This window comes from Paenibacillus sp. HW567, from assembly GCF_000374185.1.
In the GTDB taxonomy this organism is placed as follows: domain Bacteria; phylum Bacillota; class Bacilli; order Paenibacillales; family Paenibacillaceae; genus Paenibacillus_AQ.
This window is the reverse complement of sequence record NZ_KB910518.1, coordinates 3064931-3122601: the sequence shown is the minus strand read 5'-3', so window position 1 is coordinate 3122601 and position 57671 is coordinate 3064931. Positions and strand designations below refer to the sequence as shown.

The window sequence follows — 57671 nt, the reverse complement described above, 5'->3', positions numbered from 1 at the left end:
AAAGTAAAACCGTTTGGCCGCAAATCCAGTCAGTACATATAGAAGCTCGAAAAAAGAGCAGAGAGGGGGCAAAAACGAAGCATGGAGAATCTTTGGGAAGGCGAACGGGTGCAGACTGCGGATGAAGAAGAACAGACGTTTATCGCGCTTGTATCGCAGCAGAAAAAAGTGCTCTACGGGATAGCATACAGCTACCTGCGAAGGGAAGCGGATGCGCTCGAAGTGCTGCAGGAAGCTACATACCGGGCCTGGGTTAAACGTAAAAGCCTGAAGGACCCGGAGCGGTTCGCACCTTGGCTGACGCGTATTCTGATCAATTGCTGCAAGGATGAACTGGGACGCAGAAAAAGAATCGTTGCAGCAGAAGCCGGCGGTGCAGGCAGCGGAATTGTGGAGATGACAAGCGACCGCAAGCTGGATATGGAGCAGGCGCTGGATGGGGTGAAGCTGAAATACCGCCAGGTGCTTGTGCTGAAGTATTACCGGGATATGACGGTGGCCGAAATCGCCGAAGTGCTGGGCCGGCCGGAAGGGACGATCAAAACCTGGCTGAATAAAGGGCTGAAGCAGCTAAGGGACAACATGAAATTGAAGGGAGAACTGCAGGATGGACCAAGGTGAAGAAAGGCTGTTGAAGGATTATTTTCATGAACTGTCTCTGGAGGCGGATGAGGTGTCGGAGGTGAAGCTGAATGCGGCCATCCGCGGTGGTGTGTTCAATTTAAGGCACGTCAGGATGCCGGCAGGCAGACGATACTCATTGGGTGTACTGGCTTTGCTGGCTATCGTGCTGCTGTTTGCGTTCCCCTGGATCGGTGAGCGGGCTAAACAGCAAAACGCGCAGAATCCGCTTGCCATAAGCCGTAATTGGGGTGAATTTGAGGTGTTCCGCACTACTGTGGGCAGCAATCTTACGGTATCCTCGGCGCTTGATGCGGGTCTGGTGCAGCGGATTAACGGCACTTCGGCAGAGAAAAACGGATATACATTGACTGTAGACGGCATTGCTGCTGATCAGAAGGGGATTATTGTATTATATTCATTGCAGAACAACAATCGGCAAGCGCAATCGTATGGAGTAGCACTAACTGACAAAAATACTGTATACCCGGCAATGAGAAATAATTATTCGAATGAGCAGAAGGCCAAGCCCGGAGTCACACGCGGTTATGTGATTTGGACATGGGATAGGAACTATATGGAGCTTCCTAAGGAGTTGTCTGTGAAAGCCGCAATTGAAGATACGGTATGGCAGGAAAGCTCTTCACTCCAGAGAGTAAGCTATACAGCAGAAATATCGGTACCGTTAACCCTGGATACGCAAGCTTTGGCCAATACTGGGGAAACCGTTCACATTGATAAAACCTTATCCATAGCAGACCAGAGCGTAGAAATTAAGAGTGCGTACATTTCAACGACAGGCATTTATCTGGACACTAACTATAGCCCGGGCAATTCGAAGATGATCTTTGGGCTGGTTTCGCCCCATATTTTACTTGGCAGCGGCAATGATCTGTCGGGTTTATATTCTAAACAGACCTTGACTCTTGACGGTAGAGAAACCTTGGTGTTTCCTAACGACAATACTTCAAAGGCTCCGTTGAAGCTCCAGATTGACGGGATTATTGCAATTGATAAAAGTGCACAGGAGCTAATTGTTGACACTGACAAAAAGCAAATCATTAAGGGGCCGGATGATCGGCTGAGGATTTCCGTTGATACAACAGTTCACAGAATGGTTCTGGAATATTACCAGCCTATTGAAAAGAGAAGCGGACAATCGCTGACTGTAGGGTTAGACCAAACGGTCAAGGATGGAACGGGCAAGACTCATACACTGATTATGCTGGGCGCATTACAAGTATCTTATCGGGATTCTGCGAACCAGAAAAATCAGCCAAACAAGTATTACTATAATTTGGGCACAGAAAATTTGCCGCAGCCCCTAACCTTCAAAATAATCAGCTACCCCAATCCGATCAAAGAAAAGGCCTCTCTCACTATCCGGGAATAGCCGCATGAATTCAATCAAAAGCCCTGCCCTTCAGCATAGCTGAAGGAGCAGGGCTTCATAACGCTGCGGCCGTTTATTCGCCTGCGAGCGCATCGCAGAATGCCTTACCGTAAGGCGGCAGGTCCGGCGGGCGGCGGGCGGAGATAATGTGGCCGTCCGTTACGACGGCTTCATCCTTCCAGATGGCTCCCGCATTTTCCATGTCATCACGGATACCCGGAGTGGACGTTACCGTCACACCATTCAAAATTTTCGCCGAAATGAGCACCCAGCCGGCATGGCAGATTTGCCCGATCGGCTTCTTGGCTGCATTGAAATCCTGTATCAGCTTAAGTACAGTGCCGTAGCGGCGGATTTTGTCGGGAGCCCAGCCTCCGGGAACAAGGATGCCGTCATAATCGGCGGCGCTTAGCTCGTCCCAGGAATATTCGGCTTTGGCGGGTACGCCGTATTTGCCGACATAGGTTTTGTTTTTTTCCAATCCGGCCAAATGGACTTCGGCCCCTTCCTCTCTTACACGGTACACAGGGTACCAGAGCTCCAAATCTTCAAATTCGTCGTCTACAAGTGCTATGACCTTCTTACCGGATAATCTCATCATTTAGCAGCTCCTTCTTGAATCATCGGTTCCGTCCATTCTATCAAATTTGAAATATGAAGTCATCTTGCATGGATGCAAACCTTAGATGAATTGCCAAATAAATCATTATATGCAAATCGGCAGGGATTTAGAGGGGGCAGGTCGAATATAGCAATTGAAGCGGCGGGTTCTGGTGCTTTTTAAATATGAAGCCTGAGGTGTGGAAGATGTATAAGAATAATTTAATGAAGAAGGCATGCGGCTGCGGCGGCATCATGACCATACATATGCATACGCTGATCTACAGCGCCAAGATCAAAATCACCCATGTTCCTGTCTACACCTGCGGGCAATGCGCCCGTTATGAACCGCTGCCTTTCATCAAACGCGATCTGGGCAGTCTGCTCAGTGAGCTCGGGGAAATCCCGCCGAAGCAGCATCTTTCCTTTGCGGAGAGAAATGAGTGGGCGAGTGTGCTCAAGGATATTTTTGCCTCCGGTTTTTTTGCCGGAAGTTTGTCTGAAATGGAGGAGGCTATCCGTAGTGCGGTACAGGCGCGGATTGATTTATTGCTGGATGTTTATCGTTTTTCGGCGGACCTTGCCGACCGTAGCTGGATGGAGGAAACGGGTCTCAGGCTTGCCCAATTGACGGTTCAATCCTCCGAATGTGCCAAATAATCCGAAAATGAAAGTTTTTTCTGCAAAAACAATGAAAATCTTTCAAGAATGTTGGATTTTTCACGCGCTTTTTGATACGATAGAGACAAAGATAGCTTTCTCTTCCTTTGAAAGAAATTTTGAAAGGAAAATGAAGCGTTATCATTGCACAATTGTACAAAGTGTCGTATCATAATTTTAATTAGTCGAACGATAAAATTTATCGCAATGGAGAGAGTAATTTGACGGTAACCATTTACGATGTAGCTCGAGAAGCAGGCGTATCTATGGCTACGGTATCACGGGTTGTGAATAATAACCCAAACGTGAAACCGCAGACCCGGAAGAAGGTTTTTGAAGCGATTGAGCGTTTGGGCTATCGTCCAAATGCCGTGGCGAGAGGTCTCGCCAGCAAGAAGACGACAACCGTCGGGGTTGTCATTCCTGATATTTCGAACTCGATTTTTGCAGAAATTGCGCGCGGGATCGAAGATATCGCTAATATGTATCATTACAACATTATTTTGTGTAATGCGGATAAGCGCAAAGAGAAGGAAATTCGTGTAATTAACACACTGCTCGAGAAACAAGTGGACGGGCTGCTCTTCATGGGCGGAACGGTAACGGATGAGCATATCCAGGCCTTCCAGACGTCTGCGGTTCCAATTGTGCTGTGCGCCACACGTGACGAGAACGGCACCTACCCGTCGGTTGATATCGACCATGAGACGGCTGCCTTTGATGCAGTGAATACACTGATCCGTCACGGACACCGCGAGATTGCAATGATCAGCGGTACGCTGCAGGACCCGGCCAACGGCTATGCCCGTTTCCAAGGCTACAAGAAAGCGCTGGAAGCGGCCGGCATCGAGTATCAGGAGGATCTGGTACGCATCGGGAACTATCGTTACGAATCCGGTGTCGAAGCTATGAAATACTTCCTGGGCCTCAAGAAGAAACCAACGGCTGTATTTGCCGCAACGGATGAAATGGCGATTGGCGCCATTCACAGCATTCAGGATGAAGGTCTTAAGGTCCCGGATGACTTCTCGATTATCAGTGTCGATAACATCCGCATGGCTTCCATGGTCCGTCCTACACTGACAACCGTAGCGCAGCCAATGTATGACCTCGGTGCGGTAGCGATGAGACTTTTGACTAAGCTCATGAAGAAGGAAACAGTTGAGAATCCGCGTGTTATTTTGCCGCATGAGACAATTCTGCGTCTGTCCGTAAACCATGTGAACAAGTAAGCTTCGGCGTCAGCATTGAACATAAGTTACGTAGAAAGCTCCTGCTAGGAGCTTTTTATGTTTTATACAGTCTATATTTTGCGGGAGGGTACATATGAGTGAAGTGATTGGATTGATTGGAGCGATGGATGAGGAGATCAAGCTGCTGCTGGAGAGTATGGAAGATAAAGTGACCACGGTCAAGGCGGGTATTCATTACTATTCGGGAGCTATATTCGGCAAAAAGGCTGTGCTCTGCAAATCAGGGGTTGGCAAAGTCAATGCGGCGGTGACGACACAAATTCTGGTCGATGCCTTCGGGGTGTCGCGTGTATTGTTCACGGGTGTTGCCGGAGCGGTCCATCCTGATCTTGGCATAGGAGATATTGTAGTCTCATCGAAGTGTATTCAGCATGATATGGATGCTACAGCTCTTGGCTATCCGCGGGGAGTCATTCCATATCAGGAAACTTCCGCATTTCTGGCAGATCCGGCATTGGTGGTGCTTGCGGAGCAGGCCTGCCATGAGCTGAAGCAGAAGGCGGTAACCGGGGTTGTACTGTCCGGAGACCAGTTCATTGCCAGCGCGTCGTTTGTGGCGGGGCTGCGGGAACAACTGGACGGAGCATGTGCTGAAATGGAAGGGGCTGCTGTCGCCCAGGTGTGTTTCATGAATGCTGTGCCTTTTGTAATTATCCGCTCGATGTCAGATAAGGCTGACGGGTCTGCGCATGTGAATTACCGTGATTTCACAGTAGCGGCTTCCGAACGTTCTCATGCCATACTTGAATATATGTTAAAGGCAATGTAATCCTCTAATACATAAAACGCTGTCTGAAACGCACACGGTCAAAGGTTTCCTGCGAGGACATCGGCACTTCGCGGCCGATACGGACCATAAGGCAGTTGGCAGGGTGGGAGCAAATTTCCGGATCATCTGTGGCATACCACACCATGTTTACGGTTTGCATCAGCTTCTCCATCATCTGGCGGTACGCCCACACATCAAGCCCGCTGCCCTTCAGGTCCCAATGCCAATAATATTCGGTTGTGAACACAATGCAATTCTCCAATTGTTCCTCTTCAAAAGCGCTGCCAACCAGCAGCTTCGCAAGTCCGCTCCCCCTGTAATTATCCGCTACTTCTATCGCACCCAGCTCCACTAGATCGGCCATCCCGCCTTGCGACCAAAGCTCCAGCTCATCGGGATAATGAAAGGTAACATAGCCTATAATGATGTTTCCAGCAACAGCGGCAATAACACGTCCCTCAGGCAGCCCAGCGATCTCTATGAGCGCTTCCAGTTGCTCGCGGGGCTTACGGAACGCATCCAGTCCGGAATGCATTGCCAGCCCTTCCAGTGTCTCTGGGAGCATGGGACCGGCAACGGTTATGTCTTCGCCATTGTGAATTAGGGTATGAGAGACGGGGATTTTGCGGTGCTCCATGATTGGGCTCCTTCCGGTTCACTATAATATGGATTGTAACCGCTTCCTATGATATACTGATTCCGACATAAAATATTCACATTTAATCCATTGACAGAATTGCTTAAGAGAAGAATCTCGCCCTTAAAGCTTAAATCAAACAAGTGAGGGAGGCAAGGGTAATGGGGCAAGTCCACAGCGAAATTTTGCCGGGCCGCGTAAAGCACGCGAACATGGCGGATTATTCCCGGGCAGTCAGCGAATTCCGGTGGGAGGATATTGAGAGAGACTTCTCCTGGCACGAGAGCGGTAAAGTGAATATGGCCCATGAAGCCATAGACCGGCATGTGCTGGAAGGCCGTGGATCAGCCACAGCCTTAATCTACAGTGATTCCTTGCGGGAAGAGAGGTACACATTCTCCGAGCTGCGGGAGCAGTCGAACCGGTTCGGTAACGTGCTCCGCGGATATGGGATCGGCAAAGGAGATCGTGTGTTTATCTTTATGCCGCGGAGGCCGGAGCTGTACTTTAGTCTGCTGGGCATTCTCAAGGTGGGGGCGGTGGCAGGACCGTTGTTTGAGGCTTTTATGGAAACGGCGGTGAAGGACCGGCTGGAGGACAGCGGGGCGGTGGCTCTGATCACTACACCGGAGCTGCTGCCCCGGGTGAACCGGGCTGAATTGCCCGCACTGCGGCATGTTTTTGTCATTGGCGGGAGCACGGACGGAGAGCAGAGAGTCGTGAGCTATGAAGAGGAGACCGCGGCGGCATCGGCAGAGCTGGAGCCGGAGTGGCTGAGTCTGGAGGATGGGCTGATCATGCATTACACCTCAGGCTCAACGGGCAAGCCCAAAGGCGTCTACCATGTGCAGAGAGCGATGATCCAGCATTATTATACAGGCAGAGTTGTGCTTGATTTGCGTCCTGACGATGTCTATTGGTGTACGGCAGACCCGGGCTGGGTAACGGGAACCTCCTATGGGATTTTTGCGCCTTGGCTGAATGGAGTAACCAATGTGGTGCGCGGCGGCCGCTTCAGTCCGCAGGACTGGTATAAGACCATTGAGCGGTTCGCGGTTACGGTGTGGTACAGTGCGCCTACTGCATTTCGCATGCTTATGGGAGCCGGGGAGGCGAGTCTGCAGGGAATCCATCTTAGCAGCCTGCGCCATGTATTGTCTGTTGGCGAGCCGCTGAATCCCGAGGTTGTGCGCTGGGGCGATAAAATATATCAGCAGCGTATTCACGACACCTGGTGGATGACGGAGACCGGTGCGCAGCTAATCTGCAATTATCCGGGAATGGACATTAAGCCCGGCTCTATGGGGCGTCCGCTTCCGGGCATCGAAGCCGCGATACTGGATGACCGGGGCAATCTGCTGCCGCCCTATTCGATGGGCAATCTGGCTATACGGACACCCTGGCCCTCCATGATGGGCAAGATCTGGAACAATCCGGCGAAGTTTGAAGAGTATTTCCGTATTCCCGGCTGGTACATTTCCGGAGATTCTGCATATATGGACGAGGACGGATATTTCTGGTTCCAGGGCCGTATTGATGATGTGATCAATTCCTCCGGTGAGCGGATCGGTCCGTTCGAGGTGGAAAGCAAGCTGGTTGAGCATCCGGCAGTAGCTGAGGCGGGGGTCATTGGTAAACCGGATGTGCTGCGTGGCGAGATCATCAAGGCATTTATCTCGTTGCGCGAGGGCTATCTTCCGACAGCACAGTTGAAGGAAGAGATTGCCGCATTTGTCAAAGCCGGATTATCCGCCCATGCCGCGCCACGGGAAATCGAATTCAAGGATAAACTGCCCAAGACCCGCTCGGGAAAAATCATGCGCCGCGTGCTGAAGGCATGGGAGCTGCATCTTCCTGCTGGTGATCTGTCTACCATTGAGGAGTAGTTCAGTTTAGGAGTTCATATCAAAAACACCGTTCTCTAAAATCAGGGAACGGTGTTTTTGTATGAAGACATCTGCCTTACTGAGTGTTTCCTGCGGTATTTCCAGCCTTGGCTCCTCCGGCGGCGTTTCCGTTAGCGGCATTCACGCCAGCGGCGTTGCCCGCAGCAGGGTTGTTGCTGCCGGCACCAGTGTTACCGCTACCCGTTGGCACTTCAGTTTCTGATGGAGGCTGAACTATAATCGCTCCGGGATCTTCTGTGCTTCCAGGCTGCACTCCCGGGTCCGGCGTAGCTTCGGCGCCAGGCGATGCTTCCGGCAGTGCCGTTGGCTCCGGTGTTGGCGTTGCTCCGCTTGTTACGCTGCTTGAGGCTGACTCATGTCCGGCAACATCCACAGCAGCCACATAGAAGGTGGCATTTGCACCGGCTGGAGTGCCCGGGCTGAAAGTAGTACCCTCACCGGCAGAGAGGACAGCCAGCTTCTGGAACGAGCCTCCGTTCAGCGAACGGTATAGACGGTAACCGACAACGTCGGACGAGCCGCTAGGAGTAAAGGTAATAACCGCTTTTCCCGTGCTGTAAGACACGTTCACGCTGCCTGGCGGTGTTGGAGCCGTACCATCATCCACCCTTGGATCAATCTCGGTAGGGAAATCGGACTTGGCATCCTCAGGCATGTAATATTCCAGAGACTCATGCTGTTTCATCCTTGGAAAGGCAGCGAGTAATTCCTTGACCAGATCCTGTATCGGCTTCTCGCGCTTAACAACAATTTTCTCCTTCAGGAAATCGTCCGGTGTGCCTTCAAGCGGCAGATAATTCACACCATTGTACGTAATATATTTGGCTTTGGAAATCCCGTCATCGCTTGTAGTTGGAACAAATTTGACGTTGAACAGATCTGTGGTAAATCTGTCGGTCAAGCTGGTTGGCAGCTTGCCGCTGTAAGCTGAAACGGTCTTTTTGACAATGCCGTCAGGCTTGGCAAATTCCTTCGTCACGAACAGCTCAGGCCGCTTTTCAATAACGGTATTCATGACCTTGGTCCATAGTGTCTGGGCCTGCCGCTTCTGGGTATCGCCCTGAAGCGTATTGATCTGTTCCTTATAACCGACCCACATGCCCAGTGTCACATCCGGGGTGTAGCCCATAAACCACACATCTCCGTAGTTTTGCGTAGAACCGGTTTTGCCGACAATCGGCACGTCCTTGAAGTGTTTATAATTCTTCTTGACCGTGCTTGCCGTTCCTTCGGTAATAACCGTTCGCAGCATATCTGTCATGAGATAGGCAGTCTGCTTAGAGAAAACCTGCTCGGGATTAACTTTATGCTGATAGATGATTTTACCCTGTGAATCGACGATCTTCTCAATCATGTAAGCATCCGTAAAAGCCCCATGATTGCCGATTGCAGAATAGGCATTGGTCAAATCCTCAACGGTTACTCCATAGCGCAACCCCCCGATTACGCCGGTCTGCGCACCATAATCATTATCTTGAATCGTGGTAATGCCCAGCTTCTTGGCGAAAGCCCAGGCCTTGTCGATGCCAACCGAATAATTAAACAGCTTAAGGGCAGGCAGATTCAAAGACTTGTTAAGCGCATAGCGGGCAGTTACCAGCCCCTGATAGCGGTTATTGGCATTCTTGGGAATGTGAAATCCCTTGCCTCCGTCCTTCAGAATGATTGGCGCATCGTCGAGGATGCCAGCAGGCTGAATGAGTCCGGCATCCAGAGCAGGCAGATACGCGGCTATCGGCTTCATGGTCGAACCAGGCTGACGGACCATTTGGGTAGCGTAGTTCATCTGCTCAATATTGAAGTCGCGCCCTTCGATCATCCCAAGGATGGCTCCGGTTTTGTTGTCGATCATCATTCCTGCGGTTTGTTCCTTGCCTTTTGTCTTACTGTCCTTCGTAAAATTGCTGCTGTCCTCCGAGATGCTGTGCATCGCACTGTACACCTTTTTGTCGATTGTGGTGTATACCCGGTAGCCGCCGGTCATAAGCTGCTGGCGGGCTTCCTCAAGGAGTACGGTGTTATCACTGCCTGCGGGGGCAGTAGGATCAACAGCACCATGGTTGCCTTCATTAATCGACAGCAGAATCTCGGCTGCCTTGCGTTCGGTCTCAAGCATGAGATACGGGTATGTGGCGTAAGCCTTTTTCGTATGCGGGGCGAGAGAGCCTTTAATATCGAAGCGGAGTGCTTCATCATACTGGGAGGAAGTGATTTTGTTCTCCTCCAGCATCCGGCGCAGTACCAGCCGCTGGCGCTCCAGGGCTCTGTTAAAAGCCTTTTCATTAAATTCGCCAACTCCGTTGAACGCGGAATACTTGGATGGAAGCTGAGGTAATCCAGCCAGATAGGCAGCTTGGGCTACGTTCAGTTTATCCAGATTGTCCAGTCCAAAGATGCCTTTGGCGGCGGCTTTGATCCCGAACAGATTATAACCGTTCGACCCGTTGCCGAACGGAACCTTGTTCAGGTAGGCTGTTAAAATTTCCTGCTTGGATAAAAAGCGCTCCAGCCGCAGCGACAGCAGAATTTCCTTGATTTTGCGGTCTTCTGTACGGTCCAGATTAAGGAACACGCGTCTTGCGAGCTGCTGGGTCAGCGTGCTGCCGCCGGTCTGAACAGATTCGTTCAGCAGCTTCTGCTTAACGGCGCGGAGGGTGCCGCTGTAATCCACTCCGTGATGATTGTAGAAATTATTGTCCTCTATAGAGAGGACGGCATCAATCACAAGCTGGGGGATATCGTTAAATTGAATAAGTCTGCGGTCCTCTTCGGTCCGAAGCTGGCCGATCGGCTGACCGTCGCGGAAATAGGCAAAGCCGGTGACGGCGTTCTGGCTGACTTGCTGTTGAATCATTTCCTCGGAGCGGACAGGGTCGTCTTTCACTATGGAAGTCACGTAGCCTGCCACAGCACCACCGGCAAACAGAATGCCCATGATGCCGAGTATAAACATCCACTTTACAACGGAACCGAACCTGCGGAGCCAGGATCTACGGGGTGGACGCTGTTTTACGGCTTTCTTTTTGTTCTCCTCAACCATCAACGTTAATCCTCCTTTTAACGGAACTATTATAGCACAATTTGGCGATTTTGAATGCGCTTCTGCTGAACGGCTTTTCGTATCCCGGGTTGACTTTTGAAAAGCGGTCATGTTATAAATACATGAATTGGATATTGGAAAAAGCTTGGAAAGACATCAGTAGAAGGCAAGCCATGTGTTTCAGAGAGCCGGTGGGTGGTGCGAACCGGCAGCGGGCCCCTTTGAATTACAGTCTGGAGCTGTCCGGAGGAACGGCAAGCTGAGTTAAGGCTTGTTCAGTAGTCCGGGACCGGGTGCAATCCCGTTATGGCAATGAAGTGGAAGATTCATCCGGTGATCCGTCACGGATAATCTTTAATTAGGGTGGTACCGCGAGTCTCTTGCTCGTCCCTTTGGGAGGAGAGAAGAGGCTTTTTTGCGTTTATAATTTAAGGGGGGAACAACAATGAAATGGGAAGAACTCACAATTGCCCAGCAGGAGGCAGAGCGGCAGCTCGAAATCATCCGGCGCGGAGCAGCAGAAATTGTGCCGGAAGAGGAGCTGAAGCGGAAGGTCATGGCTTCTGTAGTTACCGGTGTTCCGCTGAACGTTAAGCTGGGCCTTGATCCGTCTGCACCGGATATCCATATCGGTCATACCGTAGTCATTCATAAGCTGCGGCAGTTCCAGGAGCTTGGGCATCAGGTGCAGATCATTATCGGAGATTTCACGGGACGCATCGGTGATCCTACAGGCAAATCCGAGACACGCAAGCAGCTTAGCGAGGAGGATGTGCAGCGTAATGCCGAGACTTACAAGAAGCAGATCTTTAAAATTCTTGACCCTGAGAAAACAAAGATATTTTACAATTCGGAATGGCTCAGCCCGATGTCCTTTGCAGACGTCGTGAATCTTGCAGCCAAGGTAACCGTAGCGCGGATGATGGAGCGTGATGATTTCACGAATCGTTTCCAGAACGGACAGCCGATCAGCGTTCATGAATTTTTCTATCCTTTGATGCAGGGAATGGATTCGGTTGCACTCAAAAGCGATGTGGAGCTTGGCGGTACGGATCAGAAGTTCAATGTGCTGATGGGCCGCGCGCTCCAGAAGGAATACGGCGGAGATACGCAGGCTGTTCTATTAATGCCGTTGCTCGAAGGACTGGACGGTGTTATGAAAATGAGTAAAAGTCTGGGGAATTACATCGGCATTGATGAAGAACCGAATGAAATCTACGGCAAAGCGATGTCGATACCGGACGGGAAGATGCTGAAATATTACGAAATGGCTACAGATGTCAGCAATGAAGAACTTGCGCTGCTAAAGGAAAAGCTTGAAGAGGGTACGATTCACCCGAGAGATGTCAAAATGGGGCTGGCTCACACCTTCGTGAGAATGTACCATGGCCCCGGAGCAGCGGACGCTGCGCAGCAGCATTTCATCACTGTCTTCCAGAAGCGGGCTTTGCCGAATGACATAGCAACGTTTGCCATACCGGAGGCTGAACTGGAGAATGGCGCGATCAAGCTGGTCAGGCTGCTGACGCTGCTTGGCTTTGCAGACTCGAACAGTGAAGCAAGACGCAGTATAGTGCAAGGCTCCGTGAAGCTGAATGAAGTGAAGCAGGAGGACCCGAACGGGAAATACATCCCCCAGGAGGGAGACATCATCCAGATGGGCAAACGCAAATTCGCCAAGCTGTCTGTGTCCTGACCGAAGAAGCAGGTAAACAATCATGTGCACAAAAAAAGCCTCCGGATTGCTCCGGAGGCTTTGATCGCTTTCGCTGTAAGCGAAAATCTTAACGGTTGTAGAACTCGACGATTTGCTTCTCGTCGATATCTTGGGACAGCTCGGCGCGTTCTGGCAAACGGATGTATTTGCCTTCGAAAGAGCCATCAGCATATTCCAGATAAGCTGGAAGGTGGCTGCGGTTTTCAAGAGCTTCTTTGATAGAAGTCATAGCGCGGCTTCTTTCACGAAGTCCGATCACGTCGCCTACGCTTACGCGGTAAGAAGCGATGTCGACTTTTTTACCGTTAACAGTAACATGTCCGTGGGATACCAACTGACGCGCACCAGCGCGGGAATTAGCGAAGCCAAGACGGTAAACCAGGTTGTCCAGACGGCTCTCAAGCAAGAACATGAAGTTTTCGCCCGCGATACCTTGGAGCTTTTGCGCTTTAGTGAAAAGAGTTTTGAACTGTTTTTCACCCAAGCCGTACATGTGACGCAGTTTTTGTTTTTCCAAAAGCTGCATTCCGTAGTTACTTACTTTTCTGCGTTGGTTAGCGCCATGCTGTCCCGGAGGGAAAGGGCGTTTCAGGTCTTTGCCTGTACCGCTAAGGGAAATGCCCAGACGGCGGCTGAGTTTGAATTTAGGTCCGGTGTAACGTGCCATGTTATAGTAGACTCCTTTATAATTGAAATTTCATGGTAGGGCCTATTTGCGCCGCAAAACGTATCCGTGAAAGCGTTAAATGGTTTCACACTGCCGGGGAAGTTCAGCCGCTGCCCTGGCAGTAACGAGTTGCGTGAGGGTGACACAACGTTACGCCCAATTAAGACTTGTTACAGTCTTGTTCAACAATAGATTCTATATGAATGTAGGGGATAAAGTCAAGGGCATCTTTAAAGAGATTTTGTCTATCTTTGTCGTTAGTTCTTTGGTCCTAAAAAAAATCCCGGTTTTGAGGAAAATATAATGCAATACACAAAGAAAGGGAGTAAAATATAACTAATAAGATGCTGTCCGATAAATATTTAATTTGAGATGCAAAGGGGTTCCTCTCTATGTCTGATCAGGAAGCATACGGACGCAAGGACAGCCGTGTGCTGTTGCAGGATACCATACAATCAAGCGGAGATGGTCTTGATCCCGCCGCATGGCTTAAGGAAACGGATATTGTCTCCTATGATTTTCCCTATGCTGCCCATTTGATAGCAGATAGCTTTAGGGAATGGCGTGCTCTGAGTGCTCCTGCCTTTGCGGAATCCTGGGACTGGTGTGTGCTTAATTACGAAGGTAAATGGATTGACACCATAGATGATAATGAAGAAAGCCGGGAACGCTGGAAAAGCCATTGGGAACTGGCTGCGGCCTGCAGCCTGCAAACAAGGGAGCTATATGCAGCTTTCGAGCTGAATAACGGACAAGCAATGTCCATTATTACTATACCGGTATTTACGCGCGGGCATGGGGAGATTTTTACCGTGCTTGGCTGTGCTATGACGCAAGATCAGTATGAGCAGGGAGGCAGGCATACGGCGGAAGCTATGGTCATGCATTTCCAGACCTGCTTTTACCGCAGATTCGAGCATGTGTTTGTGTCTGACTTGGCGGGAGTGCATTTGCATGCAGAACGTGAGAGCAGCCGCCGTTCACTGCTCTTCCAGATTGTGCAGCGGATGCACGACAATATAGATGTGGATGCCGTCTTAACCGAGGTCATCGACAGCATCTCCGCCATGTATCCGGGGGCGAGGCTGGAGCTGTTTATGTCGCAGGATCACCGCAGCACCCACCCGCAGGTTAAGGCGCTGCCGCTGCACTGGGGTAACGATGATGTTTGCGCCAAGGCTTTTAAGGATGGACAGGTTGCACTCCATGCCGGGCGCGAGGACTTCCCCTTTGTTGAAGTTGGGCTTCCGCTTGGCGGCAAGCAGGGTGTATATGGTGTGTTTCATATGATCCTCGACAAGCCTTCCTTCCATGAGGTCGATTTGCGTTTTCTCTCTATGGTGGCCGACACTGCCGGAACGGCTTTTGAGAATGCGAAGCTCTATGACCGGTCCAATCAACTGATCCGTGAGCTGAGGATGAGCAATGAGCTTACACAGCGGCTGAATCAAAGCTTGCGCCTTGGCGATATTTTTAAATTTGCCTTTGAAGAGCTGCTGGAGATGTTCGATGCCGATTATTGCTGTATCCTGCATTTGAATGAAGAAAAAGGCGGGCTTGAGACAATTGCCTGCAACCATACTCCGCTTGTGGGTGAACTTGTGGATGCCGGACAAGGGATTGGCGGGAAGATCTATAGCTCGGGTGAGCCGATTATTCTATCAGATTACCGAAATGCAGCCGGGGAGAAATCGAGGCTGATGGATGCTACACAGTCGCTCTCGCTGATCGCTACTCCGCTTAGTGTGGGCGGCGAGGTCCGCGGGGCAATTATGCTCGCCCACCGCATCCCCCATTTCTTCTCCTATGACAGCTACAGGCTGCTGCAGGCGATGGCCGGACATATCGGACTGGCTGTGGGCAATGCCAGGCTGCATGCGGAAGTGCGGCGGCTGGCGAACCGGGACAGTCTCACAGGACTCTATGCACGCCACTATTTGGATGAAGAGATTAAAGAGAGGCAGTCCACCGATTTCTGTGGTTCGCTAATTGTTGTGGATATTGATCAGTTCAAAATGGTCAATGATACATACGGCCATCAGCAAGGCGATGCAATTCTGAAGCAGGTGAGCGAGATTGTGAAGGCGTCTATCCGGCAGGGCGACATTGCAGCCAGATGGGGCGGCGAGGAGCTGGCGGTATACTTGCCGCAGCTTGGAGTGCAGCAGGCTATTTGTGTAGCTGAACGCATCCGCAAGCGGGTAATGGGGGAGACAGACCCCTGTGTCACCGTCTCCTGCGGCATCGCGGAGTGGAGCTGGACGGATGAGCGGGTGAGCGTAGAATCGCTGTTCTACCGGGCGGACATGGCTCTCTATGAAGCGAAGAACAACGGCCGCAACCAGGTCGTGATTGATCATAAAAAAGACGAAGCCAGTGCAAAGAATCCTTGGGCCTAAGCCGTGAGGGTTCTTTTTGCTTACAGATATGCGTATAAGCCCGGGCCGATGGGTTACCCTAAAATAAATATTTAATCTATCGACCGGGAAGGATATGAAGGCTATGAGGATAGTTACACTGCGTGAAATGATGATAACAGCGGCTCTGCTGCTATATTCTGTGTTTGGCAGCGGATGTGCTGCTATCACTGACAGACCGGCTGCCAAAGACCTGAATCTGGCCCTGGCCGGAATGGACGGAAGCGATACGGTATCCTTTGAAGGGGCCTCGTCCCTGCAGCTTGGAGGAAAGCCGGCTAAGGAATCTGCGCTTTACTTCGGCGGGAATGTGGCAGACCATAACAAGGTGCGCCTCTATACCCTTTTGCCGGATGGAAGCCAGCCAAAAGCGGCGGCGAAGTCCGCAGCGGAACGAACAGCCGCTCCGGCGTACCATGCAAGCCTTGAGAAAAAAGACGGTGAATGGACGCTGCTGCCTCAGTCAGTGCCCACCCGTGAGAATAACCCGCTGCCCGCCTTAAACCCCATTCGCCAACTGGAAGAGCTGGAGCGCCTGGAGAAAAAGGTGACTGAGGAAGCAGGGGCTGCGAAGGGCACCAGGGTACTGCGTATTGAGCTTACAAACGATGAGGCCCGCAGCCAACTGTCCAAAGAGCTTGCACAGGAGATGCAGGCGATTCGTCCTGCCGCGTCCAGTTCAGCCGGGAAGACTGCTGGCAGGACGGGTAAGATCTCGGCAGCCCTGCTGTCATTGTGGGAGCAGAAGGACCGTGAGCTGCAGCAGAAGCTGAAACAGGTGTCCGTCAAGGCGGTATATCATTTGAAGGTGGATACGAAAAGCAATTTGCCGAAACAATTAACCTGGGCCCGGACGATCAGCTATCCCGCAACAAAGGGAACACTCCGTACACCTGCGGATGAAACTTATCTAACACAGGTCAATTTTTATGGATACCACTGACTTTTAGTATGCCGAATGCCTTGCGCTCTATAGCGGGCGTGCTACAATAGAACGGTATGTTCATTTTCTGTATGAGGAAGGAAGAGAGAGAAATGAAGGACCCAAGGATTCAAAAGCTTGCGGAAAACCTTGTCGGCTATTCCGTAAATGTGCAGCCTGGCGAGAACGTGCTTGTTGAGATGATCGGCAGCGAAAGAGATTTGATCAAAGCTGTGGTGGAGGAAGTGGGCAAAGCCGGAGGCCGTGCATTTGTGCAGCTTACTGACCGGACCGTTCTGCGCAGCATGCTTAAATATGCAACACGCGAGGGTCTTGAAGCCTGGGCGGAGATTGATTTGAACCGGATGAAGCAAATGGATTGCTACATTGGCATCCGCGCCGGAGAGAATGTCAACGATCTGGCTGATGTTCCCGAAGAGAACATGAAGCTGTACAATTCCCTGTATTCCCACCCGGTACATAGTGAACAGCGCGTCAAGCACACCAAATGGGTTGTGCTGCGTTATCCGAATAATAGCATGGCCCAGCTTGCCAACACGACAACAGAAGCGTTTGAGGATTTTTACTTCGAGGTATGTAATCTGGATTATGCCAAAATGGATAGAGCCCAGGATGCGCTGGCTGATCTGATGCGGAGAACGGATAAGGTGCGCATCGCAGGACCGGGAACGGAACTGACCTTCTCGATCAAGGGAATTGGTGCAGAGAAATGCTCCGGACAAAAAAATATACCGGACGGCGAGGTCTACAGCGCCCCTGTCCGCGACTCCGTAAACGGAACGATCAGCTACAATGCGGCAACGCTTTATAATGGTGTGACTTTTGAAAATGTGAAGTTCAAATTCGAGAATGGCAAAATTGTTGAAGCTACCAGCAATGATACGGTGCGTCTGAACGAAATTCTAGATTCCGATGACGGCGCGCGTCATATTGGCGAATTCGCCATCGGCTTCAACCCTTACATTCTGCATCCGATGAAGGACATTCTGTTCGATGAGAAAATCGCCGGCAGCCTGCACTTTACGCCGGGTCAAGCGTATGATGTGACCGACAACGGCAACCGTTCGTCGATTCACTGGGATCTTGTGCTGATTCAGCGTCCTGAATACGGCGGCGGGGAAATCTATTTTGACGATGTGCTGATCCGGAGGGATGGAATATTTGTTCTTCCAGAGCTGCAAGGTCTGAACCCCGAAAACCTGAAATAAAATGTAAAGACAAGAAAACACCTTGTCGAGTAAGCGGATTCAATGTATCATGGAATTGATTACAAAAGACTTAAGTTTCATAATCAAGTTGCGGAGGGATTCCTATGTCCAGTAACAATGCGGCAATTGTGGATATTGCCCAAACGGCAAGCCGGTTCAACTCATCTATTGTTCTGCAAGCAGAGAACAAGTACATTGATGTTAAGAGTATTCTGGGACTGTTCACAACTCTTGTATCTAGCCAAAGCTACGAGCTTCATGTTCATGGTGCTGACGCTGAAGAAGCCAAGAAGGCAATGAGCGAGGTTTTTGCCAAGCATGGTCTGAAATTTACGGTAGTAGCAGAGTAATCCTATTATTCTCAAAAACGTCCTGCCCTATGCGGCGGGGCGTTTTTTCTGTAAAATGAACTGAATTCTTGTATTGGGTTCCGATTTCGTCTAATATTAAACTAAATAGCAATAGCAGCTTTAACTTTTGGACATGGGGGGGATAATGCATGACTTCATCGGATTTGCAGGAACAGCTTAATCTTAAAGCGATCACTCTTCTCCAAGAAGATGCCAATAAAATTCAGAAGCTCATCGAAGTGCAGATGGAGAATCTGGCGACCCGTTACTGCCCTCTCTATGAGGAAGTGCTGGATACCCAGATGTACGGTTTCTCCAGAGAGGTCGATTTTGCGGTCAGAGCGGGACTGGTGCCTGAGGTTACAGGCAAGCTGGTACTGAGTGAGCTGGAGCGCAACCTGGCTGTGTTGTACGAAGCGCTGAACAAAAAGGCCGAAGAGCGTGAGCTGTAAATTTTAACTTTCCTGCAAGTAAAGAATGGTACAGATCCAGAGACAACTTATTCATTCTTTACTTATAAAAAAGCACATGAGGACTGGAGGTCCGCTCATGTGCTTTTTTTGCGTTAGTAAGGTTATCAGACTGAGCTTACACCAGATAGAAGGAGACGCCAAGGATCATATACACTGCCAGCAGCAGCAGCCCCTCATACCAGTTGGTAGCACCATCCTGAATAATCGACTTTGCGATGAACACAGAAACGGCTATCGCAACGATCTCTATCGTTGTGAACACAATGTCCATAGTATTGCCCATAAAATAGCTGGCAAATATGAGCACAGGGGCTACGAACAGCGCGATCTGCAGACTGCTGCCGACGGCAATCTCCACCGCCGCGCCGATTTTGTTCTTCATAGCGAGCATGATTGCCGCACTATGCTCGGCTGCGTTACCGATAATGGCGACAAGGAATGCGCCGACAAAAAGCTCGCTGAAGCCGAAGCGCTCTGTCAGGGTCTCCAGGGTGCCGACCAGCCATTCGCTGACGAAAGCGACCATAACCGTTGCAAGCACCAGGTAAATCACCGATTTGCTCATGGACCAGGCAGGCTTGTGCTCGTTCGGGAGCTCTTCTTCGCTGTCCACCGTGACGTCCGCCAAATATTTTTTGTGCGTAATCATGGAGAAGACGAGCCAGGCCATATAGGCGGCGATCAGCAGGCCCGCAACAACTAGGCTGAGCACATCTGTATCTTTCGCCGTGATGGAATGCGTGTTGAAGAACATGGCAGGAACAAAGAGGGCGATTACGGCTACGATCATCAGGGAGCCGTTCAGCCCGGCCAGCGTAACATTGAAATTCTGAACCTTGAATTTCATGCCGCCGGTGAAGATGCTGAGTCCGAGCACCAGGAGCAGGTTGCCGATAATTGAGCCGGTGAGGCTCGCCTTCACCATGTCGAACAAGCCCTCCTTGACCAGAAAGAAGGCTATAATCAGCTCGGCCGCGTTGCCGAAGGTGGCATTAAGAAAGCCCCCCAGCCGCTGTCCGGCATAGTGGGCTACGCTCTCTGTGGCCCGGCCGAGAAAACCGGCTACGAACACGACCGCAATGGCGGATAAGACGAATTGCAGCGTGTGGTCCCAGTCCGCATAATGTCCGATGGCACTGAGGATGAAGGTGATTACCAGCAGCGCCGGAGAGATCCATTTTTTCAATGTAAGGTACACCCCAGTCTCTATATGTAGGTTGAATTCATACTCAATATACCCAAATTGCTCCAGTCTGTAAACGGTCATGCGAGAAAGTCATTTGCTTTTTAGCCTGTTTTCGAATTACAATAATTGATAATGAGTGTAGGGGGGATATGGCATGGCGGAACAACTTCAACTTGAAATGGGAAATATACGGATATCAAATGACGTCGTCTCGAAGATTGCCGGGTTGGCTGCCTTGGAGACTCCTGGAATCGCGGCCATGTCTGGCGGCTTGTCCGAAGGCTGGGCCAAGCGCCTGAGCGGCAAGAATGTGCAAAAGGGCGTAACTGTTGAAGTAGGACAACTTGAAGCTGCCGTGGATTTGCGTATTATCGTTCTCTATGAAACACCGATTCACGAGGTGTGCCGGATGCTTCAGCAGAACGTGCGTGAGGCTGTGGAGAGCATGACAGGACTTCATATTGTTGAAGTTAATGTCAAGGTAGAAGGCGTGGCGTTCAAGAACGACGAAATTTCGTAAGCGTTGTATGGCTGCGCATGCGGTATGAGCACCGTTTTACGAGATTAGGGTTAAGTAAAAGGCAGTCCGGGTGGTAATCTCCGGACTGCCTTTTTGCTTTTCTTGTGAGCAGAATTCTTGTATGTAGCCTTAGCGGGCACGAACCTGTCTGACGGTGGTAACAGACTTGGTGACCTCTTCCTTGGCCGGCCGGTTGGTTTCCCGAGAAATGCTGAGCATAATGCCCATAGACAGCATCGTTACTAGGAGTGACGAACCGCCATAGCTAATGAAAGGCAACGTTACCCCTGTCAGGGGGATTGTCTTGGTGACACCGCCGATGTTGACAAAGGCCTGGATGGAGATCATGCCCATGACACCGATGCCGACGAGGGTGCCGAAGGGATCGGTGCACCTGAGCGCAATCAGTATGCCCCTCCAGATAAAATACAGATACACCAGCAGGAACAGTAAGGCTCCCACAAATCCCAATTCTTCTCCGATGACTGAAAAGATGAAGTCGGTGTAAGGGTAGGGCAGGTAGTGCAGCTTCTGTATGCTTTGTCCGAAGCCGGAGCCATTTGTCCCGCCTTCACCAATGGCAATCAGAGATTGAATGATATTAAAGCCGGTGTCCTTCGGGTCCGCATAGGGATTGATAAAAGCGGTGATCCGGTCTTTCTGGTAGTCCTTGTTGACGGCGGCTGTCTCTGAAGGCGGAGACAAGGATTCAATGGCTGTCTTGGCTCCCATAACAAGGCCCACTCCCAGCACCAAGAGTGCAATGGAGGCCATAATATGCTTCATGCTGGCTCCGCCGGCGTAGATGACAAGCCCGCTGGTTGCTACAAGAATGAGGCATGAGCCTAAATCCGGCTGCAGCATAATGAGTCCGGCAACAATTCCGACAATAACCATAACCGGAATGTAGCCTGTGCGCAGATCCCTCAGCCGCTCCCCTTTCTTGGAAATAAGGGCGGCGAGATAGAGAATAATGGAGATCTTGGCCAGCTCTGTCGGCTGGATACCGAGTTTTCCGATGCTGAACCAGCTTCTGGCGCCGTTAATTCTCTCTGCGAACACCACGAACAACAGCAGAACCAGTGTGACCATGAAGATCGGGGCATACCACTTTTTGAATTTGCTGTAGTGGATATTCATGGTCACAAACATGACGATGCTTCCCAGCACAACCCAGATAATCTGGCGTTTGACAAAATATAAGGGATCATTTCGGAATTTCTCACTGGCCAGAGTCAGGCTGGAGCTGGAGCTGAAGACCATTACCAGTCCAAAACCGACAAGCAGGAGAGTCAGAATAAGCAACTGAAAATCGGGCGTTCCTCTTTTGGGCAGGCTGACATTTTTTTTCGTCGTTCCCTTTACAGTACTCAAGCCTCCAGCAGCACTTTCAGTTCATGAATATGCCTTGAGGCAGCATCCAGAACAGGCTTGGTGACCAGATAGAGAAGGTCGCTCTTCAATCCTGCGAGGCCCGAGTTCTCAAATATCATAGCGCACATATCCCCCTTATGAAGTATAATGATAAATTCATGCTCAAACCTATGGATCTTCCTCCTCATGATAGTATGTTTCCCCAGGTTGCGCAAGGGATGGGCGGGCCTATTGGTACCCTCTTTTTTGCGTTTCTGCTACAATAATAGAAATATAGCCCTTGGGGCTGAGAGGAAGAAGCACGAAGCGCCTGCACGCCTTATAAAAGCGGGATCTCGGAGAAGGGAATGGAATATATGGAGAGGTTAACGGTTGAAAAACTGCTGCCGGATATGGTGGAATGGCGCCGTCATTTGCACCGTCATCCAGAGCTGTCTTATCAGGAGAAGGAGACGTCGGCATTTGTCGCGGCAAAGCTGGCCGAGTTTGGAATTGAAGTTGTAAAAAGTAAGGCCGGTTATGGACTGACCGGGATTCTCAAAGGCAAAGTGCCAGGGAAGACGGCAGTTCTGCGCGCAGACATGGATGCTCTTGCGATCACAGAAGAGAATGGGCATGAATATGCCTCCAGGAATAACGGCGTTATGCATGCCTGCGGCCATGACGGGCATACGGCAATGCTGCTCGCGGCGGCGGCCTACTATAGCAGCCGGCGGGATACGCTGCAGGGCGAGTTGCGTTTCCTGTTCCAGCCGGCGGAGGAGATTTGCCCGGGCGGAGCGCTCGGCATGATTGCCGAAGGCGTACTGGAGGGAGCGGATGCGGTATACGGACTGCATCTGTGGACGCCGTTTCCATTCGGGACGGTAGCGAGCGCGCCTGGACCGCTGATGGCTTCAGCCGATGAATTTTTTATTGATATCATCGGCAAAGGCGGACATGCCGGCACACCTCACCGCACGGTAGACAGTATTGTGGCGGCGGCTGCGCTTGTGACCGGGCTGCAGAGCATTGTCAGCCGGTCTGTGGACCCGCTTCAGCCTGCAGTGATAAGCGTTGGGACGATACAGGGCGGGTCTGCACAGAATATTGTGGCCGAGCGCTGCCGGATTACCGGGACTGTGCGGGCGTTCGACGAGGACACCCGTTACCTTCTCCGGCGGAGAATTGAAGAGATGACTGCAAGTATAGCCGCTGCTCACGGAGCAGAGGCGAATGTAGACTATCTGATGGGTTATCCGCCGCTTGTAAATGATGAAGCTGAATTCAAGCGTTTCGTCCGTGTAGCGCCGGAAGTGCTTGGGGATTCTGTGACACTCGTGCAGATGGAGAAGATTATGCCGGCGGAGGATTTTGCTTATTATGTCAAGGAGATTCCCGGCTGCTTCATGTTTGTTGGTGCGGGCAATCCGGATAAGGATGCGGTATACCCGCATCATCACAGTAAATTTGATTTCGACGAGGATGCGATGCTGTACGGGGCAAAGCTTCTGGTAGCGATGGCGGATTCCTGCTTAAATGAATAATTAATGGATTTCGTATAATTTTGACGGCTCGGGGGAACCTACTTCTGGATAACATGGAAGCATGACAGGAGGGTTCATTCTTGAAAACAGTCAAAGAAGTAATGACGACACAGCCCGTGTGTGTCACCTTGAAGGATAATCTCTATGAGGTTGCCGTGAAAATGAGAGATGCCGATACCGGATTTATTCCCGTGATTGATTCTGCGGAGGGTGAAACCTTGATTGGAGTCATTACAGACCGCGATTTGGTGATCCGGGGCTATGCAGACAAGCATTCCGGCTCCACTTCGGTGGAGACAGTGATGAGCAGGGATATTACTGCAATTTCGGAATCATCCTCCGTGGACGAAGCAGCCGAGCTTATGTCCTCCAAGCAGATCCGCCGTTTGCCTGTAACAAGAGGCAAGAAGCTGATTGGCATTGTGTCGCTTGGCGATATGGCAGTAACGAACATTTTTGCGGATGAAGCAGGGGATGCGCTGACCGGGATTTCGCAGCAGCATCTGCATTAAATAGACATACAGGGGAAGCTCATGTCCGTTAACGCGGAGGTGGGCTTCTTCCTGCTATCCCGCCTTATTGCGGAATACATAGCTGCGGGCCAGTTATATCAGTTGAACTAAAGAAAACATAAAAAGGGCAGAAGTGACGAGGGGAAGTTTGGATACTTACGGAGCGATAGCGTCCGCCTGAGAGCTTTCCGTAGGAATGCTGGCCGTATGATTAGGCTATGGTTGGATTTCTACCGCGAACAGCGGTTAAATTCAGGAAATGCAAAAGCGGCCAGAAGTCCAAACATTCCCCGCAGTTACGACCAGGCCCCAACTATAAGGAACTAGAGGAGAGCGCATGTACGATAACGGAAATGGGGCATGCATCGTCCGCAAAGACAAGACTGTGCTGCTCGAATGCGGTCATCCCGGATTTGAGGCGGCAAGAGCGGCTCTGGCGGATTTTGCGGAACTCGTAAAAAGCCCCCCGGCTTACCACACCTACCGGATCACTCCTCTGTCGCTCTGGAATGCCGCCGCAGCGGGCAGCACTGCTGCTGGGGTCATAGACAGTCTGAAGCAGCTCTCACGGGTAGGGATTACTGCCGGACTGGAAGAAGAGATCAAGCTGCTGGTCTCCCGTTATGGGAGATTGCAGTTGCATGCACATGCAGCGGACAGCCTGCTGATTGCTTTGCGGGCCGACGGGCCTGAGCTGCTGGAGACATTGGCAGGGGAAGCGTCCTTGAAGGCGCTGGGTCTGCGGAGAGCTGCTCCCCTGGAGAGCCATTGCCCGGCGGCGAATCGCGGACTGCTGAAGCAGGAGCTTATGCGATTAGGTTATCCTGTTCTTGATTATGCGGGCTACCGTGACGGGCAGGGGCTGAGTCTGGCCTGGAGAGAGGGTGACGGGAGCAGTACGGAATCTATAGCGGATTCTTTCGGTCTCAGAAGCTATCAGCAAGAGGCTGTCCGCATGTTCCAAGGCATCGGAGGCAGCGGCGGAAGCGGCGTTGTTGTCCTGCCTTGCGGGGCCGGTAAAACGCTGGTGGGCCTCGCTGTGCTGGAAAGCCTGCAATGTGAAACGCTAATCCTGACCTCAAGCACTACATCCGTTGAACAATGGCGCGAGGAATTGCTGCGGCGGACCAATCTGGACCGGGAGTCAGTCGGGGAGTACAGCGGGGAGAAAAGAGAGGTTCGGCCAGTAACCGTGGCCACTTATCAGATTCTAACGCACCGCCGCTCCAAGGGCGGACCGTTTGTTCATATGAATCTGTTCAATGAGCGGAATTGGGGGCTGATCATCTATGACGAAGTGCATCTGCTTCCCGCTCCTGTATTTCGGGCAACGGCAGATATACAAGCGACAAGGCGCTTGGGACTTACCGCTACACTGGTAAGGGAGGATGGGCAGGAAGGGGATGTATTCTCCTTAATTGGACCTAAATGCTACGACCTGCCCTGGAAGGTGCTGGAGAAGCAGGGCTGGATCGCCGCCGTGGAGTGCGTTGAGGTAGTGGTGCCGATGACACCGGAGGTCAGACACCAGTACATTTATTCCGGGGCAAAAGAACAGTTTCGGCTCGCCGCCGGCAATCCGGTCAAGGCTGCTGTTGCGGCAAGGATTGCCGGCGCCCATCCCGGGGCAGCGGTTCTGGTCATCGGGCAGTATCTGGATCAGCTTGAACAACTGGCGGCCAGCCTGAAGGCGCCGCTTATTACAGGCAGCACGGCCCAGCGGGAGCGCAGCGAGCTGTATGCCGCTTTTAATGAAGGTAAGCTGCGGCTGCTGGTCGTATCCAAGGTAGCGAATTTTGCGGTGAATCTCCCGGATGCGGCGGTAGCGATAGAGGTGTCGGGTGCTTACGGCTCACGGCAGGAGGAGGCTCAGCGGCTGGGCCGGATTCTGCGGCCGAAGCAGGGCGGGAACAAGGCGTATTTCTATACGCTGGTGTCGGGCGACAGCCGGGAGCAGGAGTTTGCCCAGCGCCGCAGGCTGTTTTTGACAGAACAGGGCTACGAATACGAGGTGAGAATGGCGGAACTGCAAGGGGAGGTTATTCTGTGAACAGAGTATCGCCGGAAGCCCGCCAAGTGCTGAAGCGGATATTCGAAGCCTATGCCGCTAGGCCTGTGCCAGAGGAGCAGACAGAACGGCTCTGTCCGGCGGCGCTCTGCCGGGCGGAGCAGCAATTGGCGCTGAGGGAGCTGCGCGAGGCGGGAATAGTAACGCTGCGCCGGAAAATCTGGGGAGAGCAGTTATATCAGATTGTTGAGCAGAACCTGCCTATGATCCGGCGTGCTTTATACCCCGGGATTCCAGTTAAAGCGGCAGTGGGAACAGCTAGCATTGAGCTGGAAGCCGGACCGGGACTGCCGGGTGAACTGTTTCGGGCACTCGTATTCATTGCCCGCGAAGGACTGCCCCTTACTGCCAAAGGAGCTGTTCACAAAAAAAATATCAGCCGCCTGGCCGCTCAGCTATCGGTGCAAGAGGAACAGATTCGCGTTTTGCTGCCGCGTTCAGACTCAGCGGAGCTGCCGCTTCCGGTCATGCTGATGCTGGACCTGCTGCTCTGTCTGGGGCTTATCAACCGCGGGGCTTCCGCTTATACTGTGGACGCGGAAATGCTGGCAGGCTGGCTGCGGCTCCCTGAGCAGGAAATGTCCAATATTCTGTATGGTGTGGTGCTGAGCCGGTATGGCAACCCTGAGCCTACAGAGCAGCACTTCCGGTATCTAATTTCCGCGCCTGAATTTACTCCGGGCGTATGGTTTGCTCTACCCGAAATTCTGGACTGGATGTTAGAGATGGGATTGACTGCGGAGACAACCGGCAGCCGCCTGGCCATTGCTGCACGGGTATGGATTGGTTGTCTGTCGGGATTAGGCTGGTGTGAGCTGGGGAATACAGAGGAAGGCGTGCTGATCTTCCGCTGGACAGATGGCAAGCCGCAGCTTGCTGAAGCTACGTCTGCAGAAGATGACCCTCGGTGCCTGATTGTCTCCGCCGAACCGCCTGAAGGCACCGCCCCGGAAGAGGACGATGCATCTACTCCAAGCTCGCTGTTTATTGTACAGCCGGATTATGAGGTGCTGGTTCCCCCTGAATGCTCCTATGAGGTCCGGTGGGTTCTGGCGGGCTGTGCGGAGCTGCTGTATAGCGAAGACCTGTGGAGCTTCCGGCTGACCCGGGAGAGGTTTCAGTCTGCTGCGGAACAGGGATTGTCTCCCGATTGGGTGATTGCCTGGCTAGGCAGTCATGCACTGGGCGGGCTTCCGTCTGAGCTGTCAATGTCGCTGGCGGAGTGGAGCAAAGGAATCGGCCGGACGGGATTGTCCCGGGTTATCCTGCTGGATTGCCGCTCTGAGGCCGATGCCGATGACATTGCTGCCCATCCCCGGCTGGCTCACTGCCTTACCCGGATCGGGCCGGCGCATTTTATTGTGCAGCCGGAGAGCATTGAACCGGTCCGGAAGGAGCTGGGGACGGCCCGAATGGCTCCGCCCCGGCTGATTGCCGGGTTGGACGAGAAGACTCCGCAGCCATGGCCGCTTGTCCCTGGCGATTCTATGCAAGCTTTCGCGGCGTATGCTCTACCCGGGCCCGTGAAGGAGTACGGGCTGCCCGCCGGCGGAACTTCTCCCGAACTGCTGCCGCTGATTCCGCTCCAAGCCGAAGAGGGTCTGCTGTCCGGCCTAGAATCCGTACCGCAGATGTGGATCAAGGAGTGGCGGCAATATCACGGATCTACCGCGCAGAAGGTGATGGAGCAGGCCATGGCCTGGGGCATCAAGGTACGGCTGTCCTTGGAGAGACAAATCGTTGATTTCATCCCTGTACGGATCAGCCGGTCGCCATGGGAGGTGCAGGGCTGTCTGCTTCATCACGGTTCGGAGGCTGCCGAGGAGGTCAAGCTGCGCGCCGGAGATTGGCAGGAAATGCAGCTCTTGCTTCCAATATTGCGGAGAAATTCCTCTTCTGCTTAGGCAACATGGTATGTTATGATAAGGTAGTCTACGGTATGTGGTAGAACAATAACCCAGAAACGAGTTGAAGTTCATGAGCGTAGCGGAGTTGAATACGGTCGATATGGCCGAAGTGCTGACATACGCCTATGAATTAGGCGATATGATTAATCAATCCGTCGAGGTGTCGGATTACTTATACTGGAAAGGCCGGGTTGATGCCAATCCGGAAATCCAGGCCATCGTCAAACGGCTGCAGAGCAAAAAAGAGCTGTTTGAGGAGACACACCGGTTCGGACATTTTCACCCTAACTATCATTCGGCTAAGGATGAGGTTACGGCGGTAGAGCAAGAGCTTGAGCGTTTTGAAGAGGTTGTCCGCTTCAAGCTGGCGGAGACCACACTGGATGATATGCTGCACTCCATGTCGGAAGCGATTGCTTTTTCGGTATCGGACAGCATCAAGGTTCCAAGCAATGATCCGAACCCCAAAGGCGGATGCGGCAGCGGCGGCAAATGCTCATGCGGATAAGCTGCCGATAACGGCCAAAGAAAGAGAGGCGAATGAGCTGATGTTTGCGGAACGAACAGGATATATTGTCTGGGTTAGCGACGTTAAAGCGGCACGCAATCTGGAGAAATACGGGACGCTGCATTATGTTTCCCGAAAAATGCATTACGCTGTAATGTATGTGAATGCGGATCGTGCCGAGGAAGTCATGAAGAATGTCCGCAGATTGTCCTATGTGCGCAAGATCGAAAGATCCTACCGTAATGAGCTGAAGACGGAATACACCAGCAACGGACCGGACAAGACCCGTTACTACGGTTTGTAGTTTTTCGATATTTAATGATGAAGCAGGCGCCTTTGGCGCTTGTTTTTTTTGTTGTGTACACTTTTAAATTCAAGTTTATATTCAGTTTAAAAAGCTGGTTCATAGTGAAGGTAATACTTAGAAGGTGGCTGAATCCTTTGCAATTGTTTGAATTTATTTTATTGCTGCTGACCGCTGTCTCCCTGTCCAATCTGGTGCACCGGTTCATTCCCTCCGTCTCCATTCCGATCATTCAAATTGTGCTGGGAATGGCCATTACATTGTTGCCCCTGCATTATGAGCTAACCCTGGACCCGGAATTGTTTGTAGTGTTATTCATCGCTCCCTTGTTATTTAATGACGGGAAGCTCGCCAATAAAGAAGCGCTGTGGGAACTCCGGAAGCCTATTTTATGGCTGGCCTTGGGCCTGGTATTTATGACGGTTGCAGCTTTAGGTTATTTCCTGAATTGGTTGCTGCCCGTTATTCCATTAGCGGCGTCTTTTGCGTTGGCTGCTGCGCTGGCGCCTACGGATGCTATAGCTGTCGGCGCGCTGGAAGAAAAAATCAAAATTCCCCATCAAACGATGAAAATGCTGGAAGGGGAGTCCCTGATCAATGACGCTTCAGGACTGGTCTCCTTTCAATTTGCTGTAGCCGCTATGGTAACAGGGGTTTTCTCGTTCAAGCATGCCGGTCTTAGCTTTATTGGCATATCGCTCGGCGGGATCGTTCTGGGGCTGCTGCTGACCTTCGTCAAATATTTGCTTGTGAGATGGCTGCGGAGCCTGGGAATGGAAAATGTCACGCTGCATATGCTGATTGAAATCATAACGCCATTTGCTATTTTTATTGCGGCAGAGAAGGTGGGGGTCAACGGAATTCTTGCGGTAGTCAGTGCCGGAATCGCCCATTCCTTCGGATTCAAGAAATTGCATCCCGAGCTGGCCATGCTTAGAGTTGTATCCAAAAGCACCTGGTCCGTCATCATCTTTATCTTGAACGGAGCGGTGTTTCTGCTGTTGGGCACACAACTGCCGGACATTATTCAGACGATATGGGACAGCTCGGAAATCGGGAATTTACAAGTTATATTCTACTCCTTAGTGATCACCGTGTTTGTGCTCGGGTTGCGGCTGCTCTGGGTGCTTGGGATGGATATTCGCCGCGGCGGGGCAACTGGTGAGCCTTGGCGCGTCAGAATGCAGCATGCCCTCATTGTCACCTTGTCCGGTGTACGCGGAACAATAACACTGGTAAGTGCGTTGTCGCTGCCGCTTTTTTTAGATAACGGGCTGCCGTTTCCGGCAAGAGATCTGATCATTTTTCTGGCAGCCGGTGTCATCATCTGGACGCTGCTTGGAGCGAACTACCTCCTGCCTCTGCTGGTGGGGACAGAAACTGCTGAGGAGCAAGGTGAGGATGAGGCTCAGGCCAAAATTGATATTCTGCGCAATGTCGTTGCCGGGTTAAATGAGCAAATTACCGACAAGAACAAGCTGGCCGTGGGGCTGATTATGGATACGTATAAGTCCAGAATTCAAAAGCTGCAGAACAACACACAAACGCAATCAAAGGAGCGGGCCCTTGGCATTGTTATGCTGAAGTGGGAAAAAAAACGGACGCTGATTGCCATCAGCACGAAAGAAATCAACGCATATACAGCGCACCGTTATTTGAAAAAAGTAAATAGATTGCTGTTAATGTACACCCGTGAAGCTGAATATAAAAAGGAACTGAGCTCTTTAAGGAACTGGCCGCGATCTATGGAGCTGCTGCAGCAGGCCGCGATGAGTTTTTCTGAGAAACGGGCAGAATTGAAGGCTTTGCGGATTCTTGTTTGTACGTATGTGCTCAAGCAGTTGAATGAGCTGCTGGCTGGAGACGAATGGGATATTGAGATTGTCAGCTCGATGGCTATACATTATGAAAAAGAACTGGCCGTACTATACGAAGCAGGGGCGAAGTTCTCCAAGAAGCAGGAGATCGACTCGGCGCTCTATGAGCTGTCCAGAATTGGGATTCAATTGGAACGCGATCAGATTCAGAATATGTTCGAGACCGGGCGGATTCGAAGAGCCGTTATGAAGGAATTGAAGAACAATATATCCATCATGGAGCATGATCTGAGGGAAGACGCGCTGTAATTGTGCGAGACAGCTCAGACTGTCGAGTCTTGTGGCCATGAAGGAAGAAATTTGACGAATAGCAGGAGATTGCCTCATACTTTATCGCTGGTTAATACTTCCGTTATATGCTTATAAGAGAGTGACAAAATTCACGAGGATAGGCATACGGGTGATTGAATGACGAAACGTAAGGCGTTAACCCAAAAGCTGCTTGCGATCCCCCAGTATTTCCAGCACGTCAACGGGAGGCTGCGGAATGAGGTCAAGGAGCTGGGAAGATTGTCGGCGCTTCTGGAAATTATGGATAACGGAAGGCTGGACACCTTTTTTCAGCCCATATTGGAGCTGGGAAGCGGGCGGACCATCGGTCACGAGGTGCTGAACCGGCCTCCGGTCTCCCTGCATTTTCCGACCACAGAGCATTTCTATGAATTTGCCGGACGAACGGAGCAGATGTTCAGGTTCGAGCAATATTGCCGGCGGATTTCGCTCTCGCGGTATGTGGAAAGATTGCCTGAGCCGCAGTGCGGGGCGGAAAGGCTTGTTTTTATCAATGTGCATCCGGGGGTGCTGAATGATGTCCGGCATAAAAGCGGGGAGACGCTCGGTCTGCTGCAAGAGCTGGGACTTTCTCCGGAGTGTGTTGTATTCGAGCTGACGGAGAGGCAGGCTGTGCAGGACTATGTAGGCTTTGAAAAGGTGCTCTCCCATTACCGGGAGCAGGGTTTCCGCATTGCAGTGGACGACGCCGGCTCCGGGTATAACAGTCTCAAAACTCTGGTCTATTTGAAGCCGGAATTTATCAAGCTGGACAAGTCGCTGATCCGTGGAATTCATGACAACCGGGAGCAGCAGGAGCTGCTGGAGCTGATCCGTGAATATGCCGAGCGTTCCGCAACCCGGGTGATTGCAGAGGGGATAGAGACGCCGGAGGAGCTGCTGTATTTGCAACTGGCAGGCATTGATTTTGGACAAGGGTATGCGCTGGGCAGACCGGGCCACTGGCCTGTTCAGGGAGAATTTCCGCCGTCTTCGCCAAAAGTTCCAGTTAGAGGAGGCTATAAGCATGTTTCTTCAGATCGGTGAAATCGCAGAGCAAATTCCAGAGATTTCGCTTCATCATAAATGTGAGTATGTGGACCAGATTTTTAAATGCAATCCCCAGCTCCAGGGGGTGGCAGTAACAGATAATGGGCATCCCGTGGCGCTGATTATGAGAATCCGCTTTTACCAGCAGATCGGTACCTTGTATGGCTTCACGCTCTATATGGGCAGATCCATCGGGTTAATTATGGACAAGCATCCGCTGGTTGTGGAGTATAAGACGCCTATCACCGAAGTGAGCAGACTGGCTATGGACAGAAGTGAAGAGAACCTCTATGACTATGTGCTTGTCGTCCATGAGGATTCGCTCTTTGGAGCGGTGAGTGTAAGGGATTTATTGCTCAACTTTGCCGAGATTCAGGCGGTGGCTGCCAGTTTCCTGAATCCGCTGACCGGTCTGCCGGGCAATCTCAGCATCAACGAATGGATGGTAAAATCACTGCTGCAGGAGCAGTTCAGTGTGCTCTATATTGATCTGGACCATTTCAAAGCTTACAATGATACATACGGATTTAAAGAAGGCGACCGGATGATTCAGGCTACGGCAGAAATTCTGAAGCATTGCACGCTGCGGCTGGAGGGCTTTCTCGGACATATCGGCGGGGATGATTTTATTATTTTTATTGATAATTATCATTATGAGGAGTACTGCCGGACAATTATCGCTGAGTTCGACAGGGCGGTAAAAGGCTTCTATACACAGACTCATCTGGCGCAGCAGTATGTGCTGTCCGAAAGCCGTTCTGGAATGATGGAAGAAATTCCGCTGGTCTCAATCTCTGTTGCTGTCGTCACCAACCGCTTCCGGCGCTTCGATTCCACCCAGGATATTTCAGGCGAAGCGGCCCGGCTTAAGAAAAAATGCAAAATGATCAATGGCAGCAGCTATGTGGATGACAGAAGCGTCCCGGCAGCAAAATCGGGCTGACTCTGGGAATTGGCGCGGCTCAAAGTGGCGGTATGCTTGCTCAACAAACGTCAATAGGGTAAGATTGACAACAATAAGAGCATGCCACGGTGGAGTGTGATGAAGATGCACGGCAAGGGGATGGATGAATGGGGGGGATATGAGCCCTTCCACATCATGCTAAACGAATACAGGGTTGCTGATATCTTCATAACCCCTCATGCGAGGAGCCGTTTTGCGGACAGAATCAATAGGGAAGACGGCAAGGACGAGGACCTTGGTGCATGGATCTGGCAGTGTGTGAAGATGAACCGGTTAAGACCGTATTCGCACAGAGAGTATAATGCGTATCTCATCGACAATGATATGGCGGTTGTCGTTGAGTTCACGGAGCTGGAAGGGGCTACATCGCTTTCTGGCCATCCACTGTATGTTATGGTGATTGTATCGTTTCTTGGCACAATATCGGCCACACCGCAGCTACGGGATTTAAGGCGTTACTATTCCTTTCTGCGCTACTCCCGCCGGATGAAGCTGATGAAGAAACGCCGCAGACGCAGATAACACAATACAAATGTAACAAGAAGGCATGCGGCTGACGGCTGCATGTTTTTTTTGAACTAGAAGAAGGAGTCCTGAACGCATGAATTTTCATCAGCTACATATTTTTTATACAGTCTCCGAGCGGGGAAGCTTCTCTGCGGCGGCCCAGACGTTGCATATGACGCAGCCGGCGGTGACGATGCAGGTGCAGGCACTGGAGGATTATTTCGGAACCAAGCTTTTTGACCGCTCCAGCAAAAAGATCGTGCTCTCCGAAGCCGGCAGCACTCTGCTGCCGTTCGCACTGCGCAGCATTCAGCTCATGCGGGAGACGGACCAGGCGATGTCTGCTTTTACCCACATGCTGGAGGGACGTCTGCAGCTCGGAGCAAGTCTGACGATCGGCGAATATGTGCTGCCGCGCCTGCTGGGGCCTTTTGGCAAAGAGTATCCGCACATCTCGATTATGATGAAGGTGATGAATACCTCACAGCTCATGGAGGAGATTCACAAGCACCAATTGAACTTCGGACTGATTGAAGCCCCGGTAGCCCATCCCGACATGGTAATTGAGCCGGTTATGGGGGACGAGCTGAAGCTGATTGTGCCCCGGGAGCACCCGCTTGCAGGACGGAATGAGGTGACGCTGGAGGAGGCGCTGAGCCATCCGTTTGTGCTGCGTGAGCAGGGCTCGGGAACCCGCCGGGTGATGGAGGAGCAGTTGCTCGCCAAAGGGCTAGATCCGGGCGCAATGCGCGTGGTCATGGAGCTGGGAAGCACGGGAGCCGTGAAATCGGCGGTGGAAGCGGGGCTCGGGATTACCATTATCTCGACCTCTTCGGTCAAGCATGAGGTGGCGCTGGGTCTGCTGAAGATCGTGAACATCACGGACGCGTCTTTTAAAAGACAGTTTTATGCGATCCATCTCAAATCAACGCTGCTGCCGATATCGGCGGTTACCTTTCTCACCTTTTTGCGCCAGCATGCGGGGGAGTTATAGAGAAGTATAAAAATTTTGTACATACGATAAATCGTTATTTTTGGAGTATTATGGTGATCGGATGCTAAAAAAACGAGCGGAGGATACGTATGGCGATTTTGATACAGGGAGATAAAGTCACGCTGAGGGACTTGAGGGAAGAGGATATCCGCACCATCTATTATTACAATTTTGAAGCGGATGATCGTGAGCATTTGGAATGGGACGGCCCGTATTACCAGCGGGAATGGGAAAGCTATGAGGATTTAGAACCTAAATTTGCTAGTACACTCGCATTGGTAGGTACAGATACGCCCCGCAACCGTCTGATCATTGAGATCAATTGTGAACTTAAGGGAATGGTAAGCAGGTATTGGGTGTCCGAGGAGACGAATTGGTTCGAGATTGGAATCACCATCTATGATTCGCGTTATTGGTCTGGCGGATATGGGACTGAAGCGTTTCGCATGTGGATGAGTTATCTGTTCCAAGCGATGGATACGGTGCGTCTCGGGATTGGCACGTGGTCCGGCAATGTGAGAATGATGGGGCTGGCCGCGAAATGCGGCATGATCGAAGAAGCGCGGGTCCGTAAAGCGCGGATCGTGCGCGGAGAGTATTACGATGCAATCAAGATGGGAATTCTGCGGGAGGAATGGGAATCCGGGGGATTGACAGGCCGCTGCGATCTGCATACGCATACGCTGTCTTCAGACGGCATGCAGCCTCCGGCGGAGAATGTGCGGCTGGCCCATGAAAAAGGGCTTGCAGCGGTGGCAATCACCGACCATGATACAGTAGCCGGAGTGGCGGAAGCGCTTGAAGCAGGTCGGAAATACGGGATTACCGTTGTTCCGGGCGTGGAGATCAGCACACGTGCAGGTGGCAAAGAGATTCATGTGCTTGGATATTACATCGACACGGAGCAGGAACTGTTCCTCTCCCGGCTTGCGGAGCAGAGGGATACGCGGGCGCAGCGCAATGATGCCATTATTGCCAAGCTGCAGGAATTGGGTATTGAGATTACGCTGGATCAGGTGATAGCGGGCATAGGCCGCGAGCTGAAGCCGGACGAAAGCGTCGGCCGTCCGCATATTGCCGATGAGTTGGTGCGGCTGGGCGCGGCGGAGAATATGCGGGACGCCTTTGACAAGTATTTGGCTGAAGGGGCAGCAGCCTACGTATCGCCGCCGCGGATTACGCCGGAGCTGGCCTGTGAGTGGATTATTGAAGCAGGGGGCACCCCGGTGCTTGCGCATCCCGGCATCTATGGGGATGACGAATTGGTACGCGGCATTATAGAGCGGAGCGCGCTGCGCGGCATTGAAGTCTATCATTCGGATCATAGCCCGGCAGATGCAGAGCGCTATCTGTCGCTGGCGGGTGAATTTGGCCTGCTGGTCACAGGCGGCTCGGATTTCCACGGCGCACGCCAGGGAGTTGTGTTCCACGGCGAGATCGGCAGCGTGTCGGTTCCGATAGCCGTGTTGGAGCAGCTCGGGCAGCTTAAGCAGAAGCCACAGCAGCTCTGAACAGCTTGCATCGTTGCTTGGGACCACAGATTTGCATACACGGGAGGGGCAGCTAGCTTGCCGCTCTCCCGGGAAATATAAAGAACCTCCAGCCAAATGACGGGCATGAATGCCCCGTAGTTATGGCGGGAGGTTTTTTATTGGAAAGTATAGACGCGTAGCCGTTTCTACTTGTTAGGATGGCAGACGGATACCCGTGGCCGTTGTTACATTCTGTAGTGGCCGCTAGCTTCTAAGCGTGTTCGGCAAGCTTTTGATCCGCTCCTCGTCCGGGGTAACGTACAGGGTCTTCTGGTGATCGTAGAACACGAATCCGGGTTTGGCCCCGCTGGGCTTGCGGACATGACGGATCAGGGTGCTGTCTACCGGAACGCTGCTGGACTGCTTGGCCTGGCTGAAATAGGCGGCCAGTTGTGCGGCCTCCTCAAGTGTGGCGTCTCCGAAGGACTCGCTGCGGATCACGACATGGGAGCCGGGAATATCCTTGGTATGCAGCCAGGTGTCATTCGCCGAGGCCAGACGGTTGGTGACGTACTCGTTCTGCAGATTATTTTTGCCTACATAAATATCCACGCCTTCGGAAGAGGTGAATACCTGCAGCGTAGGGCGGGCGGCTTTCTTTTTCTTTTTGCCTTTTTTGCTGCGGTCGCGCAGGTAACCCTGGCTCACCAGCTCGTCGCGGATTTCCTCAATATCGTTCAGAGAAGCATGGGCAAGCTGCTGCAGCAGCGTTTCCATATAGGTAATTTCTTCATGGGTCTTGAGCAGTTGCTCGTTGATCACCAGGAGGGAGTTCTTGTATTTGTTGTATTTCTTGAAATAACGCTGTGCATTGTCTGAAGGATTCAGCAGCGGATCGAGCGGGATGGTGATTTCCGCCTGGTCTTCATCGTAATAATTCACAAGCGTGGCTTGCTTGTCGCCTTTGGACACCGCATGCAGTGAAGCGAACAGCAGCTCACCCCAGATGCGGAATTGATCGGCATCCTGGGCTTCGTCGAGATCCTTCTGCAAATTCGCCAGCTTTTTGACATTTTTACTCCGTTCATTCCCGAGGAACCGGATCAGGTCGCTGACCCGCTGTTTTACTGTATCGCGTTCGGCTTTATCCCCGTAATAATCCTCCAGGCAGGCGCTGACGGAGCTGTAGTGCTTCACATGCTCATCCGCAAGCGAGAGCGGAATCGCTGAGAAGACCGGTTTGCCTTTGGCGTTCAAGCCGGACACCGGGGAGAAGCTGTCTTTCCGCACCGGCGCAAGCACTGCATCGAAGGCTTCCCACAACGCAGCCGCATCTGTCCGGCCGCTGACCGCTGATGACCCGCTAGGCACGGCATTCGTCTCTGAAGCTGCAGCGCCGCGCTGCAGCACAATCTCCCCGGCAATCAGCGGACTCATGCCGCTAAAGGCATGGACCATCCAGCCTATAGGATCGGCGGATGGCGCGGGCCCCCCGGAGCCGGCGGCTTTTGGCTCCTCCAGCGACTTCAAGAGGTCGGCCAGCTCGCCCTCGATCATATCCCCGGGTTCCTGCTCTTCCCCGGTGTCACCCAGCAGCGCCTCCTCCTGGGCGGCCGCCGCAAGGTTCAAAAATGCCTCGCGGCTGACCTCAAGCGGGTTCAGCTTATGCTGCTGCGGCGGCTCGATATAGGCGATACCCGGCATTACATTGCGGTAGCTGCTGATGGATGGTGTGACGTGATGAATCCCGTCGATGATAGTGCCGGTAGCCAGCTCCGTGAGAATGATATTGCTGTGCCGGCCCATCAGCTCGATGATGATTTTTTTGGCGGATACATCCCCCAGCTCATCCCGGGTCCGGACATGAATATGAATGATGCGCTCCATGCCGACCTGGCTGATGCTCTCGATGGTTCCGCCTTCACAATGCTTGCGCATCAGCATGCAGAACATCGGCGCTTCCGCCGGGTTGATGCTGTTCCTGTCGGTCAGATGCAGGCGCGGGTATGTCGGATTGGCCGACAGCAGCAGCTTGCCGCCGCCGCCGGAGCCCCGAAGGATAAAAATTAGATCGTGGGTGCTGGGTTGATATATTTTGCCGATGCGCGCACCGATAAAGGGCTTAAGCTCATGCACGATCGCTCTGGTTACAATGCCGTCTAATGCCATGATAATGTTCTCCTGTCGCCTGTTAATAATGTTCTCTTCTCTATGATGCCATACTTTGACACTTTTGCGCAAAAGGAGAAGTCTGCCTTCAGTGATATTTTGGGACGACCATGAATACACTTGGACATGAACAGGTGGAAAAGCTGTGCGCCGCCGGAAGTCAAGAAACGACCGGGAGGGGAAATAAGGATTATGGAACAGAAAAGTTGGCACCGGCTCGGTGCAGAGGAACTGCAGAAGATGTTCGGCGTTCATCCGGAGTCGGGCCTAAGCGGAGAGGATGCCGCAGAGAAGCTGAAGGAGAACGGGCACAATGAGCTGTCGGAAGGGAAGGCCGTATCCCCGCTGACTTTGCTCCTGAACCAGTTCAAGGATTTCATGGTGCTGGTGCTGATGGGAGCGACGCTGGTGTCCGGCCTGTTGGGTGAATACCTGGATGCAATAACGATTGTCGCCATTATTATGCTGAACGGGGTGTTGGGCTTCGTGCAGGAATTCCGTGCCGAGCGTTCGCTGCGGGCACTGAAGCAGCTCTCCGCACCGTCCGCGAAGGTGCTGCGGGATGGCAAGCTTGCGCATATTCCGGCAAAAATGCTGGTCCCCGGAGATATTGTGCTGCTGGAGAGCGGCGACCGGATTCCCGCTGATGTCCGCTGGCTGCAGTGCAGCGCGCTGTATGCGGAGGAGTCGGCATTAACCGGTGAATCCGTGCCGGTCTCCAAGCATTCGGAAGCGATCCGTGCCGAGGAAATTCCGCTTGGCGATCAGAAAAATATCGGCTTCATGGGCACGATGGTCACCAGGGGGACCGGCAAGGCAATTGTTGTCCGTACCGGAATGGATACTGAAATGGGCAAAATCGCCGATTTGATTCAGAATACCGAATCTCAGGAGACGCCGCTGCAGCACCGTCTGGAGCAGCTTGGTAAAATTCTGATCTATGTCTCCCTCGGATTGACCATTGTCGTTGTCGCCGCAGGCATTCTGCACGGCCAGCCCGTGGCAGGCATGTTCCTGGCCGGAGTAAGCCTTGCCGTCGCCGCCATACCGGAAGGGCTGCCCGCCATCGTGACGATTGCACTGGCGCTGGGCGTGCAGCGGATGATCAAGCGCAAGGCCATTGTCCGCAAGCTGCCTTCGGTGGAAACGCTCGGCTGCGCCTCAGTGATCTGCTCCGATAAGACAGGAACCCTGACTCAGAATAAAATGACAGTGACGCAGCTATGGAACGCCGGACGCAAGCTGGAGGTCACCGGTGAAGGTTATGCTCCGCGCGGGCATGTGCTGCAAAAGGGCAAGCCCATTGACCTCAAAAATGATCAAAATCTGCGGCGCATGCTCCAGATTGGCGCCTTGTGCAGCAATGCGGAGATCGTAGAGACCTTTCCCGGGGATGCACGCGGGAAACGCAAGGGGAAGGAGAAGGGCGGCGAAACGGACAATAGCCTTGCGGGCCAGTCGGTATGGGAGCTGAAGGGCGACCCGACTGAAGGCGCGCTGGTCGCCTTGTCCGCGAAGATGGGGCTGACTGCACAGAATTTGGCAGTTACGTATACACGGGAGGCGGAATTCCCGTTTGATTCGGAACGCAAGCTGATGTCTGTCGTTGTCAGCCATCCCGGCGGCCGGATGCTCTGCACCAAAGGGGCGCCGGACGTGCTGCTGAATTGCTGCTCCTATATGCTGTGGGAAGGCGGTGTCGTGCCCTGCACGCCAACCCTGCGCCAGAAAGTGATGGAAGCGAACGAGGAGATGGCTTCCGGCGCGCTGCGTGTGCTGGGGATGGCCTACCGCGATATACGTACAGGAGAAGTGCCGGGGAGCGACAAGGAAGCGGAATCCCAGCTTGTGTTCGTTGGGCTGGCCGGCATGATCGACCCGCCGCGGAGAGAGGTCCGTGACGCCATCAGCGTTACCCGCCGTGCCGGAATCAAGACGGTGATGATCACCGGCGACCACGGCACAACAGCCGAGGCAATTGCCCATCAGCTCGGCATCCTGCAGCGCGGCGGAACCGTGCTGACCGGCAGCCAGCTCTCCCGGATGGATGACGATGCGCTGGATAAGGTCTCGGATAATGTGTACGTATATGCAAGGGTATCTCCTGAGCATAAGCTGCGCATCGTCAAGTCGCTGCAGCGCCAAGGCCATGTGGTTGCGATGACCGGAGACGGTGTCAACGACGCGCCGGCTATCAAAGCAGCGGATATCGGCATCTCCATGGGGATCACCGGCACGGATGTAACAAAAGAAGCTTCCGCGCTGGTGCTGGGCGACGATAACTTCTCTACCATTGTAGCGGCTATTGAGGAGGGGCGGAATATTTATGAGAATATCCGTAAATTTATCCGCTATCTGCTCGCCTCCAATGTCGGAGAAATCCTGACGATGTTCTTCGCCATGATGCTGGGACTGCCGCTGCCGCTCGTTCCGATTCAGATTCTCTGGGTCAACCTGGTGACCGACGGACTCCCGGCTATGGCGCTTGGTGTGGATCAGCCTGAGAAGGACCTGATGGAGCACAAGCCGCGCGGGGCGAAGGAGAATATTTTTGCCCGCCGCCTTGGCTGGAAAATCATCAGCCGCGGGCTGCTGATCGGTCTGTGCACGCTGGCTGCCTTCTGGCTGACGCTGCGGATTGATCCGGGCAGTCCGGCGCAGCTAATCCGGGCGCAATCGGTCGCTTTTGCAACCCTCGTTATGGCCCAGTTAATCCATGTCTTTGACTGCCGCAGCTCGCGCTCGGTATTCCACCGCAATCCGTTCCAGAACAAATATCTGGTGCTTGCCGTGCTGTCATCCGTTCTGCTTATGCTGGCGGTTATGTATCTGCCTCCGCTTCAGCCGGTCTTCAAGACTGTACCGCTCAGCTTGCGCGAATGGTGCCTGGTGCTGGTCGCCTCCGGAATCCCTACATTTGCAATGGGTGCGGGCAGCGTGTGGGGCGGCAAGAAAAACCGCGGCATCAGCGGCGGACGGGCAATGATAAAAAGTACAAAAATTTCGGCATAAAATCAATAGCTTAAACCCACTCCTTGAGGTATGCTTGGTTCACGATACTTTGTCATTAGGAGTGGACTTTCAATGGAATTTACCAAAATGCATGGACTAGGCAATGACTTTATCATCGTATTCGGCGAGCAGGAGCTGCCCGCCAATGCTTCGGAGCTTGCGGTTACCTTGTGCAACCGGTTCTTCGGCATCGGCGCCGACGGACTGGTATACATTCTCCCTTCAGAGCGCGGAGATTATATGATGCGGATTATGAACTCGGACGGCTCGGAAGCAGAGCAGTGCGGCAATGCAATCCGCTGTGTATCCAAATATGTCTATGAGCACGGCCTTGTCAGCTCAGAGCAGATTGTGATTGAAACGATCGGTGCCGGTGAACAAAAGGTATCCCTGCAGGTGAAGGATGGCATTGTGGAGACTGTTACAGTCGATATGGGCGAGCCTGTATTGTCCGGCCTGCAAATTCCGGTCGCCATAGATGCCGAGCCTGTGCTGAATCAGCCGATTTCAACGGACGGAACGGAATTCAAGTTCACTGCCGTATCCATGGGTAATCCGCACTGTGTAATTTACGTGGACGATGCCGCAGGCTTTGATTTGAATACCTGGGGACCTAAGCTGGAGGTGCATCCGCTGTTCCCAAGAAAAGTTAATGTAGAGTTCGCTACCGTGACCAGCCGCAGCCATGTGGATATGCGTGTCTGGGAACGCGGCGCCGGTCCTACACTCGCCTGCGGCACCGGTGCCTGCGCCACGCTGGTCTCCTCCGTGCTGAACGGTCTGACCGACCGCGCGGCCACAATCAGCCTGAAGGGCGGCGACCTGTTTATTGAATGGAATGAACAAGACAACCATGTGTATATGACAGGCCCGGCGAAGGTCGTATACACCGGTTCGGTTGAAATCTAGAACGGTAATATAATATATCTTCGAATAGGAACACAACAAAGATGCCCTGCGGCGAACGCCTGCAGGGCATCTTTGTTGTGTTGCTGTGGAAGTGCAGCCGAATAATGGAAGAGCTCAATGCAAATAATAGCACCCAGTATGGATGGGGGGCTAACATGAACATAAAGAGGTATGCAGGCAGAGGCAGAACGGCGCAGAGTGAACCCTCCGGTTCCTCGCAGAATAGCGGGCCTTCAAGATTATCTGCGGAGCTGTCCGAGAGCCTTGCGGGTATTCAATCAGAGCTTGGGCACAGCCCTGACCTCAAAATCCGTCAGGTCCAGCTTGACGGGCTTCGCCGCATCCGCGCCGCGGCCGTTCACCTGAGCGGGCTGGCTGACACCTCCGCTGTGAACGAATTCGTGGTCGGCTCGCTCCTTGCCGTGAGTACAGACGGTCTGATCATAGACTGTGCAGAGAGTGGCGGTGAGCACGGCCGGCTCCTGGACATGATTCTGAGCCGGGCCTTGGAGATCGGTGAGGCGGAAATCAAGGAGGATTGGAAAGAGATTATGCTGGCGGTTCTGTCAGGAGATACGGCAATTCTGCTGGATGGCTATAGTGCAGCAATACTATGCGCAACGAAGGGCGGCGAATGGCGTTCGATCAGCGAGCCCTCCTCGCAAATGGTCGTCAGAGGCCCGAAGGATGGTTTTGTTGAATCTGTAGCGACCAACATCTCCCTAATCCGCCGTAGAATCAAGTCCCCCAAGCTTCGCCTGGAGTATATGAAGATCGGGAGCGAAACACAGACGCTTGTGGCGCTAATGTATGTAGAGGATTTCGCAGGAGAGGATTTGCTACGCGAGGTCCGGGAGCGCCTGAACAAGATTGCTTTGGATGAAGTGCTGGAGTCCGGTTATATTGAAGAGCTTATTCAGGACAAGACCTTTACTCCGTTTCCGACGATTTATAATACGGAGCGTCCGGATGTCGCCGCCGGCAATTTGCTGGAAGGGCGGGTAGTGATCATTGTCGACGGGACTCCGTTTGTGCTGATTTTACCGGCTGTATTCACCCAGTTCTTCCAGTCGGCAGAGGATTACTCGCAAAGGTTCGATATTGCTATTCTGATGAGGATTGTACGGTATTCAAGTTTTATTGTCTTGATTCTCGGGCCCGCTATATACATTGCGCTGACGACTTATCACTATGAAATGATTCCGACGACGCTGCTCGTTAGTCTGCTGGCTCAACGGGAAAATGTGCCGTTCCCGGTGTTTGTCGAGGCTCTTCTGATGGAAATCGCATTTGAAATCCTCCGTGAAGCCGGAGTGCGGATGCCGCGTGTCATTGGGCAGACTGTTTCAGTCGTCGGGGCGCTGATTCTGGGGCAGGCTGTCGTCGAGGCCGGTATTATCGCCCCGATTATGGTGATTGTTGTCGCCTTGACGGGGATTGCCAGCTTCGCCATTCCGGCGTACAACATGGCTATCGCCGGACGACTGATCCGCTTTGCTTTTCTGCTGCTTGCCGGGATGTTCGGCTTCTATGGCGTGACTCTGGGTCTGATTGTGATGGTGGCGCACATGAACAGCTTGCGCTCCTTCGGCATCCCGTATTTGTCTCCGTTTGTGCCGCTGTCTGTTAAAGGCCAAAAGGATACGATATTAAGAATGCCGCTATGGCTTATGTCCCCCCGTAAATCACCGCAGCAGATGCGTGCCGAACTGCCGGAGTTTATGCGGATGACTACGGGGAATGAGGAAGCGCTGGCGCCCCCGATTCGTGAGAGCAATTCCGTAAAAAATTACGGGACAGGAGATCAGCCGGATGAAGATTAGAAGCTTCGTTATCACGCTGCTTGCCGCTATGCAGGTTCTGCTGCCGCTCATGCTCACCGGCTGCTGGGACAGTGTCGAGCTTAACCGCCGGGCGATCGTTTCCGGAGTTGCAATCGACAGGGGGCCTTCGGAAGACAAGAAATATATGCTTTCCTTTCAAGTTATTGTGTCGGAAGAAATTTCCGGGAAGCAGGCCCGGAATACTTCACCGGTGGCCTTATATACCGGCAGCGGACGCACCATGTATGAAGCGCTCGCGAATGCTTCGCGGCAGACGGCGCGGTTCTTATCCCTTGGGCATGTCCGGGTTATCGTGATTTCCGAGAAGTTTGCCCGGGAGGGCATCAAGGACATGCTGGATGTGATGGAACGGGAGAGCGACATGCGGCTGACCAGCCGGGTTTTTGTCTCGAAGGATCAGCCGGCCCGCGAAGTGATGTCAACGATGACCGTGTTCAGCAAGATTCCTTCGAGCGATCTGGTCGAGAAGCTGGACACCACCTCGAAGCAGTTTGGCTACAATTTCAAGATGGAGGTCGATGATGTGATCAGGGGGATTCAGGTCAGGGGCGGCGGACCGGTCATTAATGGTGTTTTCACAAGCGGGAACAGAGACAGTGCGGACACCAACGACAATTTGAGGACCATCGCACCGCGAGCAATTCTGAGAGTGTCCAACCTGGCGGCTTTCAAGGATGATAAGCTGAAGGGCTGGCTCGAGGGGGACTCTGCACTCGGTACCGTTCTTTTGCTGAACAAAATCAAGGAGTTTCCTGTAGTGATAAAAAATGAGAAAGGATATCTGGCGTTTAATGTCTATCAATCCCAGGTATCGGTTACCGCATCGGCAAAGGACCCGGAGCATCCCGTAATTAACATCAAAATAACCCAGCAGGCGGCGCTAAAGGAGTCTCCCAATTCATTTGATCTTACCTCGCCAAAAGTACTGGAAAGGCTGTCGGATCAACTAACTGAAGAAACCCGCAGTCAAATTCAAACCGCGATTGCCTATGCCCGAAAGCTGGGCAGTGATTACCTTGGCTTCGGTGAGGTGGTGGAGCGGGAAAATCCGCGCGGGTGGAAGAAGATGAAAAACCATTGGGAGAGTATCTTTGCGGCCTGTACTATCAACATTGATGCAGACACCGTAATCAGACATACCGATATGCGCGAGAATTCATTCCAGGTCTACTAATGGGAACGGAAGGAGGGGAATTATGGGAATCGTAAAAATCGGGCTTGTCCAGTTCTTCAGCATTACCCTGCTGTTCGAGCTGGGAACGGCACTTGTCGTTAACCTGGGCATGGGGGCGGGAAGAGATGCCTGGCTCTCCATTTTGATCGGCAGCGTGGCGGGTGTAGTTGTTTTTGCAGGCTATGCCTATCTGTACCGGAAGTATCCTGAAATGCCCTTAACGGGTTATGTCCGAAAGCTGCTGGGCAAATACATCGGAGCTCCGGTTGCGTTAATGTATATTATTCTGTATATCAATCTGGCAGGCCGGGATTTGCGCGATGGCAGCACCATGCTGGCGATGGCTACGATGCATAATTCCCCGCTCTTCATTCTAAGTACGCTGATGATTCTTTCAAGCGCCTACGTGCTGCATAAAGGTGTTGAAGTTCTGACGCGGACCTCTTTGGTTTTTCTGACTTTAGTATTGTTGATTGGCATATTCGGCACAATTATGCTGGTGCTCTCAGGGTCTGTCGATTTGAACCGTCTCTTGCCGATGCTGGAAGATGGGGCAGTGCCTGTGATTCGTTCCGTACTGCAACAGAACTACATGTTCCCTTTTGGCGAAATGATTGCTTTTACCATGCTGATGCCCTTTCTCTCCAATGCTAAAAAAGGGCCCTGGGTTATCGCCGCGGCAATGCTGTCCGCAGCCCTGATGCTCAGCTACACGATGGCTCTGAACATCTCGGTGCTGGGAGCAGATATTGTGGAGCGTTCTCCGCTGCCGCTGATGCCCACGATCAGCAAGATTTCGATCTCGGACTTCATTCAGCGTGTGGATATCTTCGTGGTCATGGTGCTCATTATCGGAGTTTTTTTCAAAATGGCCGTATTTTTCGCCGCAGCGCTGATCGGGATTTCCGATTTGTTCGGTATCGCCTACCGCAGAATGATTTATCCCTGTGCGTTGATCATTCTGTTCACCTCCATGCTCGACGCCCGCAGCTTTACCGAGCATTTGGATGAGGGCGGAAGGCTGCTGTATACGGTGTACCCTTTTTTCATGCTGGCCGTTCCGGTTGTTCTGATTGTGATCACTATGCTGAGAAGTTATTTCTCGGCCCGTCGCCCGGGCTGACTTCCCCGAATGAAGCGGACGGCATCCGGGATGATGAGGCACAGCAGCATGATTACGGCAGCCAGCTTTTCGGAAGCGGTATACAATAAATAGTTCAAAATGTAGCTGATATTTCCCATACCATAGCCGAAGAGCCAGTCGCCAAAATATAAATAGAGTAGAGAGAGCCCGGCCAGCAGCAGAAGGATTGTGTATTTTTTCAGCAGTTGCCTTCTGTTTTTTTTCTTCATAATGGATTTGTTCCCCCCTATTGAACCCCTTTCAGCTAGTATGAATCATTTGCCCTGCTGCCATGCAATTTCCGCTTTATCAATGCTTCGCTTTTACTTGTGAAAGCTTATCATCCATCCCGTTTTATGTTACATTAGTATGAAACTATGGTCTGATAGGGGAGGTTCTTGCGGTGAAGCCGGATTTGCGCTCTGCATGGAATAATAACGTATTGGTCGGAGACGGAGCGATGGGAACTTTCTTGTATCAGAAAGGCTTCCCTGTCGGCATCTCCTATGAAGAATTGAATTTGACCTCTCCGGGGGTCATTGAGGATGTCCACCGTAGCTATATTGAGGCCGGGGCGGTACTGCTGGAGAGCAATACGTACTCAGCCAATTACGATAAGCTGTCCAAGTTCGGCCTGGAGGCCAAGGTGAATGAAATTAACCGCGCCGGTGTGCGGATTGCGCGTCAGGCTGCCGGTGAAGCAGGGTATGTCGTAGGTGCGGCAGGCTCGATCCGGGCCGGCAAACGGGCCAATCTGTCCAGCTCGGAGCTGAAGCGTTTCTATGCCCAGCAATTTTCCGCGCTGCTAGAAGAGCAGCCGGACGGCATCCTGCTGGAAACCTTCTACGATGTCGAAGAGCTGCATCTGGCCCTAAGGGCGGTCCGCAAGCTCAGCGGGCTGCCGGTGATCTGCCAGCTCGCGGTGGACGAGACTGCGCGCACGCTCGACGGCTTGACGCTGCAGGAGGCTTTTCATATTCTGGAGCAGGACGGGGCGGATATTATCGGCTTCAACTGCCGCACCGGACCCAATGGCATCAAGCGGGCGCTCAAATCGCTCCAGGGAAGCCTTAAGCTTCCTGCCTCGGTATATCCGAACGCCGGTATTGCCGATTATGTAGATGGGCAATACCGTTATGGCGCTTCTCCGGAATATTTTGGTCAGATGGCTCCGGTCTTCGCGGATATGGGCTGCCGGATTATCGGCGGCTGCTGCGGCACAACGCCGCAGCATATTGCGGAAATTTCTGCAGCGCTGCAGGAGTATATCCCGCAGCCACTCCCAGAGCCGACTGTACACGCTAACGTGGAACGGATCGCTGTGCAGGAGCATCTCGGCGAAGATGAGGGAATTGGCGGCGGTGAGCCGAATTTGGTGGATTTGGTCAAGGAGAGGCATACAGTAATTGTGGAGCTTGATCCGCCGCGCGACCTGGACATCGCTAAGTTCATGAGAGGTGCGGATGCCCTGCGCAGAGCAGGGGCGGATGCCCTGACGCTGGCGGACAACTCGCTTGCGGTGACGCGGATGAGCAACATGGCGCTTGGACATTTGGTTCAGGCCCGCACAGGAATGAGACCGCTGGTGCATATCGCCTGCCGCGACCGCAATCTGATCGGAACACAGTCGCATCTGATGGGCTTTGATGCCCTTGGCATTGATCATGTGCTGGCAGTGACCGGCGACCCGGCCCGCTTCGGGGATTTGCCGGGGTCAAGCTCGATTTACGATCTGACCTCATTCGAAATCATCCGGATGATCAAGCAGCTTAACGACGGCATTGCCTTCTCCGGCAAGCCGCTGAAGCAGAAAGCGAACTTCGTCATCGGAGCCGCGTTTAATCCCAATGTCAAACATTTGGACAAGGCGGTAGAACGTCTGGAGAAAAAAATCGCCTCCGGCGCGGATTATATTATGACCCAGCCGGTATATGATGCTGAATTGATCGCGCGCATTGCGAAGGCTACCGGACATCTTGATATCCCGATTTTTATCGGCATCATGCCGCTGGCGAGTGGACGCAACGCCGAATATCTTCACAATGAGGTTCCCGGCATCCAGCTCTCTCCTGAGGTGCGCAGCCGCATGGAGGGACTGGAAGGAGAAGCGGGCCGCGCAGAGGGCGTACGGATTGCCAAGGAGCTGCTGGACGCGGCTATGGGGCATTTTAACGGCATCTATCTGATGACGCCATTTATGTTTTATGGTATGAGTGTACAGCTCCTGGAGTACGTGTGGGAGAAACAGGGGCGCAAATTGTCCCCCTTGTTTCGCTAGTAATTATCAATTACAATAGTGTAATGGATGTGATTCCGTTGTCATTTAGCATGACCGGATACGGTCAATCATCCCTGCAATTCGGCGGTTACAAGATTACGTTCGAAGTCAAATCGGTGAATAACCGGTACTGCGAAGTTGTGCTGCGGATGCCCCGGGATTGGACGGTTTATGAGGATATGCTGCGAAGACAGGTTCAAGCTCATATCAAACGGGGACGGGTAGATGTCATCATTACTAGGGAACATACCGAAGAAGCGGCTCCTGCACAGGTGCTGAACCGTTCAGCGGTGCGTTCCTATTTGAAGTCAGCGGAGCAGTTGAGAGATGATTTTGGGCTTAAGGGTGAGCTGAGTCTTCGAGATCTTCTCTCAATGCCCGGTGTCATGGAATTCAAGGAGGATGCCCATGTGCAGGCCTCGTTTGAAGATTTTGCGGAAGTCCTTGAGCTTGGTTTGAACCAGAGTCTGCATGCTCTGATGGAGATGCGCGCACGGGAAGGCGGCTTTCTTGCCGCTGATCTTTCGCTGCGGCTGACCCATCTGGAGGCACTGCATACCGAAATGGCCGGACTTGCTCCGGCTGTGGTAAGCGAGTACCGCGAGAAGCTGCGGCAGCGGCTGAGCGTGCTGAATGACGGGACGTTCCCTTTTGAAGAGCATAAGTTTGGAATGGAGATTGCTATCTTTGCCGACCGCTGTAATATTGATGAAGAGCTTACCCGGCTGAACAGTCATTTTGAACAATGCAAGGCCCTGCTCAAGGGGAGCGAGCCCGCAGGACGCAAGCTGGACTTTCTCATTCAGGAGATGAACAGGGAGACGAATACAATCGGGTCGAAGTGCAATCATCTGACTCTGGTGAACCTTACGCTTGAGATGAAGGCCGAACTGGAGAAGATACGTGAACAAGCAGCGAATATTGAATAACAGGTACTTGAGTAAGCAAAGATGTAACCTATGGGGGGAACAACCGGAACATGGCAATTAAATTAATCAACATCGGCTTTGGAAATATCGTATCGGCTAACCGCATTATTTCCATTGTCAGCCCGGAATCTGCACCAATCAAACGCATCATTCAGGAGGCCAGAGACCGGCATATGCTGATCGACGCCACATATGGCCGCCGGACGCGGGCTGTCATCATTACAGACAGCGATCATGTTATTCTCTCGGCAGTACAGCCGGAGACTGTGGCGCACCGCTTGTCCAGTAAAGATGACGATAATGACGAATAACAACAAATGGAGTGTACTATGTCAAAAGGATTGCTGATCATTTTATCCGGCCCTTCCGGTGTCGGTAAGGGTACCGTGTGTACCGCACTGCGGCCTAAGATGCCCAAGCTTGTCTATTCCGTATCCGCAACTACGCGCTTGCCGCGCGAAGGCGAGGAGAACGGGGTTAATTATTTTTTCAAAACCAAGGAGCAGTTCGAGGCTATGATTGAAGCTGACCAACTGCTTGAATATGCAGAGTACGTAGGCAATTATTACGGGACTCCGCGCGACTTTGTAGAGCGAACACTCGAGAGCGGGAAAGATATTATCTTAGAGATCGAGGTTCAGGGAGCGCTCAAGGTCAAAGAGAAATTCCCCGAGGGCATCTTTGTGTTCCTTCTTCCGCCATCTATGGATGAATTGAAGGACCGCATCCGCGGGCGCGGCACGGAGCATCCCGATGTCATTAGCCACCGTATGTCCGTGGCAGAGGATGAGATCGGTCTGATCCGGCATTACGATTATGCAGTAGTGAACGATGAGATTGATCTGGCCTGCAAGCGAATAGAAAGCATCATTATCGCCGAACATTGTAAGGTGAGATGACAGGCGCAGCTATATAAGATCATAGTTACAGTAAAAGATGAAGAGGTGTCTTACATGCTATATCCTTCTATTGATGAAATGGTAAACAAAGTAGACAGCAAGTATTCGCTCGTTGTTGCTTCCGCACGCCGGGCAAGATCGCTCCGTGAAGGCGGCAAGACTGAGATCAAAGCGCCGAAATCGCACAAATATGTCGGTGTTGCTCTGGAAGAAATCTATGAAGACCGCATTGTTGTAACACGCGGCGAAGAGTAGTCCGGAATTACCTGCTACGCCCCTGTACATACGGACAATGCTTGTGGACAGGGGCACTTGCAGAAACGATGTCATCCTCTACAGAGGCTAATAATCGTTTCTGCTTGGCTTAGTAGTTCAAATCGTACAAATTCAGCTCGAGAATAGCCCGAACCGGGCTGTACCTGACAACCGGAAGGTTGTTATTTTTTTCTCAAAATATAGCTTTTTTTGCATGATTATTAGATTAGCGCTGGGTAAGGAACAGGGGGGAACCATGTTGAAGAGCTTACAGGGCAAAACGATTATATTGGGAATTACCGGGGGGATCGCTGCTTACAAGGGAGCGGCTTTGACCAGCAAGCTGACGCAAAAAGGGGCCGAGGTCCATGTCATTATGACCGCATCGGCCAAGCAGTTCATTACCGAGCTGACACTGCAGTCTTTGTCCAAGCAGCGCGTCTATAGCGATACCTTTCAGGAGCGTGACCCGTCCTCAATTTCACATATTGATCTGGCCGATGCTGCGGATCTTGTGCTTATAGCACCGGCTACAGCCAACATTATTGCTAAAATGGCGCATGGTCTGGCTGATGACATGTTATCTACTACTCTGCTTGCGGCAACTGCTCCTGTGATGGTGGCGCCGGCGATGAATGTCCACATGTATCAGCATCCGGCGGTGCTCGCCAATATTAACACTTTGCACAGCCGTGGAGTGCAGTTCATTGAGCCGGGAGAAGGCCTGCTCGCCTGCGGGTATGTCGGAAAGGGCCGTCTGGAGGAGCCGGAAACGATTGTCAGCGTGGTGGAGAATTATTTTGCAGCTCAGGCCAACGCCGCCGCAGGAGCTCTTGCCGGTAAAAAAGTGATCATCACCGCAGGGGGAACGATCGAGCGCATTGATCCGGTACGGTACATATCCAACGATTCCTCCGGCAAAATGGGCTTTGCCCTGTCCCGGGCGGCACGTGCGATGGGAGCCGAGGTTACCTTGATCGCAGCGCGTACAGATGAAGCACCGCCGCAGGACCCGGGAATTCGTGTGGTCCGGGTAGAATCAGCTCAGGATATGTACGAGGCGGTTATGAGCCGTTGGAAGGATTGCGACATTCTGGTTAAGGCTGCGGCTGTGGCGGACTACCGGCCTAGAGAAAGTGCGGAATCCAAGATTAAGAAAAGTGGCGATACCCTGACGCTTGAACTTGTGAAGACGACTGACATTCTCGAAAGCCTGGGGAAAATCAAGGATAAGCAATTCCTGATCGGCTTTGCCGCCGAAACGGGAAATGCCGAATTTTATGCCAAGGACAAGCTGGTCCGCAAAAATCTGGATCTGATTGTAGCCAATGATGTCTCCACGGAAGGCGCCGGGTTCGGGACGGATACCAACATTGTGTCCATCTATGATGCCGGCGGATTAGTGCTGGATCTGCCGCTCGTATCCAAAGATGAAGTGGCGCGCAAGCTGCTCCTGCTCGCTTCGGAGCGCATTGCGGGAGCCGCGTTATAATGGAAATTGCCAAGGTCATTGTCGATGTTCCTGTGCGCAGCACCGACCGGCCGTTTGATTATTTGATTCCTGACGCTCTCCTGCTGTGGGTTGAAGTGGGAAGCAGGGTAGCCGTGCCGTTTGGACACCGGACGGTGCAGGGATTTGTTGTTTCGGTAGAATCAGGGGTTAGTGGTGCACATTCCGGCTTGAAGCCGGTTCAAGAGGTATTGGATCTGCTTCCGCCCCTTTCTCCCGAGCTTGTGGAGCTGGGAGACTGGATGAGTCAAAGATATGCCTGCAGGCGGATATCTGCTCTCCAGGCCATGCTGCCAACAGCCCTGAAGGGCAAAGCCGAGCGGTTGATTATTCTCGGCGATGCGGCGGAACAGGAGAACGGCCCGATGGATGAGCTGTTTCCAATGTTTTTGGAGACAGACCAGGAGGAACGCAGCATCACCGAATTTGTCGGGCGCAGCGGCGAGGTTTCCATGAAGCAGTTGACCCGGGCCTTTCCGCAAGCGGCTGAGACGGTGAAGTTCATGCTCCGGCGGGGTGTGCTGGCTGAGAGTCAGTCGATTAAGGATAAGATGGGCAAAAAAAAGCTGAAGGCGGTTGATCTCGCAATCGGCCTCGCCGCAGCGCGTGAATCGCTTGCCAGCTTCCCTGCACGCTCTGCTCGGCAGAAGGAAGTGCTCTCTTTCCTGATCGACATGGAAAGGACACTGCCGATGCCGCTCAAGGATGTGCTGTCGGTACTGCAGGTTACTGCCGGAACGGTGAAGGCGCTGGAGGACAAGGGGTTCATTGAAATCAGCGAAATTGAAGTGTACCGCGATCCTTACCAAGGCCGTGATTTCAAGCCTAGCACGCCTTTGCCGCTTACAGCAGAACAGGAAACCGTATATACGCGAATCGCTTCTACCGTGGATGAGCAGCGGCATGAGGTTTTTCTGCTGCATGGGGTTACCGGAAGCGGGAAAACAGAGATTTACCTGCAGTGCATTCAGCGCTGTGTGGATCAGGGACGGCAGGCCGTGGTGCTTGTTCCAGAAATTGCTCTTACCCCGCAGATGGTGGAGCGGTTCAAGGGCCGGTTCGGCAGCGGGGTAGCGGTGATGCACAGCCGTCTGTCTGTCGGTGAACGTTATGATGAATGGCGTAAAATCCGCGAAGGCAAGGCCAATGTGGCTGTGGGGGCGCGTTCGGCAGTATTTGCCCCGTTTGCCAATCTGGGCCTGATCATTATGGATGAAGAGCATGAATCCTCCTATAAGCAGGAGGAGAATCCCAAATACCATGCGCGTGACGTTGCTGTACGCAGGGCGGAGCAATGCGGGGCTGCGGTGATTCTCGGCTCCGCCACGCCGTCCCTGGAGAGCTATCATGCTGCCAGAGCGCAGAGCGACATACATTTCTCGCCAATTCTTCTGGAAATGCCTAGCCGGGCGCTGGGCAATGAATTGCCTAAGGTGCATGTGACCGATATGCGCAATGAGCTGAAGGAAGGCAACCGTTCCATGTTCAGCCGCAGGCTGCATGCCGCGCTTGAGAGCAGACTGGAACGTGGAGAGCAGACCGTGCTGCTGCTGAACCGCAGAGGCTTCTCGACCTTTGTGATGTGCCGTAGCTGCGGTTATGTCGCCGGTTGCCCGGATTGCGATATTTCGCTGACCTATCACAGCCGCAGCGATAATTTGCGCTGCCATTACTGCGGGCATGCCGAACCGTCGCCGAAGCTGTGTCCGGAATGCGGAAGCGAGCATATCCGCTTCTTCGGCACAGGTACGCAGCGGGTCGAAGAAGAGCTGGGCAAGCTGTTTCCCGGCATCCGGGTGATTCGGATGGATGTGGATACAACAACGGAGAAGGGCTCGCATGAGAAGCTGCTGGGCCAATTCAGAGACAAAAAAGCCGATGTGCTGCTGGGCACGCAAATGGTGGCCAAAGGCCTCGACTTTCCTGATGTCACCCTTGTCGGTGTCATTACTGCGGATTCTGCGCTTAATCTGCCGGATTTCCGCGCAGCCGAGAAGACGTTTCAATTGCTCACCCAGGTTGCGGGGAGAGCGGGGCGTCATCAGCTTCCGGGGGAGGTTGTTGTACAATCCTATACGCCGGAGCACTATTCCATTATTCATGCCAGCGGGCATGATTATCATTCCTTTGTCCGTGAGGAGCTGAAGCATCGCAGGGAGCTGCATTATCCGCCATATTGCAGGCTGATCCTCGTGACGTTGTCCCATGAGCAACTTCCTGTGCTGCTGCGGATGGCTGAGAATTATGCACTCAATATTCAAGGCAAAGCCAGGCATCTCCGCTGGTACGGCAGCCTGGATAAGCTGTCTGCCGATGCGATGGATCTGCTGGGTCCCGTGGCTTCCCCCCTGCCCCGGCTTAAGGGCAGATACAGATTCCAGTGCATCATCAAATGGCGGGGGTCCATTGATGCCATCGGACTAGCCCGGCAGGTGGCGGAAGAGCTTGAGGATTCGGTCCGCGATACAGGGCTGCAGATCAGCCTGGATGTAGATCCGCAGATGTTGATGTAAATGGCGGACATGATACAATAAGCTGGGAACCTGAGGTCCTAAAGGTTGGACTTATGCTGATATACAGCTTTGTTTTACTATAGAAATTTTCAAGGATGGTGTTTATGTAATGGCAATCAGGCTAATCGTGAAAGAACCGGATGAAGTGCTGCACAAGACAGCGAAAATCGTATCCAAGGTTACACCTAATGTCCAAAAGCTGCTGGATGATATGGCAGATACTATGTATGATGCGGAAGGCGTTGGTCTCGCTGCACCGCAGGTTGGTATATTGAAGCGGCTGATCGTGGTCGATGCCGATGAGGAGCATGGTCTGATCAAGATGATTAATCCGGAGATTATCAGCAGGGAAGGCGAACAGTTCGGCCCTGAAGGCTGCCTGAGTATTCCCGGCCTCAATGGCGATGTGCGCCGTGCGGAGACGGTAACTGTACGCGGACTTGACCGCGAAGGCCAAGAAATGACAATCACCGGAAGCGGCCTGCTGGCCCGGGCTTTTCAGCATGAGATTGATCATCTTAACGGAGTGCTATTTACGGATATAGCCGAGAAGGTCTATGAGTATACGGCTGAGAGCAGCGAAACTGAGGAGTGATTGAAATGAAGATAGTGTTCATGGGTACTCCGGCTTTTGCGGTGCCTTCCCTGCAGATGCTGGTGGAGGAGGGCTACGAGATTGTAGCGGTTGTCACCCAGCCTGACCGGCCGCAGGGGCGGAAGAAGACGTTAACGCCTTCTCCGGTGAAGGAAGCGGCCCTGTCTCTGGGGCTGCCGGTGCTGCAGCCGGAACGTTTGCGGCGCCCGGAAGCGGTGGCCGAGCTGGCCGCCTATGAGCCGGATCTGATTGTTACGGCAGCTTACGGGCAGATTTTGCCCAAATCGGTGCTGGAACTCCCGCAGAATGGCTGTGTGAACGTGCATGGCTCGCTGCTGCCCAAATATCGCGGCGGCGCTCCGATCCAGCGCTGCATTATTAACGGCGAGAAGGTTACCGGAGTCACGCTGATGTACATGGCGGAAGGTCTGGACACCGGCGACATGATCTCGCACGCCAAAGTGCCAATTGAAGATGAGGATACCTCGGGAACGCTGTTTGAGAAGCTTAGCCTTGCCGGACGTGAGCTTCTTAAGGCGGAAATGCCGCGCCTCGCACGCGGTCTTGTCCAGGCTGTTCCGCAGGACGACAGTGAAGCCACTTACGCTCCCAATCTCAGCAGAGAAGATGAACGGATTGATTGGAATGCAGACTCGCGCAGCATTTACAACCGCATACGCGGACTGGTGCCCTTCTCCGGTGCGTTTACGCTCTGGAATGGCGAGACGTTCAAGGTGTGGGCTGCGCTGAAGCCTGACGGAAACGGCGGCGGCAGTGCGGCAGCCCCAGGTACGGTGCTGGCAGTGAATGAGCGTGGTGTTGAAGTGAAGACAGGGGACGGCAGCCTGCTGCTTACTTCGGTCCAACCGGCGGGCAAAAAAGCCATGACTGCCGCTGACTTCAGCCGCGGCGGGACGCTGAAGCCCGGAACGGTACTCGGTTGAGCGGGGGCAATAACGGCGCAGGCCGGCGCGGGCCGCGCGTTCAGCCATCCGGCGGGAACGCGCGCGAGACTACAGGTGCTGCAGGGAAGAACAGCCGCGGCGGTAGCGCCCGCACCTCAGGAGCTGCGACTGCCCGCGAGGTGGCGCTTGATATTCTTGTGCGTGTCGAGCAGGAAGGCGCGTACAGCAATCTGCTCTTGAACAGCAGTCTGCAGAAGTCGGGGCTCAGCCGTGAGGACTCGGGACTGGTTACAGAGCTGGTATACGGTAGCATCTCACGGATGATCACGCTTGATTATGTGCTGGAAGGGTTCCTCAGCAAGGGGATAGCGAAGTTGCAGCCCTGGGTGCGCAATCTGCTGCGCTTAAGCCTGTATCAGATCATGTACCTGAATCGCATTCCTTCACATGCGGCCGTCAATGAAGCCGTAAATATAGCCAAGAGACGCGGACATCAGGGAATATCGGGAATGGTGAACGGTGTGCTGAGAAGCGTGCTGCGCGCCGGAGATTTGCCGGTAATTCCGGAGAACCTCAGCCGTGAGGAACGCATCTCTATCTTGCATTCTCATCCGCTGTGGCTGGTTAAGCGCTGGACAGCGGAGTATGGGGCGGATACGGCTGAGGCCATATGCGCAGCCAACAATGAACCGCCTGCGGTCAGCGTTCGTGTGAACACCACAATGATCAGCCGCGATGCGCTGCTTGCGCAAATGCTTGAAGTAGGGTTGAATGCTTCCGCCTCGCAGGTCAGCCCTTTTGGCATCGTTGTAAAGGGGGGCGGCAATCTGGCGCTTACCTCCTGGTACCAAGATGGCATCCTGTCCGTGCAGGATGAGAGCTCGATGCTGGTCGCGGAAGCGGTAGCGCCGGAGCCGGGTATGCGGGTGCTTGACTGCTGCGCTGCTCCCGGAGGCAAAAGCGCTCATATGGGCGAATTGATGAAGGACGAGGGCTACATTTATGCGAACGATCTGCATCCCCACAAGGCGAAGCTAATCGCGGACCAGGCGCAGCGTCTTGGCCTGGACTGCATCAGCACAGGCAGCCGCGACGCGCTCCAGCTTGCGGAGGCTCTTGAACCGGAATCCTTTGACCGGATTCTGCTGGATGCTCCCTGCTCCGGCCTCGGCGTTATCCGCCGCAAGCCGGACCTCAAATGGCGCAAGCAGTCTGAGGATGTAGCCAGTGTGGCTGAGCTGCAGGGCGAGCTGCTGCAATCGGTCTCCGCACTGCTGAAGCCCGGAGGCGTGCTGGTCTATAGTACCTGCACCACGGAGCAGGCAGAGAACAGCCGGATAGTTTCTGAATTTTTGAAGAATAATCCCGGATTCGCCTCTGTCACGTTCAGCTCACCTGTATGGGAGCGTCTAGAAGGCACCGCGCTGGCTGCGGGGGAGGGAATACAGCTTCTCCCGCAGCATTACGGCAGCGACGGGTTCTATATCGCCCGTCTGGAACGGCTCTTGTAATATAGTAAAACGGCAAGGCATTTACAGGTATCCCGCCCGCAGGGTTTTACTTGCGCGGCGGGCTTTTCTTTTACCGTCTCTAATATTTGTGTTAAAATAGGAAGAATGAGAAATAATACGCATATCTTTAAGAAGAAACGGCATGGCGTATAGCCGACAAATTTTATATTTTAAGAAAGATCAGGTGCTGATTTTGATGAAACCTTTAATATATGATTTATCTCTGGAAGAGTTGCAGCAGTGGGCTAAGGACAACGGAGAGCCTGCTTTTCGCGGCGGGCAGATTTTCGACTGGCTGTATGTAAAACGCGTGAATGATTTTGAGTCCATGAGCAATTTGTCCAAAGCGGT

The 57671-nt window shown here is 52.8% G+C and carries 50 protein-coding genes, 1 pseudogene and 1 other annotated feature (1 of these 52 cut by a window edge); of the genes and pseudogenes, 42 read left to right on the top strand and 9 right to left on the bottom strand.

Translation table 11 applies throughout. The annotated features are described in order from the left end of the window. The first annotated feature begins 81 nt into the window (after positions 1–81). Positions 82–621: a sigma-70 family RNA polymerase sigma factor gene (locus B212_RS0114185; RefSeq protein ID WP_019911504.1), complete on the top strand. Its 540-nt coding sequence runs from the start codon at positions 82–84 to the stop codon at positions 619–621. After that, entirely contained in the window at positions 608–2014 is a 1407-nt protein-coding gene (locus B212_RS0114180) for a DUF4179 domain-containing protein (protein WP_019911503.1), read from the top strand. The genes B212_RS0114185 and B212_RS0114180 overlap by 14 nt, the downstream gene beginning before the upstream one ends. 73 nt (positions 2015–2087) lie before the next feature. Here the strand turns inward: B212_RS0114180 and B212_RS0114175 are convergent, their stop codons facing one another. Then, on the bottom strand, positions 2088–2615 hold the full coding sequence (locus B212_RS0114175) for a type 1 glutamine amidotransferase domain-containing protein (RefSeq protein ID WP_028530827.1): 528 nt from the start codon (positions 2613–2615) through the stop codon (positions 2088–2090). A 206-nt stretch (positions 2616–2821) separates the two neighbouring features. On the opposite strand from B212_RS0114175, the gene B212_RS0114170 reads away from it, so the two are divergent. The 3 genes from B212_RS0114170 (at position 2822) to B212_RS0114160 (ending at position 5296) form a co-directional block, all read left to right on the top strand. Next, positions 2822–3274: a hypothetical protein gene (locus B212_RS0114170; protein ID WP_198015859.1), complete on the top strand. Its 453-nt coding sequence runs from the start codon at positions 2822–2824 to the stop codon at positions 3272–3274. A 221-nt stretch (positions 3275–3495) separates the two neighbouring features. Continuing rightward, the gene (gene ccpA, locus B212_RS0114165) at positions 3496–4506 is read left to right on the top strand and encodes a catabolite control protein A (protein WP_028530825.1); all 1011 of its coding nucleotides are present in this window, start codon (positions 3496–3498) and stop codon (positions 4504–4506) included. 94 nt (positions 4507–4600) lie between these two features. Next, entirely contained in the window at positions 4601–5296 is a 696-nt protein-coding gene (locus B212_RS0114160; protein ID WP_019911498.1) for a 5'-methylthioadenosine/adenosylhomocysteine nucleosidase, read from the top strand. Positions 5297–5300: 4 nt separating this feature from the next. On the opposite strand, the gene B212_RS0114155 is transcribed toward B212_RS0114160, so the two are convergent. Beyond that, on the bottom strand, positions 5301–5933 hold the full coding sequence (locus B212_RS0114155; RefSeq protein ID WP_019911496.1) for a GNAT family N-acetyltransferase: 633 nt from the start codon (positions 5931–5933) through the stop codon (positions 5301–5303). Between the two features lie 161 nt (positions 5934–6094). Between B212_RS0114155 and acsA the strand changes: the two genes are divergently transcribed. Further along, entirely contained in the window at positions 6095–7819 is a 1725-nt protein-coding gene (gene acsA / locus B212_RS0114150; protein ID WP_019911495.1) for an acetate--CoA ligase, read from the top strand. Positions 7820–7895: 76 nt separating this feature from the next. Here acsA and B212_RS0114145 read toward each other — a convergent pair whose 3' ends face one another. Further along, complete coding sequence (locus tag B212_RS0114145) at positions 7896–10880, bottom strand: transglycosylase domain-containing protein (RefSeq protein ID WP_019911494.1); 2985 nt, start codon at positions 10878–10880, stop codon at positions 7896–7898. Between the two features lie 137 nt (positions 10881–11017). Then, positions 11018–11275 (top strand) — a binding site (T-box leader). Between the two features lie 50 nt (positions 11276–11325). Here B212_RS0114145 and tyrS point away from each other — a divergent pair. After that, complete coding sequence (gene tyrS / locus B212_RS0114135) at positions 11326–12576, top strand: tyrosine--tRNA ligase (protein ID WP_019911492.1); 1251 nt, start codon at positions 11326–11328, stop codon at positions 12574–12576. A gap of 88 nt (positions 12577–12664) precedes the next feature. On the opposite strand, the gene rpsD is transcribed toward tyrS, so the two are convergent. Then, positions 12665–13264, bottom strand: a complete 600-nt coding sequence (gene rpsD, locus B212_RS0114130) for a 30S ribosomal protein S4 (protein ID WP_019911491.1) — start codon at positions 13262–13264, stop codon at positions 12665–12667. Between the two features lie 392 nt (positions 13265–13656). On the opposite strand from rpsD, the gene B212_RS0114125 reads away from it, so the two are divergent. From B212_RS0114125 to B212_RS0114105, 5 genes are all read left to right on the top strand, one after another. After that, positions 13657–15663, top strand: a complete 2007-nt coding sequence (locus tag B212_RS0114125; RefSeq protein ID WP_019911489.1) for a sensor domain-containing diguanylate cyclase — start codon at positions 13657–13659, stop codon at positions 15661–15663. A gap of 103 nt (positions 15664–15766) precedes the next feature. Continuing rightward, on the top strand, positions 15767–16624 hold the full coding sequence (locus tag B212_RS0114120; RefSeq protein ID WP_019911488.1) for a hypothetical protein: 858 nt from the start codon (positions 15767–15769) through the stop codon (positions 16622–16624). 92 nt (positions 16625–16716) lie between these two features. Continuing rightward, complete coding sequence (locus B212_RS0114115; protein ID WP_019911486.1) at positions 16717–17832, top strand: aminopeptidase; 1116 nt, start codon at positions 16717–16719, stop codon at positions 17830–17832. A gap of 104 nt (positions 17833–17936) precedes the next feature. Further along, positions 17937–18182 (top strand): HPr family phosphocarrier protein, encoded by a 246-nt coding sequence (locus tag B212_RS0114110; protein ID WP_019911485.1) that lies wholly within the window; start codon positions 17937–17939, stop codon positions 18180–18182. 149 nt (positions 18183–18331) lie between these two features. Beyond that, on the top strand, positions 18332–18634 hold the full coding sequence (locus tag B212_RS0114105) for a YlaN family protein (RefSeq protein WP_019911484.1): 303 nt from the start codon (positions 18332–18334) through the stop codon (positions 18632–18634). A 136-nt stretch (positions 18635–18770) separates the two neighbouring features. On the opposite strand, the gene cax is transcribed toward B212_RS0114105, so the two are convergent. Next, entirely contained in the window at positions 18771–19841 is a 1071-nt protein-coding gene (gene cax / locus B212_RS0114100) for a calcium/proton exchanger (protein WP_028530824.1), read from the bottom strand. Between the two features lie 154 nt (positions 19842–19995). Between cax and B212_RS0114095 the strand changes: the two genes are divergently transcribed. Beyond that, positions 19996–20361, top strand: a complete 366-nt coding sequence (locus tag B212_RS0114095) for an Asp23/Gls24 family envelope stress response protein (RefSeq protein ID WP_019911482.1) — start codon at positions 19996–19998, stop codon at positions 20359–20361. 129 nt (positions 20362–20490) lie between these two features. Here the strand turns inward: B212_RS0114095 and ftsW are convergent, their stop codons facing one another. Continuing rightward, entirely contained in the window at positions 20491–21735 is a 1245-nt protein-coding gene (gene ftsW, locus B212_RS0114090; RefSeq protein ID WP_019911481.1) for a putative lipid II flippase FtsW, read from the bottom strand. Further along, complete coding sequence (locus B212_RS35715) at positions 21732–21854, bottom strand: hypothetical protein (RefSeq protein ID WP_019911480.1); 123 nt, start codon at positions 21852–21854, stop codon at positions 21732–21734. The genes ftsW and B212_RS35715 overlap by 4 nt, the downstream gene beginning before the upstream one ends. A gap of 228 nt (positions 21855–22082) precedes the next feature. Here B212_RS35715 and B212_RS0114080 point away from each other — a divergent pair, with 228 nt between their 5' ends. From B212_RS0114080 to B212_RS35015, 13 genes and pseudogenes are all read left to right on the top strand, one after another. Continuing rightward, a complete protein-coding gene (locus tag B212_RS0114080) occupies positions 22083–23261 on the top strand; it encodes an amidohydrolase (protein WP_019911479.1) in 1179 nt (392 codons plus the stop codon). 80 nt (positions 23262–23341) lie between these two features. Further along, a complete protein-coding gene (locus B212_RS0114075; protein WP_019911478.1) occupies positions 23342–23773 on the top strand; it encodes a CBS domain-containing protein in 432 nt (143 codons plus the stop codon). 337 nt (positions 23774–24110) lie between these two features. Further along, the gene (locus B212_RS0114065) at positions 24111–25823 is read left to right on the top strand and encodes a DNA repair helicase XPB (protein ID WP_019911476.1); all 1713 of its coding nucleotides are present in this window, start codon (positions 24111–24113) and stop codon (positions 25821–25823) included. After that, the gene (locus tag B212_RS0114060) at positions 25820–27745 is read left to right on the top strand and encodes a helicase-associated domain-containing protein (RefSeq protein WP_019911475.1); all 1926 of its coding nucleotides are present in this window, start codon (positions 25820–25822) and stop codon (positions 27743–27745) included. The genes B212_RS0114065 and B212_RS0114060 overlap by 4 nt, the downstream gene beginning before the upstream one ends. Positions 27746–27818: 73 nt before the next feature. Then, positions 27819–28256, top strand: a complete 438-nt coding sequence (locus B212_RS0114055) for a YlbF family regulator (RefSeq protein ID WP_019911474.1) — start codon at positions 27819–27821, stop codon at positions 28254–28256. 40 nt (positions 28257–28296) lie between these two features. After that, positions 28297–28560, top strand: coding sequence for a YlbG family protein (locus tag B212_RS0114050; protein WP_019911473.1), 264 nt, complete (start codon positions 28297–28299; stop codon positions 28558–28560). A 137-nt stretch (positions 28561–28697) separates the two neighbouring features. Beyond that, a complete protein-coding gene (locus tag B212_RS0114045) occupies positions 28698–30686 on the top strand; it encodes a Na+/H+ antiporter (protein WP_019911472.1) in 1989 nt (662 codons plus the stop codon). Positions 30687–30845: 159 nt separating this feature from the next. Beyond that, positions 30846–31754 carry an EAL domain-containing protein gene (locus tag B212_RS0114040; protein ID WP_019911471.1) on the top strand — a complete coding sequence of 303 codons (909 nt, stop codon included), beginning with the start codon at positions 30846–30848 and terminating at the stop codon, positions 31752–31754. Further along, entirely contained in the window at positions 31735–32700 is a 966-nt protein-coding gene (locus B212_RS0114035) for a GGDEF domain-containing protein (RefSeq protein WP_019911470.1), read from the top strand. The genes B212_RS0114040 and B212_RS0114035 overlap by 20 nt, the downstream gene beginning before the upstream one ends. A gap of 99 nt (positions 32701–32799) precedes the next feature. Next, positions 32800–33243 carry a hypothetical protein gene (locus B212_RS0114030; protein WP_232231481.1) on the top strand — a complete coding sequence of 148 codons (444 nt, stop codon included), beginning with the start codon at positions 32800–32802 and terminating at the stop codon, positions 33241–33243. Between the two features lie 79 nt (positions 33244–33322). Further along, positions 33323–34222 (top strand): selenium metabolism-associated LysR family transcriptional regulator, encoded by a 900-nt coding sequence (locus tag B212_RS0114025; RefSeq protein WP_019911467.1) that lies wholly within the window; start codon positions 33323–33325, stop codon positions 34220–34222. Positions 34223–34311: 89 nt separating this feature from the next. Further along, positions 34312–34761: pseudogene (locus tag B212_RS35370) on the top strand (GNAT family N-acetyltransferase); the annotation flags it as partial. A 75-nt stretch (positions 34762–34836) separates the two neighbouring features. After that, positions 34837–35733 carry a PHP domain-containing protein gene (locus B212_RS35015; protein WP_198015926.1) on the top strand — a complete coding sequence of 299 codons (897 nt, stop codon included), beginning with the start codon at positions 34837–34839 and terminating at the stop codon, positions 35731–35733. Between the two features lie 225 nt (positions 35734–35958). On the opposite strand, the gene B212_RS0114015 is transcribed toward B212_RS35015, so the two are convergent. After that, positions 35959–37863, bottom strand: a complete 1905-nt coding sequence (locus tag B212_RS0114015; protein ID WP_019911465.1) for an Rqc2 family fibronectin-binding protein — start codon at positions 37861–37863, stop codon at positions 35959–35961. Positions 37864–38055: 192 nt separating this feature from the next. On the opposite strand from B212_RS0114015, the gene B212_RS0114010 reads away from it, so the two are divergent. The 5 genes from B212_RS0114010 to B212_RS0113990 all read left to right on the top strand — a co-directional run bounded on the left by B212_RS0114010 (position 38056) and on the right by B212_RS0113990 (position 45925). Continuing rightward, the gene (locus B212_RS0114010) at positions 38056–40875 is read left to right on the top strand and encodes a calcium-translocating P-type ATPase, SERCA-type (protein WP_019911464.1); all 2820 of its coding nucleotides are present in this window, start codon (positions 38056–38058) and stop codon (positions 40873–40875) included. Positions 40876–40947: 72 nt separating this feature from the next. Continuing rightward, complete coding sequence (dapF, locus tag B212_RS0114005; RefSeq protein ID WP_019911463.1) at positions 40948–41784, top strand: diaminopimelate epimerase; 837 nt, start codon at positions 40948–40950, stop codon at positions 41782–41784. Positions 41785–41939: 155 nt separating this feature from the next. Continuing rightward, positions 41940–43607 (top strand): spore germination protein, encoded by a 1668-nt coding sequence (locus B212_RS0114000; protein ID WP_156830127.1) that lies wholly within the window; start codon positions 41940–41942, stop codon positions 43605–43607. Continuing rightward, positions 43597–44802 carry a Ger(x)C family spore germination protein gene (locus B212_RS0113995; protein ID WP_019911461.1) on the top strand — a complete coding sequence of 402 codons (1206 nt, stop codon included), beginning with the start codon at positions 43597–43599 and terminating at the stop codon, positions 44800–44802. Before B212_RS0114000 ends, B212_RS0113995 begins: the two co-directional genes overlap by 11 nt. Positions 44803–44824: 22 nt before the next feature. Continuing rightward, positions 44825–45925, top strand: a complete 1101-nt coding sequence (locus B212_RS0113990) for a GerAB/ArcD/ProY family transporter (protein WP_019911460.1) — start codon at positions 44825–44827, stop codon at positions 45923–45925. Here the strand turns inward: B212_RS0113990 and B212_RS0113985 are convergent. After that, positions 45898–46155 (bottom strand): hypothetical protein, encoded by a 258-nt coding sequence (locus B212_RS0113985; RefSeq protein ID WP_019911459.1) that lies wholly within the window; start codon positions 46153–46155, stop codon positions 45898–45900. The two genes, B212_RS0113990 and B212_RS0113985, sit on opposite strands and share 28 nt — an antisense overlap. A gap of 173 nt (positions 46156–46328) precedes the next feature. Between B212_RS0113985 and B212_RS0113980 the strand changes: the two genes are divergently transcribed. The 11 genes from B212_RS0113980 to rlmN form a co-directional block, all read left to right on the top strand. Further along, a complete protein-coding gene (locus B212_RS0113980; RefSeq protein WP_019911458.1) occupies positions 46329–48203 on the top strand; it encodes a bifunctional homocysteine S-methyltransferase/methylenetetrahydrofolate reductase in 1875 nt (624 codons plus the stop codon). Between the two features lie 38 nt (positions 48204–48241). Beyond that, positions 48242–49132: a YicC/YloC family endoribonuclease gene (locus B212_RS0113975; RefSeq protein WP_028530820.1), complete on the top strand. Its 891-nt coding sequence runs from the start codon at positions 48242–48244 to the stop codon at positions 49130–49132. Between the two features lie 50 nt (positions 49133–49182). Beyond that, a complete protein-coding gene (gene remA, locus B212_RS0113970; RefSeq protein WP_006209218.1) occupies positions 49183–49443 on the top strand; it encodes an extracellular matrix/biofilm regulator RemA in 261 nt (86 codons plus the stop codon). Between the two features lie 18 nt (positions 49444–49461). Then, the gene (gene gmk, locus B212_RS0113965) at positions 49462–50031 is read left to right on the top strand and encodes a guanylate kinase (protein ID WP_019911456.1); all 570 of its coding nucleotides are present in this window, start codon (positions 49462–49464) and stop codon (positions 50029–50031) included. Positions 50032–50085: 54 nt separating this feature from the next. Beyond that, complete coding sequence (gene rpoZ, locus B212_RS0113960; protein WP_019911455.1) at positions 50086–50286, top strand: DNA-directed RNA polymerase subunit omega; 201 nt, start codon at positions 50086–50088, stop codon at positions 50284–50286. A 256-nt stretch (positions 50287–50542) separates the two neighbouring features. Then, positions 50543–51778 carry a bifunctional phosphopantothenoylcysteine decarboxylase/phosphopantothenate--cysteine ligase CoaBC gene (gene coaBC, locus B212_RS0113955; RefSeq protein WP_019911454.1) on the top strand — a complete coding sequence of 412 codons (1236 nt, stop codon included), beginning with the start codon at positions 50543–50545 and terminating at the stop codon, positions 51776–51778. Further along, entirely contained in the window at positions 51778–54309 is a 2532-nt protein-coding gene (priA, locus tag B212_RS0113950) for a primosomal protein N' (RefSeq protein ID WP_019911453.1), read from the top strand. The genes coaBC and priA overlap by 1 nt, the downstream gene beginning before the upstream one ends. A 109-nt stretch (positions 54310–54418) precedes the next feature. After that, positions 54419–54904, top strand: a complete 486-nt coding sequence (def, locus tag B212_RS0113945) for a peptide deformylase (protein ID WP_019911452.1) — start codon at positions 54419–54421, stop codon at positions 54902–54904. 5 nt (positions 54905–54909) lie between these two features. Next, on the top strand, positions 54910–55848 hold the full coding sequence (gene fmt, locus B212_RS0113940; protein ID WP_019911451.1) for a methionyl-tRNA formyltransferase: 939 nt from the start codon (positions 54910–54912) through the stop codon (positions 55846–55848). Then, on the top strand, positions 55845–57320 hold the full coding sequence (rsmB, locus tag B212_RS0113935; protein WP_019911450.1) for a 16S rRNA (cytosine(967)-C(5))-methyltransferase RsmB: 1476 nt from the start codon (positions 55845–55847) through the stop codon (positions 57318–57320). The genes fmt and rsmB overlap by 4 nt, the downstream gene beginning before the upstream one ends. A 196-nt stretch (positions 57321–57516) precedes the next feature. Further along, positions 57517–57671 carry the start of a 23S rRNA (adenine(2503)-C(2))-methyltransferase RlmN gene (rlmN, locus tag B212_RS0113930; RefSeq protein WP_028530819.1) on the top strand. It continues 886 nt past the right edge of the window, so 155 of the gene's 1041 nt are visible here — the first part of the coding sequence; it begins with the start codon at positions 57517–57519; the stop codon falls past the right edge of the window.

Excerpts from the sequence above, each read along its gene's own strand:
- gmk (WP_019911456.1), top strand. The coding sequence starts at position 49,462 with ATGTCAAAAGGATTGCTGATCATTTTATCCGGCCCTTCCGGTGTCGGT.
- B212_RS0113990 (WP_019911460.1), top strand. The coding sequence starts at position 44,825 with ATGGGAATCGTAAAAATCGGGCTTGTCCAGTTCTTCAGCATTACCCTG.
- fmt (WP_019911451.1), top strand. The coding sequence starts at position 54,910 with ATGAAGATAGTGTTCATGGGTACTCCGGCTTTTGCGGTGCCTTCCCTG.
- B212_RS0113995 (WP_019911461.1), top strand. The coding sequence starts at position 43,597 with ATGAAGATTAGAAGCTTCGTTATCACGCTGCTTGCCGCTATGCAGGTT.
- coaBC (WP_019911454.1), top strand. The coding sequence starts at position 50,543 with ATGTTGAAGAGCTTACAGGGCAAAACGATTATATTGGGAATTACCGGG.
- tyrS (WP_019911492.1), top strand. The coding sequence starts at position 11,326 with ATGAAATGGGAAGAACTCACAATTGCCCAGCAGGAGGCAGAGCGGCAG.
- B212_RS0114180 (WP_019911503.1), top strand. The coding sequence starts at position 608 with ATGGACCAAGGTGAAGAAAGGCTGTTGAAGGATTATTTTCATGAACTG.
- B212_RS0114170 (WP_198015859.1), top strand. The coding sequence starts at position 2,822 with ATGTATAAGAATAATTTAATGAAGAAGGCATGCGGCTGCGGCGGCATC.
- B212_RS35015 (WP_198015926.1), top strand. The coding sequence starts at position 34,837 with ATGGGAATTCTGCGGGAGGAATGGGAATCCGGGGGATTGACAGGCCGC.
- B212_RS0114110 (WP_019911485.1), top strand. The coding sequence starts at position 17,937 with ATGTCCAGTAACAATGCGGCAATTGTGGATATTGCCCAAACGGCAAGC.
- remA (WP_006209218.1), top strand. The coding sequence starts at position 49,183 with ATGGCAATTAAATTAATCAACATCGGCTTTGGAAATATCGTATCGGCT.
- B212_RS0114125 (WP_019911489.1), top strand. The coding sequence starts at position 13,657 with ATGTCTGATCAGGAAGCATACGGACGCAAGGACAGCCGTGTGCTGTTG.
- B212_RS0114025 (WP_019911467.1), top strand. The coding sequence starts at position 33,323 with ATGAATTTTCATCAGCTACATATTTTTTATACAGTCTCCGAGCGGGGA.
- rpsD (WP_019911491.1), bottom strand. The coding sequence starts at position 13,264 with ATGGCACGTTACACCGGACCTAAATTCAAACTCAGCCGCCGTCTGGGC.
- B212_RS0114000 (WP_156830127.1), top strand. The coding sequence starts at position 41,940 with ATGAACATAAAGAGGTATGCAGGCAGAGGCAGAACGGCGCAGAGTGAA.
- B212_RS0114015 (WP_019911465.1), bottom strand. The coding sequence starts at position 37,863 with ATGGCATTAGACGGCATTGTAACCAGAGCGATCGTGCATGAGCTTAAG.
- dapF (WP_019911463.1), top strand. The coding sequence starts at position 40,948 with ATGGAATTTACCAAAATGCATGGACTAGGCAATGACTTTATCATCGTA.
- rpoZ (WP_019911455.1), top strand. The coding sequence starts at position 50,086 with ATGCTATATCCTTCTATTGATGAAATGGTAAACAAAGTAGACAGCAAG.
- B212_RS0114115 (WP_019911486.1), top strand. The coding sequence starts at position 16,717 with ATGAAGGACCCAAGGATTCAAAAGCTTGCGGAAAACCTTGTCGGCTAT.
- B212_RS0114010 (WP_019911464.1), top strand. The coding sequence starts at position 38,056 with ATGGAACAGAAAAGTTGGCACCGGCTCGGTGCAGAGGAACTGCAGAAG.
- B212_RS0114145 (WP_019911494.1), bottom strand. The coding sequence starts at position 10,880 with ATGGTTGAGGAGAACAAAAAGAAAGCCGTAAAACAGCGTCCACCCCGT.
- B212_RS0114035 (WP_019911470.1), top strand. The coding sequence starts at position 31,735 with ATGTTTCTTCAGATCGGTGAAATCGCAGAGCAAATTCCAGAGATTTCG.
- B212_RS0114065 (WP_019911476.1), top strand. The coding sequence starts at position 24,111 with ATGTACGATAACGGAAATGGGGCATGCATCGTCCGCAAAGACAAGACT.
- B212_RS0114095 (WP_019911482.1), top strand. The coding sequence starts at position 19,996 with ATGGCGGAACAACTTCAACTTGAAATGGGAAATATACGGATATCAAAT.
- B212_RS0114105 (WP_019911484.1), top strand. The coding sequence starts at position 18,332 with ATGACTTCATCGGATTTGCAGGAACAGCTTAATCTTAAAGCGATCACT.
- B212_RS0113985 (WP_019911459.1), bottom strand. The coding sequence starts at position 46,155 with ATGAAGAAAAAAAACAGAAGGCAACTGCTGAAAAAATACACAATCCTT.
- B212_RS0114175 (WP_028530827.1), bottom strand. The coding sequence starts at position 2,615 with ATGATGAGATTATCCGGTAAGAAGGTCATAGCACTTGTAGACGACGAA.
- B212_RS0114030 (WP_232231481.1), top strand. The coding sequence starts at position 32,800 with ATGAAGATGCACGGCAAGGGGATGGATGAATGGGGGGGATATGAGCCC.
- acsA (WP_019911495.1), top strand. The coding sequence starts at position 6,095 with ATGGGGCAAGTCCACAGCGAAATTTTGCCGGGCCGCGTAAAGCACGCG.
- priA (WP_019911453.1), top strand. The coding sequence starts at position 51,778 with ATGGAAATTGCCAAGGTCATTGTCGATGTTCCTGTGCGCAGCACCGAC.
- B212_RS0114160 (WP_019911498.1), top strand. The coding sequence starts at position 4,601 with ATGAGTGAAGTGATTGGATTGATTGGAGCGATGGATGAGGAGATCAAG.
- def (WP_019911452.1), top strand. The coding sequence starts at position 54,419 with ATGGCAATCAGGCTAATCGTGAAAGAACCGGATGAAGTGCTGCACAAG.
- B212_RS0114080 (WP_019911479.1), top strand. The coding sequence starts at position 22,083 with ATGGAATATATGGAGAGGTTAACGGTTGAAAAACTGCTGCCGGATATG.
- B212_RS0114155 (WP_019911496.1), bottom strand. The coding sequence starts at position 5,933 with ATGGAGCACCGCAAAATCCCCGTCTCTCATACCCTAATTCACAATGGC.
- B212_RS0114185 (WP_019911504.1), top strand. The coding sequence starts at position 82 with ATGGAGAATCTTTGGGAAGGCGAACGGGTGCAGACTGCGGATGAAGAA.
- B212_RS0114040 (WP_019911471.1), top strand. The coding sequence starts at position 30,846 with ATGACGAAACGTAAGGCGTTAACCCAAAAGCTGCTTGCGATCCCCCAG.
- B212_RS0114050 (WP_019911473.1), top strand. The coding sequence starts at position 28,297 with ATGTTTGCGGAACGAACAGGATATATTGTCTGGGTTAGCGACGTTAAA.
- B212_RS35715 (WP_019911480.1), bottom strand. The coding sequence starts at position 21,854 with ATGATATTTGAGAACTCGGGCCTCGCAGGATTGAAGAGCGACCTTCTC.
- B212_RS0114120 (WP_019911488.1), top strand. The coding sequence starts at position 15,767 with ATGAGGATAGTTACACTGCGTGAAATGATGATAACAGCGGCTCTGCTG.
- B212_RS0114055 (WP_019911474.1), top strand. The coding sequence starts at position 27,819 with ATGAGCGTAGCGGAGTTGAATACGGTCGATATGGCCGAAGTGCTGACA.